A 53,438-nucleotide genomic window follows, 5' to 3' on the forward strand; every position below is an offset into this window, starting at 1 on the left:
CTTTAGCAACGGCCCGTAGGAGAATAATCCTCTCTCGCCGACCAAATTTAGAAAAGACCAATCTTCGGGTTGGTCTTTTTGCATCTGTAGTTTACTGCGGTTCAAAACCTTTCGTCTCTAAATCACGACATTACGGCTTTCATTGTCGCCGTTTGGTGACTATTAACCTGTTGATATTACTTGTTTTTATAAGTTGCTTATTTATCTGTCGCTAAAAAGAGACACCTGCATTCCCCTTCTAAAACCTTTGCACGCTCCGTACAGTGGCAGCCATAGTTTGTATAACCTGCTGATTACCAAGAAATCACCTCCTCAGATTACTTTTGAATACAAACCTGGCACGCATCGTGCAATAATATATTCGTAGATGCTCATTCCACTTCTTATGTTTGCTCCGGCTTCATAAACCCGGGAATGACGCAGAGCCGATTACGGTGCTTATCGTCCACCGACAGATGTCGTCTTTCAGACCTCATCCAACACCATGGACACAACGTTGAGTGAAGCACCACTTAGTTGTCATACAGACCTGTTTTAACACCAGCCAATCGGCTGGTGTTTTTTTTTGTCTCAGGGAAGGGAAAAGGGCGAAGAGGTTCGCCCTGAGGTACTACGAGTTTGGATTGTTTTGCAGGGTAAGCAGCAGACCATCACGGCGCATCAAAGCTGCCTCTTCCGGGTTATGCAGGCGGTCCAGGCAATCTGCCAGCCATGCATAATCAAAGGCGTCAGGACGCTGTTTGATTGCTGCACGCAATGCGTCACACGCCTGCTGCCATTCGCCGTGTTTCATCAGCAACTGACCGAGCGTGCTGTAGAGCAACGGACGATCGCCCTGGGTTTTAATCTGTTGGCGCAGCGCTTTTTCAAGCTGTTCCGGATTGCCTGATTTCAGTCGTGGCATCAGCAATATCAGGCGCTCGTCGTACTGGCGCTTGAGCCCGTCGAGAATGATTTCCTGTGCCGCATCATGATCGTCACATTCAATCAGATGCTCCGCCATGGCCACTTGCAGCACCGGTTCATGGCGCGTTTTACGGCTTTGGCTCTTCCACCAGCTTTTCAGCCCATCGTTACCCCGATCCGCCATCGCTTGATCCATCAAGCCAATCCAGGCCTGTTGTTGCAGTGCGGCACGGTGGGTTTCATCGCCGACCTGTACTTTGTCCATCGCGGGTAAAATATCAAGTAGCGACCCCCATGCTCCGGTACGGACATAGGCCATTTCCGCCAGGCGCAGCACCTCCGGGTGGCGCGGTGAGGTTTCCAGTAGCTTATCCACGCCGTGGCGTGCTGCGTGGTTCTCATTACGAGCCAACTGCAGGCGTACCCTGGTAATTTCTACCGGTAGCTGATCGTTATCGGCCAGCTCGGCCGCACGTTCCAGATGCTGATTGGCGCGTATTTCATCACCGCGCTGCTGTGCCGCTTCGGCTGCCAGCAGGTAGTTCACCACCGGCTGTTCAGCATGATCGGCATTTTTCAGCATCAGCTTCTCAACCTGCTGATAATCGCCTTCTGCCAGCTTCAGCAATGCAGCTTTGGTTTGCTTACGTGCGCGACTGCTTTTACGGCCAACAAACCAGCCGCGAGTACGTGCCCCCGTGCGGAAGATCCGGCGCAGCAGCCATTCGATAGCAAACAGCACGACCATACTCAGGATCAGAACGATCGCCAGCCCGGTGACGCTGGTTTCCACATTGTAATTATCAGTCTGGATCAGCACGTAACCCTGATGGCCGGCAAGCATTGGCCCAAGGACGATCCCGGCGATCAACAACAGAAAGAGTAATAAGACCTTAATCATGCTTATTCTCCCTGAGCGGATGCAGGGGCCTGTTCAGGCGCGGTTTCTGCCGGAGCAGTGGCACTGGCAGCGGGCTGAGCGAGTAAATTACGCACCCGAGTCTGCATCAGCTTTTCCAGCAGCGGCTGGCTTTCCAGCGTTTGGGGAATATCCATATTGATACTTTGCTGGCTCAGCGTATCCAGCTCATCAAGGAAGGATTTCGTCACGCTGTCGCTGGTGTCGTAATAAGCGCGAACCCAGGTGGAGACATTCTCCAGCGACTGTTTATAAGTCTCTTCCTGATGACGCGGCACCGCCTGTGCTGCTACCAGCAGGCGGGAACGAATATTCTCACGCAGATAAACATCCTGATTTGGCGCCAGCAGCGGGACGGCGGTTTCATCGCGACGGCGGATAGTAATAAAGCTATCCATAAAGCTGTGCCAGCTTTTAGCCAGATTTTCACGCCACTCAGCCATGGTGCCGGAAAGCTCGCCGCCGTCGGAATCCATTGGCGTATCGTCGCTATTGTTATCCGCCAGACGCAGGTTATCGATCTGGTTAGAGAGCTGATTGAGCTTAAGGATAATCCCGTCGTAGTCGACCTGGGTAATCGAAGAGAGGGCAGAAATATCGTCCGTGAGCGCACGGCGTGCAGCAAGCAGGCTCGGATCATTCATATCCGCAAGGCTTGCATCGGCGCTTTTCAGCAGCGCGGCAGCGGTGGTGACATCCCGATCGCTCCACAGCTTGCGTCCGGCCAGTTTTACCAGGAAATCGGATTGCGCTAACAGCCAGGTTTTCGCATCGCTGCCGGAAATGGTGGCGACTTTTTGCTGCACTTCTTCAAGCTCACGCGCCAGGTTTGCCTGCTGGCGATTTGACTCTTCAAGCGCGCTGGCCTGCTGCTTCAGAGTGGTTTCCAGCGCGGATTGCTGCTGCTGTTGTTGCTGTTGCAGGGCGGCTAGCTGTGTTGCCAGCGCATCGGTATTGGCATTTTGTGCCGCTGCCTGATGCTTACCATAGCTGTAAAGACCGCCACCTAACGCCAGGGCAATAGCAATGGCGATAGCACCGAGCGCAATTCCGGCAATGCCACTGCGATTTTTTTGTGGCGGCTGTTCTGGAAGCGGTGCGTTTTCCAGCCCTGGTGCGGTCTCTTCAACCATGGCGGAGGTGTTCTGTTGTTCCGTCATTGTGGCGTCCCATATTGTAGGTTTATTGTAACGCGCGCAGCAGCGCGTCATTGTCTGCGTTATCGGCGACCCGAATATCCTGCCAGCCCAGCTCCCGGGCAAGGTCTGCCAGACGCTCACTGACAACCAGCAGCCGGCAGTGGAGCAACCAGTTTTTGCGATACCACTGCGGGATCAGCGCATAAAGCTGTTGCAGCATTTCCCCGCTCGTCACCACCAGCGTAGTAATTCCACGTTCGTGCCAGCGAAAGGCTTCTTGCGTACCGTCGTAAATTCTGGCGCTTCTCTGGTAGCATTCACAGAAGGTCACTTCTGCACCGCGCGCCGCCAGCGTGTCGCCCAGCAGTTCACGGCCGCCGTTGCCGCGCAGAATAAGCGCTCGTTTCCCGGCAAGGTTCTGTAATTCAGGTAATTGTAGCAAGACTTCCGTGGTTTCCCGATCCTGCGGGTAGCGAACCGGCAAATGGCTAACCGTGTGAAACGCCAGCGCAGTCGTGCGCCCAATGGCAAACCAGCAAAGGCTGGCAGGCCAGGTGAAGCCATTCTGGTTTAACTGCGGGTGGGCAAAATGAATGGCGTGCTGCGATAACAAGAACACCAGATCGCCTGCTGTCAGGCTCGCCAGCATAGCAGGCAGTTTATCCAGCTGCCGACCCGGGGAAAATTCGATGAGAGGGAAGCTATACGCCACCTGCCCCAGCGCGCGTAGTCTGCTCACTAATTCGTCCCCGGCAGGGGAAGGGCGGGTGACAAGTATCGTCATGCCGGAGCGTCTCCGTCATAAACGGCGGCCAGAATTTCACGAGCGCCTTTATCGAGAAGCTCTTCTGCAAGGGAGACGCCCATGGCTTCTGCCTCTTCTGGTTTACCGCGGCGTTCACCGCGTACCAGAATTGAGCCGTCTGGCGCACCGACCAGCGCGCGTAGCCACAGCTCACCTTCTTTTAACTCGGCATAGCTGCCGATAGGCACCTGGCATCCGCCTTCTAAACGCATATTCATGGCGCGCTCGGCTGTGACGCGAATCGCAGTCTCTTGATGATTGAGTGGGGCAAGCAGCGCCTGAGTACGCTTATCATCAAGACGACATTCAATGCCTACTGCACCCTGGCCTACTGCCGGGAGAGAAACGTCTGTGGGCAGGGCGTAACGGATGCGTGATTGCAACTCAAGGCGATTGAGCCCGGCCACCGCCAGAATAATGGCGTCATAGTCGCCGCTGTCGAGCTTGCTCAGACGCGTGCCGACATTCCCGCGCAGCGAACGAATCACCAGATCCGGGCGACGCTCGGCGATCTGGCACTGGCGCCGCAGGCTGGAAGTGCCGACTACGCTGCCTGCTGGCAGTTCGTCGAGGCTGGCGAAGCTGTTGGAAACAAAGGCGTCACGCGGATCGTCGCGCTCGCAAATCGTGACCAGCCCCAGGCCTTCTGGAAACTCGACCGGCACATCTTTCATGGAGTGCACGGCGATATCCGCACGGCCTTCAAGAAGGGCAAGTTCTAACTCTTTGACAAACAATCCCTTGCCGCCAACTTTTGCCAGCGGTGTATCAAGAATGATATCGCCACGCGTCACCATCGGCACCAGCTCGACCGTAAGCTGGGGATGGCACGCTTCAAGGCGCTGTTTGACATATTGTGCTTGCCAGAGTGCTAACGGACTTTGGCGAGTGGCAATTCTTAATACATTGTCTAACATTGCTTGTTACCGTAATTATCGTCCCTGACCATCCTACCACTCTTCAAGGAAGGCTGTCAGTTTCAACGGGTTTGCGGAAAAGAGGGACATCTATCGTATTATGGAAGATAACGCGGCCAGGCGTTGCGGAAGTTAGCGAGTAGCGCATCTTTCTTTACGGTCAACCAGCAAGGTGTTAAATTGATCACGTTTCCAGCAATTCTTTGCCTTGTCGTTTATAATTGAGGCAACAATCGGGAAACGGGTTTTTTTCGTCATACTGAAACCATCAGGCGATATGTCTTGTACCTCTATATTGAGACTCTTAAGCAGAGACTGGATGCCATTAATCAGCTGCGTGTAGATCGCGCACTGGCTGCCATGGGGCCTGCTTTCCAACAGGTCTACAGTCTGCTGCCAACGTTGTTACATTATCATCACCCGTTGATGCCAGGTTATCTTGAAGGTAACGTTCCCCATGGTATCTGCATCTACACGCCTGATGAAACCCAACGCCACTACCTCAACGAACTCGAATTGATGCGCGGCATGCCGCCGCAGACAACAGAAGCGGGCGAATTGCCTATCACCGGCCTCTATTCCATGGGCAGCACCTCGTCCGTTGGTCAGAGCTGCTCTTCCGATCTCGATATTTGGGTATGCCACCAGTCATGGCTCGATAACGACGAGCGCCAGTTGCTGCAACGTAAATGCAGCGTGCTGGAAAGCTGGGCGGCCTCTTTAGGCGTGGAAGTCAGCTTCTTCCTGATTGACGAAAACCGCTTCCGCCATAACGAAAGTGGCAATCTGGGCGGCGAAGATTGTGGTTCGACGCAGCACATTTTGTTGCTGGATGAATTTTACCGCACCGCAGTGCGCCTGGCCGGGAAACGCATTCTGTGGAGTATGGTGCCGGGCGATGAAGAAGATCATTACGACGATTACGTGATGAGCCTCTACTCGCAGGGCGTACTCACGCCAAACGAGTGGCTCGACCTCGGCGGTTTAAGCTCCCTGTCGGCGGAAGAGTACTTTGGAGCAAGCCTGTGGCAGCTGTATAAAAGTATCGATTCGCCCTACAAGGCGGTGTTGAAAACACTGCTGCTGGAAGCGTATTCCTGGGAATATCCGAATACATGCCTGCTGGCAAAAGACATTAAGCAGCGCCTGCATGATGGTGAGATAGTCTCTTTCGGCCTTGATCCTTATTGCATGATGCTTGAGCGTGTCACTCACTACCTCACGCAAATTGAAGATACCGCGCGCCTGGACTTGGTTCGCCGTTGCTTCTATCTCAAAGTGTGCGAAAAACTGTCCCGTGAACGCGCCTGCGTCGGCTGGCGCCGTGAGGTTTTAAGCCAGCTGGTTAAAGACTGGGGCTGGGATGAACCACGCCTGGCGATGCTGGATAACCGCGCCAACTGGAAAATTGACCAGGTTCGCGATGCGCACAACGAACTGCTTGATGCGATGATGCAAAGCTATCGCAACCTGATTCGATTTGCGCGCCGTAATAACCTGAGCGTCAGCGCAAGCCCGCAGGATATCGGGGTATTAACCCGTAAGCTGTATGCGGCGTTTGAAGCGCTGCCGGGTAAAGTGACGCTGGTCAACCCGCAAATTTCTCCCGACCTCTCAGAGCCTAATCTGACCTTTATTCATGTGCCGCCGGGTCGTGCTAACCGTTCAGGTTGGTATCTTTATAACCGCGCGCCAAACATGGATTCCATCATCAGCCATCAACCGCTGGAATATAACCGTTATCTTAATAAGCTGGTGGCATGGGCCTACTTCAACGGCCTGCTGACCTCGCGCACCCGCCTGTTTATTAAGGGCAACGGTATTTGTGACCTGCCAAAACTACAGGAAATGGTGGCGGATGTTTCGCACCACTTCCCGCTGCGCTTGCCCGCGCCAACCGCCAAAGCGTTGTATAGCCCGTGCGAAATTCGTCATCTTTCTATCATCGTTAACCTCGAATACGACCCGACGGCGGCATTCCGCAATCAGGTGGTGCATTTCGATTTCCGTAAACTGGATGTGTTCAGTTTCGGCCAGCAGCAACAGTGCCTGGTAGGCAGCGTGGATCTGCTTTATCGCAACTCGTGGAATGAAGTGCGTACGCTGCACTTCAACGGCGAGCAATCGATGATTGAAGCGCTGAAAACCATTCTGGGAAAAATGCACCAGGATGCCGCCCCGCCGGATAGCGTGGAAGTATTCTGCTATAGCCAGCATCTGCGGGGGCTTATCCGCACTCGCGTTCAGCAGCTGGTTTCGGAATGTATCGACTTCCGCTTGTCGAGCACGCGGCAGGAGCCTGGCCGCTTTAAAGCGCTACGCATCTCTGGCCAGACGTGGGGGCTATTCTTTGAACGCCTGAACGTCTCGGTGCAAAAACTGGAAAATGCTATCGAGTTCTACGGGGCGATTTCCCATAACAAACTGCACGGTTTGTCGGTGCAGGTTGAAACCAACCAGGTGCAGCTGCCTTCGGTGGTCGACGGCTTTGCCAGCGAAGGGATTATTCAGTTCTTCTTTGAAGAAGCGAATGAGGATCAGGGGTTCAATATCTATATTCTCGATGAGACTAACCGCGCAGAGGTTTATCACCACTGTGAAGGGAGCAAAGAGGATTTAGTGCGTGACGTCAGCCGCTTCTACTCCTCTTCCCACGACCGCTTTACCTACGGTTCCAGTTTTATCAACTTCAACCTGCCGCAGTTTTATCAGATTGTGAAAGTCGATGGGCGCTCGCAGGTGATTCCGTTCCGCACCCAGGCTATTACGGCAGCGACGCCAGCGCATCTTGAGGATAGCTCTACGCCGCTGGTGCAGCAGTACAGCAACAGCTAGCTAAAGCTAACCGGCTCGCCCGCTTGCTGTGTGCAAGCATCTTCAAGTAGCGCCCAGAACTCAGCACCGCTACGGTCGCAAACCCACTTCTCGCCCTGCAGATTAAAATGGTAGCCGCCGCTTTTCGTGGCAAGCCACACCTGATGTAACGGCTCCTGGCGGTTGATAATAATCTTGCTGCGATTCTCAAAACTTAAAGTCAGCACGCCACCATTGATTTCACAGTCGATGTCACTGTCACCATCCCAGTCATCCAGGCGTTCTTCGATTGTTGACCATAGGCCATCAGCAAGGCGATGAAATTCACTGTCGTTCATATCTGTTTCTCAGCTGTTTTTGTTCACGGCAGTATAGCAACACCCGCGAAGAGAAAAGAATATTGCTTTTCAGGGATCACCTGCGATGATAGAAGGCAGAATATTGGATTACAGGCATCTCAATAATGAAGAAAATTTTCTGCCCATTTGCTCTTATGCTGGCGCTTGTCAGCCTTTCTGGCTGTGGTCTTAAAGGGCCTCTCTACTTTCCACCTGCAGACGGTAAAACCAAGCCGACCTCCCAGGTGACGCCCGTGCAGCCGTCGCAGTCGGCTACGCCCGATCGTAACAATCGGGGTACGAACAACGCACCGACTCAGGTTATCTACTAGCAAATTATCGATAAGTAGCCGCGTATATGGAGCAGAAGATGCAGTTCTCAAAGATGCATGGCCTTGGCAATGACTTTATGGTCGTCGACGCGGTGACTCAAAACGTCTATTTTTCCCCTGAATTGATTCGCCGCCTGGCCGACAGGCATTTGGGCGTGGGTTTCGATCAGCTGCTGGTAGTTGAGCCGCCTTACGATCCCGACCTCGATTTCCACTATCGTATTTTTAACGCCGACGGCAGCGAAGTCTCGCAGTGCGGCAACGGTGCGCGCTGTTTTGCCCGTTTTGTGCGCCTGAAAGGGCTGACCAATAAACGCGATATTCGTGTCAGTACCGCCAATGGCCGTATGGTGCTTAGCGTCACGGAAGATGAGCTGGTCTGCGTGAACATGGGGGAGCCGAATTTCGAACCGTCCGCCGTGCCGTTCCGGGCAAACAAAGCGGAAAAGACCTATATTATGCGTGCCGCCGAACAAACCATTATGTGTGGCGTGGTGTCGATGGGGAATCCACACTGCGTGATTCAGGTTGATGACGTCGCCACGGCTGCCGTGGAAACCTTGGGCCCCGTGATGGAAAACCATGAGCGTTTTCCTGAGCGTGCCAATATTGGTTTCATGCAGGTGGTGACCAAAGAGCATATCCGCCTGCGCGTTTTTGAGCGTGGAGCGGGGGAAACCCAGGCCTGCGGCAGTGGTGCTTGCGGTGCGGTTGCCGTGGGTATTCTGCAGGGAATACTCGCGGAGCAGGTTCGCGTCGAGCTGCCTGGTGGCCGTCTTGATATCGCCTGGAAAGGGCCGGGAACGCCGCTGTTGATGACCGGTCCGGCGGCCCACGTCTATGATGGATTTATACATCTATGAAGAATGCCGGGGAACAGCAAGAAGCCTTACTGGAGCTGGACGATCGAATGGTTGCCGAGTATCTGCAGCGCCATCCCGATTTCTTTATTCGTAACGCCCGGCATGTAGAACAGATGCAGGTTCCGCACCCGGTGCGCGGCAGCGTGTCGTTGGTAGAATGGCATATGGCGCGCAGCCGCAACCATATCAACTTTCTTGAAGAAAACATGAGCTTGCTGATGGAGCAGGCGAGTGCCAACGAAGGCCTGTTCTACCGCTTGCTGAAGCTGCAAGGCCGCCTGGCCTCTGCCACCAGTTTGCAGGAAATGTTGAACCGCTTGCACCGTTGGGCGCGTGAAATGGGGCTGGCGGGGGCGAATGTGCGTCTTTTTGCCGACCGTTGGCGGATTGGCGCGCCTTCTGATTTCACCCACCTGGCATTGAATCGCCAGGCTTTCGAGCCGTTACGCATTCAACGCCTCGGGGAGCAGCAGCATTATCTGGGGCCGCTGAATGGTCCTGAATTGCTGGTCGTGCTGCCGCAGGCAAAAGCCATTGGTTCCGTTGCTGTTTCTTTGATGGGAAGCGATGGGGATTCAGGCGTGCTGGTCTTCAGCAGCCGCGACCCTCAGCATTACCAGCAAGGGCAAGGCACACAATTACTGCATGAACTGGCGCTGATGCTGCCAGACCTGCTGGAGCGCTGGGTCGAACGAGTATGATCGCCTCTCCGCTGCAAACTTCCGTCGATAGCTTTCTGCGCTACTTAAAAGTTGAGCGTCAGTTAAGCCCGCTGACGCTGCTCAATTATGGCCGTCAGCTTGGGGCGATTATCGGTCTGGCGGGCGAGATGAAATTGAGTAGCTGGCAGCAGTGCGATGCCGCAGCGGTTCGCTCGCTCACCGTGCGCAGCCGTAAGGCGGGTCTCGGGCCATCAAGCCTGGCGTTGCGCCTCTCCGCGCTGCGTAGTTTCTTCGACTGGTGCGTCAGCCAGGGCGAGCTCAAAGCCAATCCCGCAAAAGGGATTTCTACCCCGAAAGCCGGCCGCCACCTGCCAAAAAACATCGACGTCGATGATGTGAATCGCCTGCTGGATATCGACATTAACGACCCGCTTGCGGTGCGCGATCGAGCGATGCTGGAGGTGATGTACGGAGCCGGTCTGCGTCTTTCCGAACTGGTGAATATGGATTGTCGCCATATCGACCTGAGCACGGGTGAGGTATGGGTGATGGGGAAAGGCAGCAAAGAACGCCGGGTGCCGGTGGGAAAATCTGCGGTTATCTGGGTTGAGCGCTGGCTGGATCTGCGCGAGCTTTTTGGCCCGGATAACGATGCGCTGTTTCTGTCAAAGCAGGGCAAGCGCATCTCGGCACGCAACGTCCAGAAACGCTTTAGCGAGTGGGGAATAAAGCAGGGGCTAAACAGCCACGTCCACCCTCACAAACTGCGCCATTCGTTTGCCACGCATATGCTGGAGTCGAGCGGGGATCTGCGCGGCGTGCAGGAATTATTAGGCCACGCCAACCTTTCCACCACGCAAATCTATACCCATCTCGACTTCCAGCACTTAGCCTCAGTGTATGATGCAGCGCATCCACGCGCTAAACGAGGGAAATCGTAATGCATTTTTACCGCCCGCCAGGGCCTGTTGCCGCGCTCACTTTCGATCTCGACGATACGCTGTACGACAACCGCGAAGTGATTGAACGCACCGAACGTGAATCAATGAGCTTTGTGCAAAATTACCACCCGCGGCTAAACCATCTGCAACGCCCTGATTTTTTGCGTATACGCCATGCGCTGCGTCTCGCAGAGCCGGAGATTTACCACGACGTCAGCGAATGGCGTCGCCGCGCGGTGGAGCAGGCGATGTTAGACGTCGGTTTGCCGGCAGAAGAAGCCGCCGCAGGCGCACAGGCAGCAATGGCGAACTTCGCCCACTGGCGTAGCCAAATTGACGTGCCGCAAGAAACGCACGACACGCTGGCGAAACTGGCGGAAAAGTGGCCGCTGGTGGCGATTACTAACGGTAATGCCGAACCGCATCTTTTCGGCCTCGATCAATATTTTAAGTTCGTGCTGCGCGCCGGGCCGCACGGGCGTTCTAAGCCATTCAGCGACATGTATCACCTGGCGGCTGAAAAGCTTGACGTGCCGCGCGCTCATATTCTTCACGTTGGCGATGATTTAACGACAGACGTGGCCGGAGCGGTACGCTGTGGGATGCAGGCGTGCTGGATAAACCTGCGCGATGGCGACCTGATGCAGATTAATGACAGCCGTTTATTGCCACATCTGGAAATTTCGCGGTTGGCATCCCTCACCGCGCTGATATAATCAGATCTGTATAAAATCACAGTGCATTTTGTTTCCCTTTCACGGCGGTGCCAATGGACGTTTCTTACCTGCTCGACAGCCTCAATGATAAACAGCGCGAAGCCGTCGCGGCCACGCGCAGCAATATGCTGGTACTGGCTGGGGCGGGCAGCGGTAAGACGCGCGTATTGGTGCACCGTATCGCGTGGTTGATTAGCGTGGAAAACTGCTCGCCGTATTCCATTATGGCGGTGACGTTTACCAACAAAGCGGCGGCGGAAATGCGCCACCGTATCGGCCAGCTGATGGGAACCAGCCAGGGCGGCATGTGGGTCGGTACCTTCCACGGCCTCGCGCACCGCCTGCTGCGCGCGCACCACATGGATGCTAACCTGCCGCAGGATTTTCAAATCCTCGACAGCGAAGATCAGCTGCGCTTGTTAAAGCGCCTGATTAAAGCCATGAACCTCGATGATAAACAGTGGCCAGCGCGCCAGGCGATGTGGTTTATCAACGGTAAAAAAGACGAAGGTTTACGCCCGCATCACATCGAAAGCTATGGCAATCCGGTTGAGCAAACCTGGCAGAAAGTGTACCAGGCTTACCAGGAAGCGTGCGATCGCGCAGGGCTGCTGGATTTTGCCGAGCTGCTGCTGCGCGCGCATGAGCTGTGGCTCAACAAACCGCATATTCTCAATCACTACCGCGAGCGCTTCACCAATATTCTGGTGGACGAATTCCAGGATACCAACAGCATTCAGTACGCGTGGATTAGGATGCTGGCGGGCGAGACCGGCAAAGTGATGATTGTCGGTGATGACGATCAGTCCATCTACGGCTGGCGCGGCGCGCAGGTTGAGAATATTCAACGCTTCCTGAGCGATTTCCCTGGCGCGCAAACTATTCGCCTTGAGCAAAACTACCGTTCGACCAACAACATTCTTAATGCCGCCAATGCCCTGATTGCCAATAACTCCGGCCGTCTGGGGAAAGAGCTGTGGACCGATGGCAGCGACGGCGAGCCCATCTCTCTTTATTGCGCTTTTAACGAACTCGACGAAGCCCGCTTTGTGGTTAACCGCATTAAAACCTGGCAGGAAACCGGCGGCGCGCTTGAGAAATGCGCGATTCTCTATCGCAGTAACGCCCAGTCGCGCGTGCTGGAAGAAGCGCTATTGCAGGTCGGTATGCCGTACCGTATTTATGGCGGCATGCGCTTCTTCGAACGCCAGGAAATCAAAGATGCGCTCTCGTATCTGCGCCTGATTGCCAACCGCAATGACGATGCGGCGTTTGAACGCGTGGTTAACACGCCAACGCGTGGCATCGGCGATCGCACATTAGATGTGGTGCGCCAGACCTCCCGCGACAGGCAGCTGACTCTGTGGCAGGCCTGCCGCCTGCTGCTGCAGGAAAAAGCGCTGGCAGGGCGTGCGGCCTCTGCGCTGCAACGCTTTATGGAGCTTATCGACGCGCTGGCACATGAAACTATCGATATGCCGCTGCATGTACAGACCGACCGGGTGATCAAAGACTCCGGCCTGATGATGATGTACGAGCAGGAAAAGGGCGAAAAAGGCCAGACGCGCATCGAAAACTTAGAGGAGCTGGTGACGGCAACGCGCCAGTTCAGCTACCAGGATGAAGACGAAGACCTGATGCCGCTACAGGCATTCTTGTCTCACGCGGCTCTTGAAGCCGGTGAAGGGCAAGCGGATACCTGGCAGGATGCCGTACAGCTGATGACGCTGCACTCGGCAAAAGGGCTGGAGTTTCCGCAGGTGTTTATCGTCGGTATGGAAGAGGGGATGTTCCCAAGCCAGATGTCGCTTGATGAAGGCGGGCGTCTGGAAGAAGAGCGCCGCCTGGCCTATGTGGGCGTAACGCGCGCGATGCAAAAACTCACTCTGACCTATGCCGAAACCCGCCGCCTGTATGGTAAAGAGGTGTATCACCGCCCCTCTCGCTTCATTGGCGAACTGCCTGAAAACTGTGTGGAAGAAGTTCGCCTGCGCGCCAGCATCAGCCGTCCGGTAAGCCACCAGCGCATGGGTACGCCGCTTTCCGAAAACGACACGGGCTACAAGCTGGGCCAGCGTGTCCGCCATGCAAAATTTGGCGAGGGCACTATCGTTAATCTGGAAGGCAGCGGTGAACACAGCCGCATTCAGGTGGCGTTTCCCGGGCAGGGAATTAAGTGGCTGGTCGCCGCTTATGCCCGGCTGGAAGCGGTGTAGTTTCCCAAAATAAGTCATGATTATTTACCCTGTAAACCTCATGGCTATTTATTGCTCCAGGGTGTCCCGTTGCGTGTTGACGCCATATTTTTGCTGGCGTAACATGCGCGCACGATTACGCTAAGAGGACACTCGCCTTGGACACACCCAGTAAATACTGGCTCAATAACCTGTCATCCAGGTACAACTTCTAAGGCTATCCTCGAATGCTGATAGCCTTAGTGGTTGTCGGCGACCTCATATCTCGTATATCCCGTCGCAATGAGTCAGACTTTTTAATGGTCTGAAACCGATGTTGTTTCTGTCTGTGTGCCAACCGAACTGTCCCTGATATTTTTTGCATTGGGAGTACCGGTCATGCTGAGCGCATTTCAACTGGAAAACAATCGTTTGTCCCGCCTCGAACTGGACGATGCCGATAACCTGAGCAACTCCGTATGGGTTGATTTGGTCGAGCCTGAAGAGAGCGAACGGCAGCGGGTGCAAACGGAACTTGGCCAAAGCCTGGCAACCCGCCCGGAGCTGGAAGACATCGAAGCCTCCGCGCGTTTCTTTGAAGACGAAGACGGTTTGCACATCCACTCATTTTTCTTTTACGAAGATGCCGACGATCACGCGGGCAACAGCACCGTGGCATTCACCATTCGTGAGGGCCGCCTGTTTACGCTGCGTGAGCGTGAATTACCTGCGTTTCGTCTCTATCGTATGCGCGCCCGCAGCCAGAATATGGTCGATGGCAACGCCTATGAATTACTGCTCGACCTGTTCGAAACCAAAATCGAACAGCTGGCGGACGAAATTGAAAACATCTATAGCGATCTGGAAAAACTCAGCCGCGTGATTATGGAAGGGCAACAGGGCGATGAATATGACGCCGCGCTCTCCACTCTGGCAGAGCTGGAAGATATCGGTTGGAAAGTTCGTCTGTGTCTGATGGATACCCAGCGCGCCCTGAACTTCCTGGTGCGTAAAGCGCGTTTGCCGAGTGGGCAACTGGAGCAGGCGCGTGAGATCCTGCGCGATATCGAATCCCTGCTGCCGCACAATGAATCGCTGTTCCAGAAGGTTAACTTCCTGATGCAGGCGGCGATGGGCTTTATTAACATCGAGCAGAACCGCATTATCAAGATCTTCTCGGTGGTTTCGGTAGTGTTCCTGCCGCCAACGCTTGTGGCGTCGAGCTACGGCATGAACTTTGAGTTTATGCCTGAACTGAAGCTGAGCTACGGTTATCCGGCGGCGATTATCTTGATGATCCTTGCCGGGCTTGCGCCATATCTCTACTTCAAGCGTAAAAACTGGCTGTGAAATAAAACGAAAGGGAGCCAACAGGCTCCCTTGCTTACTTCTGAACGGCGGCGCGTGCCGCCATCCGCGAATTTCGCTGCGTATAAAGCGCATCCAGAATAAATAACGCCAGCGCAGCCCAGATAAAACCGAAGGTCAGCATCTTATCTTTTCCCACCACTTCGCCGTAAAACGTCACTGCCAGCAGGAACATGAGCGTCGGGCCGATATACTGGAAGAAGCCCAGCGTCGAGAGGCGTAAGCGCGTCGCCGCTGCGGTAAAGCACAGCAGTGGGATCGTGGTTACCACACCTGCCGCAATAAGCATTAAGTTCAGCGACATCGAGTTTTGCCCCATATGGCTGGTTGGGCTGTCTGCGATACCAAACAAATAAATCGCCGCCATCGGCAGCAGCCACAGCGTTTCCACCAGCATCCCGGTTTGTGCATCTATGGCAATTTTCTTACGCACCAGCCCATAAAACGCGAAGCTGAAGGCAAGGGCAAGCGCGATGACGGGCAGCGAGCCAAACGTCCACAGCTGTATCAGTACCCCGCAGGCTGCCAGAGCCACCGCCACCCATTGCATTCGACGGAAGCGTTCGCCAAGAAAAATCATCCCCAGCAAGACGTTCACCAGCGGGTTAATGAAATAACCGAGGCTGGCTTCCAGCATATGATTGTTATTCACCGCCCAGATGAACAGCAGCCAGTTACCGCCGATCAGCAGCGCGGAGAGCGCCATGGCGACAACCTTGTTACGGTTCTGGCAGGATCTTTTCACCTGCGGCCACTGGCGGCTCAGGCTTATCAACACCACCATAAAGAAGAATGACCAGATCACGCGATGCGTCAGGATCTCATCGGCTGGAACATAGTGGATTAATTTGAAATAGGCAGGTGCGATGCCCCACATAAAATACGCCGCCAGCGCTAGTAACACGCCCTGGCGGGTTTGTTTCGCATCCATGATCGGAACTCGTTGATGAATAGTGTGCTAATTGTATCAGCAATAATTACTTCACCCTACCATGTAGGTCGCCGTCGCGCTGGCAATATGCAGTTGCTCTTCGTTGTGTAATTCCACGCGCGCCACCGCCACTTTATTCCCGGCCCGCAGCAGGGAGCTGCTGGCGGTAAAGCGCTGTCCACGCCCCGGGCGCAGGTAGTCCACGCGTAAATCAATGGTACCCATTTTTGACAGACGCTGGCGTAGCTCCTCTTCGCTAATACTCTCGTGGCGGGTGAGCGTACTGCCCACGCAAACCAGCCCTGCCGCGACATCCAGAGAAGAAGCAATCACACCGCCGTGCAAAATACTCTGCGCCCAGTTTCCCACCATCATCGGCTGATTATTAAAACTTAGCTCGGCGTAGTTTTTCTCATAGCGTATAAGCTCCAGGCCCAGCGCCCGGTTAAAAGGCATGTGATAGACAAAAATCTCACCAACCAGCTGGAGGGCGGCGTCAGGGGTCAGAAATGCGCCAGACATAAATCATCCTCGATCGAATAAACTTAACATGTTAATTAATTGTACATTTTATGCTTCGTAATCGTTGATTGCCACTTTAAGAAAGGTAGACCGAGCGTGCGGATTGAGAACTATGTAGAATGTGTCCCTGATAATAATTTGACCCCTTCTTTGTTCAGGAGAATATTGCCGATGCGCAAGTTTCTGGGATGGTTAGTGGCGGCAACGCTGTTGCCTTTGGCCGCGTACGCACAGGAAGCAACAATTAAAAAAGTGCATGATAAACCCGCGGTGCGCGGCAGTATCATCGCCAATATGCTGCTGGAACATGACAACCCCTTTACGCTGTACCCGTATGAAACCAACTATCTGGTTTATACGGTGACAGATGACCTCAATAAAGAAGCGATCGGCAGCTATAACTGGTCTGATAACGCCAGAAAAGACGAAGTAAAATTCCAGCTTAGCCTCGCGTTTCCCATCTGGCGTGGCATTCTTGGCTCAAACTCGGTATTAGGCGGTTCCTATACCCAGAAATCCTTGTGGCAGCTCTCGAATCGCGGCGAGTCTTCACCATTCCGTGAAACCAACTATGAACCGCAGCTTTTCCTCGGTTTCGCTACCGATGAGTCCTTTGCTGGCTGGACATTGCGCGATGTCGAATTCGGCTATAACCACAACTCCAACGGCCGTTCCGATCCGACCTCCCGCAGCTGGAACCGCCTCTACACACGCCTGATGGCGGAAAACGGTAACTGGCTGGTGGAAGTGAAGCCGTGGTATGTCATCGGTAGCACCGACGATAACCCGGATATCACCAAATACATGGGCTATTACCAGCTGCGCGTCGGCTATGCATTGGGCGATGCCATTCTGAGCATGAAAGGCCAGTACAACTGGAATACCGGCTACGGCGGCGCGGAATTGGGCTTCAGCTACCCGGTGACAAAACACGTGCGCCTGTATACCCAGCTTTATAGCGGTTACGGTGAGTCATTAATTGATTACAACTTTAACCAGACACGCTTTGGCGTCGGCGTTATGCTTAACGATCTGTTTTAAAAATTGGCGGTTTTAGTGGTGGAGAAAGCGTGACACAGGCGGAAGTCATTAATCAGGCGGCGCTGGCCCGGCAGGTTTTGCAAGAGACCTTTGGTTATCAACAGTTCCGTCCGGGCCAGGAAACCATCATCGAAACGGTGCTGGAAGGGCGCGACTGTCTGGTGGTTATGCCGACCGGCGGCGGCAAATCACTGTGCTATCAAATCCCGGCACTGGTGTCTGCTGGGCTAACCGTGGTGGTTTCCCCGCTGATTTCGCTGATGAAAGACCAGGTCGATCAGCTGCTGGCAAACGGCGTTGCGGCGGCCTGTCTTAACTCGACGCAGAGCCGCGAGCAGCAGCAAGAAGTGCTCGCCGGCTGCCGCACCGGAAAAATCCGCCTGCTGTATATCGCGCCTGAACGCTTGATGATGGATAACTTCATCGATCAAATCAGCCACTGGCCTCTGGCGATGGTGGCGGTGGACGAAGCGCACTGCATCTCACAATGGGGCCACGATTTCCGCCCGGAATACGCAGCGCTGGGGCAACTGCGTCAGCGCCTGCCTACGGTGCCGTTTATCGCCCTGACCGCTACGGCTGACGATACCACGCGTGATGATATCGTCCGTCTGTTGGGCCTGCACGACCCGCTGATTCAAATCAGCAGCTTTGACCGCCCGAATATTCGCTACATGCTGATGGAGAAGTTTAAACCTCTCGACCAGCTGATGCGTTATGTGCAGGAGCAGCGTGGAAAATCCGGCATTATCTACTGTAACAGCCGTGCCAAAGTCGAAGACACCGCTGCGCGTCTGCAAAGCAAAGGCATTAGCGCCGGAGCTTATCACGCCGGGCTTGAACATCAGGTGCGTGCGGAGGTGCAGGAAAAATTCCAGCGCGACGATCTGCAAATTGTGGTGGCAACCGTGGCTTTCGGTATGGGTATCAACAAACCCAACGTCCGTTTTGTCGTCCACTTCGACATCCCGCGCAATATCGAATCTTACTATCAGGAAACCGGACGCGCCGGGCGTGACGGTCTGCCTGCGGAAGCGATGCTATTTTACGATCCGGCCGATATGGCGTGGTTGCGTAAATGCCTCGAAGAAAAGCCCGTCGGGCAACTGCAGGATATCGAACGCCACAAGCTGAACGCGATGGGGGCGTTTGCCGAAGCGCAAACCTGCCGCCGCCTGGTGCTGCTGAATTACTTTGGTGAAGGGCGCCAGCAGCCCTGCGGCAACTGCGATATCTGCCTCGATCCGCCGCGGCGTTACGATGGGCTGGTGGACGCGCAAAAAGCGCTCTCCTGTATTTATCGCGTCAACCAGCGCTTTGGCATGGGCTATGTGGTGGAAGTGCTGCGCGGCGCGAATAACCAGCGTATCCGCGAGTTGCAGCATGACAAATTACCGGTTTACGGTATTGGCCGCGACCAGACGCACGAACACTGGGTCAGCGTTATCCGCCAGCTGATTCACCTGGGTGTGGTGACGCAAAACATTGCGCAGCACTCCGCGTTACAACTCACCGCAGCGGCGCGTCCGTTTTTACGTGGCGAAGAGCCGTTAATGCTGGCGGTACCGCGTATCGTGGCGGTCAAATCACGCAGCAGCAGCCAGAAATCATTCGGCGGCAACTACGACCGTAAGCTCTTTGCCAAACTGCGCAAGCTGCGTAAAGCGATTGCCGATGAAGAGAATATTCCGCCATACGTGGTCTTTAACGATGCCACACTGATTGAAATGGCCGAACAAATGCCGATTACGCCGGGTGAAATGCTGGGGGTTAACGGCGTGGGCACGCGCAAGCTGGAACGCTTTGGGCGCGAGTTTATGGCGCTGATTCGCAGCCATGTCGATGGTGAAGATGAAGAGTAGTCACGCCTGCCCGAACGTGGCAGGATAATCGTTCACTGAATACTTTTCGCGCGAGTTATTTCCTATGTTGATGCTGTTTCTCACGGTGGCGCTGGTGCACCTTGTTGCACTGTTAAGCCCCGGCCCGGATTTTTTCTTTGTCTCTCAGACCGCTGTCAGCCGCTCCCGCAAAGAGGCGATGATGGGCGTGTTGGGAATTACCATGGGCGTGATGATTTGGTCAGGCGTGGCGTTACTGGGCTTGCACCTGATCCTGGAAAAAATGGCGTGGCTGCACAACATCATCATGGTTGGCGGTGGGTTGTATCTGTGCTGGATGGGCTATCAGATGCTGCGCGGCGCATTGAGAAAAGAAAAGCCTTCAGAGCAGGCACCGAATGTTGAGCTGGCGCGTAGCGGCCGCAGCTTTATGAAAGGCCTGTTGACGAACCTTGCGAACCCGAAAGCGATTATCTATTTCGGCAGCGTGTTCTCGCTGTTTGTGGGCGATAACGTGGGGAGCGCTGAGCGTTGGGGGCTGTTTGTTTTAATCTCTCTGGAAACGCTGGCCTGGTTTACCGTGGTTGCCAGCCTGTTCGCCCTGCCGCAAATGCGCCGGGGCTACCAGCGCCTTGCGAAGTGGATTGATGGCATTGCCGGCGCATTGTTTGCCGGATTCGGCATCCACCTGATTATTTCCCGCTAACTTCCACAAGCATCACGCCTGGCGCGCTCCGGCAAGGAGTGCGCCAACCAGCATAAACAGTGAGCCAAATACGCGGTTCAACGCTTTCATCTGACGTGGCCCTTTAATCCAGCCAGCAATGCGGGTTGCAAGCGTCGCATAGCCAATCATCACGATAATATCAACGACCACGGTAGTGACGCCGAGCACCAGATACTGCGCCGCCTGTGGCTGATGCGGTGCGATAAACTGTGGAAAAAGCGCGGCCAGAAACACGATGCTTTTCGGGTTGGTGAGATTGACAAAAATCGCCCGCCTGAACAGGCGGCTGCGTGGCTGGCTGACTGCCAGCGTATTTAAATCAATCGCCCCTGCGGCACGCCATTGTTGAATGCCGAGCCAGATAAGATAAGCCGCACCGGCCCATTTCAGGATTTCAAATGCCAGCAGCGAACGCGAGAATAAGGCTCCGAGGCCGATGCCAACCAGGACAATATGAATCGCCAGCCCGGTTTGTAGCCCGGCAATGGAAGCGGCTGCTCCGCGATAGCCGTGGCTAATCGCGGTCGTCATGGTATTAATCGCCCCGGAGCCCGGCGAAAGACTCAGAATTATTGTGGTCAGAAGATAGGTTAACCACCACTCAACGCTCATGTGAAATTCCCTGATCGAACACTTTTATGCCACAATACGCTATTGTTGATGAGCGTGCTACGAATCACAAAAAGCGATATGACTGCGCATAAAAATGGATGGTCAAACAGGGAAAACTCTTTTGCTGCTTTCACGACGGGTCCATTGGTGGATTTCTGGCGTCAGCGCGAAGAGTGTCAATTTTCAGGCGTCGACGCAGTGCCGATACGCTATGTACGGTTTCGCGCGCAGGAGCATGACCGGGTGGTTGTGGTCTGCCCCGGGCGTGTCGAAAGCTACGTCAAATATGCTGAACTGGCTTATGACCTCTTTCACTGTGGCTTCGACGTGTTAATTATCGACCATCGCGGGCAGGGGCGCTCCGGCCGGTTGCTTTCAGACTCCCACCGTGGCCATGTTGCGAGGTTTAGCGACTATGTCGAGGATTTTGACCGCTTTTACCAACATGAAGTCGCAAATGGACCGTGGAAAAAACGCTATGCGTTAGCGCATTCTATGGGCGGCGCTATCATTACGCTGTGGCTGGAAAAAAATTCATCCTCCTTTGATGCGGTTGCGCTTTGTGCGCCGATGTTTGGTATTGCCCTGCGCTGGCCTGACTGGATGGTGCGCCATATTCTGGACTGGGCTGAAAGTCATCAACGTTTGCGTGAAGGATATGCAATCGGAACAGGCCGCTGGCGCGCATTGCCATTTGGCGTTAATGTCCTGACTCATAGCCGTGAACGTTACCGCCGTAACCTGCGTTTTTATGCTGATGAGCCAGCATTGCAGATGGGGGGGCCAACCAATCACTGGGTAAGAGAAGGGATACTCGCAGGAGAACAGGTTTTAGCAGGAGCCACTGCTATCACAACGCCGATTTTTATCCTGCAGGCAGAAGACGAACGGGTGGTTGATAACCGCGCGCATCATCAATTCTGCGATATTCGAGCCGCGGCGGGCCACCCTTGTGAGGGGGAAAAACCTCACGTCATCAAAGGTGCGTATCATGAGATCCTGTTTGAAAAGGACGATATGCGGGCCGAAGCGCTGGATGCCATTATTACGTTTTTTGCCAGGCATCAATAACCCGTTTTTACACCAGAGGTTTCCAATCCTATGTACCATGTTGTTGCGTCTGACTTAGATGGCACCTTGCTGTCCCCCGATCACCTTCTTTCTCCCTATGCTAAAGAAACGCTAAAACTGCTTACCGCCGAGGGGGTTAATTTCGTCTTTGCCACCGGCCGTCACCATATCGATGTGGGTCAAATCCGCGATAACCTCGAAATCAAAGCCTATATGATCACCTCTAACGGCGCGCGCGTGCATGATACCGACGGCAATCTGGTGTTCAGCCACGATCTTGACCACGACATTGCCCAGGATTTGTTTGGCATGATGCATGCCAATCAAGATATCGTGACCAACGTCTATCGCGGCGACCAGTGGTTTATGAACCGCCATCGTCCTGAAGAGATGAAGTATTTTAAAGAAGCGGTATTTAACTACAGCCTGTTTGAGCCAGGCCTGCTGGAAGCCGATGGCGTCAGCAAAGTGTTCTTTACCTGCGACTCCCACGAAAAATTGCTGCCGCTGGAGCAGGCGTTACTCGCCCGCTGGGGCGACCGCGTCAACGTGAGCTTCTCAACGCTGACCTGCCTGGAAGTGATGGCGGGCGGGGTGTCAAAGGGCCACGCCCTGGAAGCGGTATCCAAAGCGATGGGCTATGGTCTGAAAGACTGCATCTCCTTTGGTGACGGGATGAACGACGCTGAAATGCTGAGTATGGCGGGTAAAGGCTGCATTATGGGGAACGCCCACCAGCGCCTGAAAGATTTGCTGCCTGAGCTGGAGGTGATTGGCACTAACGCTGACGACGCCGTTCCGCACTATCTGCGGAAAATGTTCCTCGGGAAAGATTAGTTTGCGCCTATCGAGTGGTGGTTTAGCCACCACTCGTCAACCAAATAAACCCACTCCGGCAAACCATCTTCGCTACAATAAGGCATAAATTGCCTGCTGTAGAGACTTCATCGTGCCGTTACTGATCATCACCACTATTCTGTGGGCCTTTTCATTTAGCCTGATTGGCGAATACCTTGCCGGGCATGTCGACAGCTATTTTTCCGTGCTGATGCGCGTCGGGCTTGCGGCTCTGGTATTCTTGCCGTTCCTGCGTTTCAAGGGCTACAGCAGCAAAACCCTGCTGTTGTATATGCTGGTGGGCGCGTTACAACTCGGCGTGATGTACCTGTTTAGCTTCCAGGCTTATCTCTACCTCACCGTCTCCGAATTCCTGCTGTTCACCGTAATGACGCCGCTGTATGTCACTTTGATTTATGACTTGTTGAGTGGCAATAAGCTGCGTTGGGGCTATGCGCTGAGCGCCGGGCTGGCGGTGATTGGCGCGGCGATTATTCGCTACGACAAAGTCAGCGATCATTTCTGGATCGGTCTGCTACTGGTGCAGGCGGCAAATATCTGTTTTGCCATTGGTATGGTGGGGTACAAACGCCTGATGGAAACCCGCCCGATGCCGCAGAAATGTGCCTTTTCCTGGTTCTATCTCGGCGCGGCAGTGGTTGCGGTGAGCGCCTGGTTTATGCTGGGTAATCCGCAGAAACTGCCCACCACCCACCTGCAATGGGGCATTCTGGTATGGCTTGGCGTGGTGGCTTCCGGGCTGGGCTACTTTATGTGGAACTACGGCGCCACCCAGGTGGATGCGGGCACGCTCGGCATTATGAACAATGTGCATGTTCCGGCGGGGCTGCTGGTTAACCTTGCCATCTGGCAAGAGCAGCCCCACTGGCCGAGTTTCATCATTGGTGGGACGGTGATAATGGCCTCGTTATGGGTGCATCGCCATTGGGTCGCTCCGCGTTCCGCACAAACGGCAGATGCTCGCAGGCGTGTGAACGCGTCGAGCGAATAAACGCTTCGGTCACCGGCTGACGCTGCTCGCCATCGCGCACGGCGGCGTACAGCCGGCTCCACAATCCTTCACCCAGCGTTTTAGTCACCACCAGGCCCTGGCGCTCAACGTTTTCCACCACCCAGTGTGGGAGTGCGGCAATTCCCATGCGCGCCGACACCATCTGAATCAGCAACAGCGTGTTATCCACGCTTTTCAACAACGGGCTAACGCCCGCCGGCTGCAGGAAATGGCGCCAGATATCCAGGCGGCTTCGCTGCACCGGGTAAATCAATAGCGTCTCGTGGCTCAAATCTTCCGGTTCAATTCGCGTTTTATTGGCTAACGGGTGATCCGTTGCCAGCACCAGGCGCACTTCATAATCAAACATCGGGGAATAGTGCAGACCGCTGCGTGGCAGAATGTCCGATGTCAGAACGATATCCAGCTCGCTTTGCTGGAGCGCGGGCTGCGGGTCAAACGTTACCCCAGATTTGAAATCCAGATCCACCTGCGGCCAGGTTTTGTGGAAATTCTCCAGCGCCGGGGCCAGCCACTGAATACAGCTATGGCATTCAATCGCGATACGAAGCGTGGTCTGATGCGGTTCATTGCACGCCTGAAGCGCGCGGCTGATTTGCGGCAAAACTTGTTCCGCCAGCTGCAGCAGCACTTCGCCCTGAGGCGTGAAGCGCAGCGGCTGACTTTTACGGACAAACAGGCGGAACCCAAGCCGCTGCTCCAGATCGCTGAACTGATGGGAGAGAGCCGACTGGGTTTGATGCAATGCGGCGGCGGCGGCGGCTAAAGAGCCGCAATTTCGTAACGCCTGTAGCGTCCGCAGATGTTTGATCTCGATCATGAAAGTCCTTCACTTCAGCATGAACAAATTGCGCTTGAGGAATATACAGTACCTGCACATTATGGCGGTGTAAACATCCAGACGTCTAAAGTTTGTCGTCTTTCGAGCCGCAAGGGTGTTGGCTGCACTCACGAATCCGAATCACTTACTGACGTAAGCTCATCGGGATTCGCTCCCTGGCCGCCAACTTGCAACTCGAAATCCATAGAATTTGAATTATAAAGAGGCAGAAAAATGACTATTAAAAATCATACCCTCGGTTTCCCTCGTGTTGGCCTGCGTCGCGAACTGAAAAAAGCACAAGAAAGTTACTGGGCGGGCAATTCCACTCAGGAAGAATTACTGGCGGTGGGTCGCGAACTGCGTGCACGCCACTGGGAGCAACAAAAACAGGCTGGCGTTGAATTACTGCCAGTGGGCGATTTCGCCTGGTACGATCACGTTCTGACCACCAGCTTGCTGCTTGGCAATGTGCCGGCTCGTCATCAGAACGCGGACGGCAGCGTCGATATTGATACCCTGTTCCGCCTGGGCCGTGGGCGAGCGCCAGGTGGTTCGCCCGCTGCTGCCGCTGAAATGACCAAATGGTTTAACACCAACTACCACTATATGGTGCCGGAATTCACTCAAGGCCAGCAGTTCAAACTGACCTGGACCCAGCTGCTGGATGAAGTGGACGAGGCGCTGTCGCTCGGCCACAACGTGAAGCCCGTGCTGCTTGGCCCGGTGACTTATCTGTGGCTGGGTAAAGTGAAAGGTGAGCAGTTCGACCGTCTGAGCTTGCTAAAAGACATTCTGCCAGTTTACCAACAGGTTCTGGCAGAGCTGGCAAAACGCGGTATCGAATGGGTGCAAATCGACGAACCTGCACTGGTGCTGGAGCTACCGCAAGAATGGCTGGATGCGTTTAAACCGGCTTACGACGCGCTGGCAGGCAACGTTAAGCTGCTGCTGACCACCTATTTTGAAGGCGTGACGCCAAATCTGAATACCATCACGGCGCTACCGGTGCAGGGGCTGCACGTCGACTTAGTGCATGGCAAAGATGATATCAACGTGCTGCATCAGCAACTGCCAGAAAACTGGTTGCTGTCGGCGGGGGTGATTAATGGCCGTAACGTCTGGCGTGCCGATCTGACTGAAAAATATGCGCAGCTCAAAGAGCTGGTGGGCAAACGCGAGCTGTGGGTCGCCTCTTCCTGCTCCCTGCTGCACAGCCCAATCGACCTGAGTGTGGAAACGCGTCTCGATGCGGAAGTGAAGAGCTGGTTTGCCTTCGCCCTGCAAAAATGTGCTGAGCTGTCGCTGCTGACTGAAGCTTTGAATAGCGGTAATACAGAGAAACTGGTGGAATGGAGTGCGCCGATTCAGGCGCGCCGTCACTCACAGCGCGTGCATAACGCTGCCGTCGAACAGCGCCTGGCGACCATTAGCGCGCAGGACAGCCAGCGCCGGAGTGATTATGCCACTCGTGCCGTGGCACAGCGCCAGCGTTTTAGCCTGCCAGCGTGGCCGACGACCACCATCGGTTCGTTCCCACAAACCACAGAAATCCGTGGCCTGCGCCTGGACTTCAAAAAAGGTAACCTGGATGCTAACAGCTACCGCACCGGTATCGCAGAACACATCAAACAGGCGATTGCCGAGCAGGAGCGTTTAGGTCTGGATGTCCTGGTGCACGGTGAGGCCGAGCGTAACGACATGGTGGAGTATTTCGGCGAACACCTTGATGGTTTTGTGTTTACGCAGAACGGTTGGGTGCAGAGCTACGGCTCGCGCTGCGTGAAACCACCGGTGGTCATCGGCGACATCAGCCGTCCGAAAGCCATTACCGTAGAATGGGCGAAGTACGCGCAATCGCTGACCGTTAAACCAGTAAAAGGCATGCTGACTGGCCCGGTAACGATCCTTTGCTGGTCATTCCCACGTGAAGATGTGAGCCGTGAAACCATCGCTAAGCAGATTGCGCTGGCGCTGCGTGATGAAGTGGCCGATCTCGAGGCCGCAGGTATCGGCATCATTCAGATCGACGAGCCGGCACTGCGCGAAGGTTTACCGCTGCGCCAGTCCGACTGGCAGGCGTACCTGGAGTGGGGTGTGGAAGCCTTCCGCCTGAACGCTGCCGTGGTGCGCGACGAGACGCAAATTCACACTCATATGTGTTACTGCGAATTCAATGACATCATGGATTCCATTGCCGCACTGGATGCCGATGTGATCACTATCGAAACCTCGCGCTCTGATATGGATCTGCTGGAATCGTTTAAGGAGTTTGAGTATCCAAACGAAATCGGACCGGGCGTGTATGACATTCACTCGCCGAACGTACCGAGCGTGGAATGGATTGAAACGCTGTTGAAGAAAGCCGCAGAGTCTGTTCCGGTCGAGCGCCTGTGGGTGAACCCGGACTGCGGCCTGAAAACCCGCGGCTGGCCTGAAACCCGTCTGGCTCTGGCAAACATGGTAAAGGCCGCTCAGAACCTGCGTAACGCTTAATAAGTTGAAGGTGGGGGTATCTCCCCCACTGATTCACGGCATTATCTCTTTGCACCATAACGCTCAAACCAGCGCAGCATTCGCAGCCAGCCATCTTTCGCAGACTCTTCATGGTAACTCGGCCGATAGTCGGCATTAAAAGCATGACCCGCATCCGGGTAGACGATGATTTCCGCATTGGCATTGGCCGCGCGTAAAGCCTGGCGCATGGTTTCCACCGTATCTTGTGGAATGCCGCTATCTTGCCCGCCGTACAGCCCCAGCACTGGCGCGTTCAGGTTGATGGCGGTATCAACGGGATGATGGGGTGAATTAAGCGATTTCTCCCCCACCAGTTTTCCATACCAGGCCACAGCCGCTTTTAGCTGAGGATTATGTGCGGCGTACAGCCACGCAATCCGTCCTCCCCAGCAAAAACCTGTGACCATCAGGCGATGCGCATCGCCACCGTTTCTGGCTGCCCAGTTGGCGACATGGTCCAGATCTGCAAGCACCTGCGCGTCGGGAACCTTAGCGACCAGCCCGCTGAATAACGTCTGAATATCAGAAAAATCATTCGGGTCACCCTGCCGGAAATAGAGCTCTGGCGCGATTGCCAGATACCCTTCCAGGGCCAGCCGACGGCAAACATCGCGAATGTGCTCATGCACGCCAAAAATTTCCTGCACTACGATGACAACGGGCAAGGCTCCTTCAGCCTCTTGTGGCCTGGCGTGATAAGCGGGCATATTTTCGCCCTGCGTGGGGATCGACGTTTCCCCTGCCAGAATGCCGTCGTCCGGGGTATGCAATACGGTTGAAGCAAGAGGGGCGGCCGCAGGTGCAAAATGCCCGTCCGGTCCTTTATTTGTCGCTTGTGGTTCTTTCATTGGCATTCTCCTTCCAGAATTAGCGCAGTGCGATAACTATAGCTTTTCCCCGTCATTCTTCGAGCGGCAGGGCTTGCGCTCACGCTCGTTTCTCTACCTGAATCAGCAACGCCTGATTTTTAAGTGTGATGCTCATCACTATATAAATTGAAAATAATGTAACTTGTTTCATTCAAAGTGAAATTCATCACGAAATTCTGCGTGGGGGTTCTGTACAGTACCGCTATGCAATGCAAGCCAACCTATTAAACAGAGGAGTCTGTTATGTCCAAGTCTGATGTTTTTCACCTCGGCCTTACTAAAAGCGACCTGCAGGGGGCAACACTTGCCATCGTCCCGGGCGACCCTGAGCGAGTTGAAAAGATCGCTGTACTGATGGACAAGCCGGTTAAATTGGCTGCCCACCGTGAATTTACGACCTGGCGTGCTGAGTTAGACGGCAAGCCGGTTATCGTCTGCTCTACCGGTATCGGTGGCCCTTCTACCTCTATTACGGTGGAAGAGCTGGCGCAGCTGGGTATTCGTACCTTCCTGCGTATCGGGACTACCGGCGCCATTCAGCCGCATATCAACGTGGGTGATGTGCTGGTGACCACCGCTTCAGTGCGTCTTGATGGTGCCAGCCTGCATTTCGCACCAATGGAATTCCCTGCGGTCGCTGATTTTGCCTGTACTACCGCTCTGGTTGAAGCCGCGAAATCTATCGGCGCAACCACGCACATTGGCGTGACCGCATCTTCCGACACCTTCTATCCAGGCCAGGAGCGTTACGACACCTTCTCAGGCCGCGTGGTAAACCGCTATAAAGGATCTATGGAAGAGTGGCAGCAGATGGGCGTGATGAACTATGAGATGGAATCCGCCACTCTTCTGACCATGTGCGCAAGCCAGGGTCTGCGTGCCGGTATGGTTGCAGGCGTGATTGTGAACCGTACCCAGCAAGAAATTCCGAACGCGGAAACCATGAAAAAAACCGAAAGCCACGCGGTGAAAATCGTGGTGGAAGCCGCTCGTCGCCTGATCTAGTTTTAGTACAACGCCCTCAATGGAGGGCGTTATATTTAACGCTGGCGCCGGATTATTAAAAGTTTACGAATGACTGGCGTCAACAACGTGACGGTAGCCAGTGATAAGAGCGCCAGAGTAATTGGCCTGGTATACAGGAAGTCCAGCGAGCCACCGGATAGGGACATCGCGCGACGGAAATTACTCTCCGCCATTGGCCCCATTATCAGTGCCAGCACGACTGGCGATGCCGGGTAACCTCCTTTTTGCATAAAGTAGCCTACCACCCCTGCGATCAGCATAATCCCAACGTCAAACAGGCTGTTATTGAGCGCATAAGTGCCTACTACACATAGCGCAAGAATCAGTGGCGTCAGGATGTTATTAGGGATTTTCACCACGTTAGTGACAACTTTTAGCGATAGCAAGCCCAGTATTAGCAACATGATGTAGCAAAAAATCATGCCAACAAACAGGGTATAGACCATATCTCCGTGCTCAGAGAACATCAGTGGTCCCGGCTGCATCCCCTGTAACGTTAATGCCCCCAGCATAATTGCTGTTACTGCATCTCCTGGGATCCCGAGCGTCAGCATCGGTAGCAGGGCCCCGCCAGTACAACCATTGGCTCCTGCCTCACATGACGCTACCGCTTTGATCTCCCCTTTACCGAACGTTTCTGGGGTTTTACTAAAGCGTCGGGTTTCGTTATAGGCGACAAAGGCGGCGATATCCGCACCTGCTCCCGGTACCATACCGATAAATACCCCAAGGCCAGAGGATCGCAAAATAGTGCCAACCAGGTTACGCATGACTTTCCAGGGGATCAGCAGGCTACCAATGGCTACTTTCGTTCCCCGACGAATGGCCTGATTTTGCTCCATGGATCGAAAAGCTTCCGAGGCGGCAAATAGCCCAATCATCACCGGAATAAATGGCACGTTCATTAGCTCGACAAAGCCGCCGGTAAAGCGTGGAAAACCACCCATCGGATCCAGCCCGATGGTGGCGACTAGCAGCCCACCAACGCCAGCGATTAACCCTTTTATCAGTGACTCGCCGGAAATGCTGGCGATAATGCTCAGGCCAAAAATTGCCAGGGCAAAGGATTCCGAAGCGCTAAATTTCAGCGCCCAGCCGGCCAGTACCGGAGAAAGGAACATCAGTACAATAATACTGATAGTACCGCCGCTAAAGGAGGAGAAGGTCGCAGTGCTGAGCGCCAATCCTGCCTTACCCTGTTTTGTCATCTCATAGCCGTCAATGGCGGTCGCGGCGGCGGCTGGTGTTCCGGGAATTTTCAGCAAAATCGCGGTGATTGAGCCGCCGTACACGCCACCAAAAAAGACACCGCAAATCATCAGCAGGCCGGAAACCGGATCCATGCCATAAGTGAACGGCAGCAGAATTGCTACGCCCATCGTGGCGGTGAGGCCTGGAAGAGCGCCAATCAGAATCCCTAACATCACGCCGAGTGAGGCAAAAATTAATGCCTGCGGGTGAGAGAGCAGAGATGATATCCCCTGCATCAGGAGTTCGCTTTCAAACATGACGGCCTCCGGTTATTCGAAAAGTGAGCCAACGGGTAGCGGCACCTGCAAAACCTGAACGAACAGCAGCCACAGCACGATGGTTAGCAAAATAGCCATCAGCGGCGTCAATAGCCTGTGTATATATCCCATCAGCACCATGATGCTTGCCAGGAACAATGGGGTCGCGATCAGATAACCCAGATAACCCATTAATACGATGTAGACGGCTGTCAGTATGATTCCTGTGGCGGTACGTCCATAGCCCGGGTGAATGTTGTCAGCGCTCTCCTGTTCCTGTGATGAGTTACGTTGTTGACCGGGAGTGTATTCCCGCACAACCAGAAGTAATGCCAGTACGATCAGTAATCCTGCATAAAAGATGGGAAATGCACCTGCGCCGATGTCTGTTTCGATAGCGGTAGATGGAAAGCTGGCGGCGTTAATCATCACGCCGACAGCCACCGCACAAAGCAGCAACGCGACAACCTTTGCGGCTCTCAGTCGTTGTCGACGAGGCACGGCTAAGGATGCTGTATTCTCTTTTGTCGCCATAACCGTACCCCTCGTTTACTTCTTCAGGCCAAGGTGAGTTAGCAGCTCTTTAAAATAGATCTCCTGCTCGGTAATTTGAGTCTGGAAGCTGGCGCTATCCAACCAGGCATAGTTGAGATTGAGCTTGTTCAATGCATCCTGGAAGGCTGGCTCTTGCGCCGTTTCTTTAGCGGCTTTGCTTAATACATCGACAATATCCTGCGGTGTTTTTTGTGGCACGAACAGCCCGCGCCAGGTGCCGATGGAGAGCGTGACTCCCTGCTCTTTCAGCGTCGGTACTTCAGGCATGCTCTTCACTCGTTCATCTGCCATTACCGCCAGAGTTTTCAGTTTGCCACCCTTGACGTGGTTGATGACTTCACCTGGGCTGACGGAAACTGCCTCAATATGCCCTCCCAGCAGACCCGTTACGGCTGGCGCGGCTCCGTCGTAGGGTACGTGCGTAAATTTACTGCCAGTTTTATCTTCGAGTGCGGCGGCGGCGAGGTGCCAGATGGCGCCAGTGCCAGAATTACCGATACGAACTTTATTGGGGTTGGCTTTGGCATAGTCCAGAAACTCCTGCAGGGTGTTCCACGGAGCGTCTGCGCGTACTGTTATCGCCGAGGGGTCGGCATTAAGCCGGGCAATAGGCTTAAAATCACTGGTCTTAAAGCGCACCATCCCAAGGCTCGGGAGCGTTGTCAGTTCAACAGTGCCGAGACCAATTTTGTAGCCGTTTGGTCGGGCGGTAGCGATTTCGCTAAATCCAATGGCACCGCTACCTCCGGGTTTGTTAATTACGCCGATGCTGACGGGCAGATGAGTTTTTGCTGCATCTGCAAAGGAACGGGCAACCAGATCGGTCCCGCCACCTGCGGCATACGGCACGATGAGATCGATCTGCTTTGTGGGGTAAGTGGCAGCTTGTACCGCTGATGTGGTTGTAAAGAGCGTTCCCGTTAACAGAATCAGTGCAGCCATTTTTATCGTCGGTTTCAGAGGTATTAGCATTGGCTTTTATATCCTTAATGTTTGTTATAAGGGGTAGCGTTATGAGCGGCGATGTCGCCAGGAATGCATAAATTTTATCGCTTGTTCAGATACTTCCTCCCCAGACATTCCGGAACGATAAAGCGCAGAGCCCAGGCCAAAGCCGCTAGCGCCGTGATCCAGATAAACCTGCATATTATCCGGAGTGATACCGCCAACGGGCAGCATGGCAATCTCTGTAGGGATCACCGCACGCCAGGCTTTGGTAATTGATGGTGTAATCAGTTCCGCTGGAAACAGTTTGATGGCGTCAGCCCCTAAATGAATGGCGGCAAAAGCCTCGGTGGGTGTAGCGACGCCCGGAGTACAAACCATCCCCTGCGTTTTGGCATGATGAATAACTTTTGGGTCTGCATGGGGCATGACAATCAATTGCCCTCCCGCCTCTTTGACTGCATCAATCTGGGCTACGCTCAGCACGGTACCGGCGCCAATCAGGCAATCAGCAGGCAGCGCGCGGCGCATTAGGGTGATGCTTTCTAATGGATCGGGTGAATTTAGCGGTACTTCAATTAAACGAAAACCCACAGCGTAGAGCCGTTCACCAATGGCGATGGCCTCCTGCGGTTTTAGCCCGCGCAGAATGGCAATCATGCCTGTTTCTTTCAATAATCGATTAAATTGCATGAAAAATTTTCCCGGTGTCGGTAGTGAATAGTCCTGCCACTTTAGCTATCTGCCACAGGCCATTCTCGGTAGCATATTTAATCAGATGCAGTGGTCTGGCGGAAAAGTAGTGGTTAAAGGCTCGCTGATATCGATCGCACAATGCATCGTTGCCGATCAGCGCTATCGGCATATCGGGTCGCGCGGCGTCGAGAAGCAATTTCCCCAGCCCGCACATCTCATGACCGATAATAAGTCCGGATAAATAGTCTGCCTGTTGTGTTTGCGGCAACTGCCCGGTTAAAAAACGGGTACGCGTAGAGAAAATTGTCGACAGCAGCCCCGCGCTGTGTCGGCTACGGGCGACCTCCAGCCCCTCAAGGAAGGCTGGCCACTGCGGCTCTTCAGCAGGCACCATTGATGCGCCAAGAATGGTATGGTGGATCAGTGCATCAAATAGCTCGCCGGTCATAAAAGTGTGGAAATGACTCAGCATGTTCCGGTGGACGATTGCCCATTTCGAATGGGTGCCAGGTAAACCAATTAATATCGGTTCGCCCGCTTCGTTAGCCTGCTGTAGGACTTTATTCGCGGCCAGGGCACCGAAAATCTGCGTCTCTTCTCCACGCATCACTTCCGGCATGTTCCCGTTTTTGACGACGCCGGGAATGATGTTCAACATCCGCTGCTTGCCCAGGTCAATTTGCAGCAGCTGGCTTGCGAGTTGCGGTAGCGAAACCGGGCAAGGAGCGTAGGGAGCTTCGCGCCATCCCTGGGCGCTTCCGACCATGCCGCAGGCAATCACCGGGCATGGTGGTGATGCAGTCAGCCAGTCGGCGCAGACTTTATTCAGCGTTTCACGAAAGGCAGTATCACGATCGACTCCCGCGTTGGGCAATTTCATGATACCCCATGGGAACTCGCGTTTTTCACCGGGAGTTGACGACCCATCGAAGCGCCATGCCCGCAGTGATGAGGTACCCCAGTCCAGTGCAATCAATGATAAATCCCGTGGCATAAGCGTTTCCGTCCGACAGTGCGTTAAGGTCAGGCTGGGGCGTGTTCAGTCCAGCCGAGTTCAGTTGAAATTTCGCTGGCGCATGCTTTTACGTAAGGCACCAGCTCTTCCATGCGTTCATAAGACATATAAGTTGAAGTGCTTGCCACCGAGATAGCGGCGACAATGGCGTGACTTGCATCGTAAACCGGAGCAGCCACGCAGCGGATGGTGGGTTCGTTTTCTTCCAGATCGAATGCATAGCCTCCGGTAGCGTAGCGGCGCATTTTGCTCATAAAATCCTCCAACTTTATGGCATCGGTACATTTGCAAAACAGCTCTTCCCACTGCGCTTCACCACGATCGAGTAACAAAGCTTTACCGATACCGGTGAGAGGAAGCGGCATGCGATGCCCCGGGCGGGAACGCATTTCCAGTCCGCGCTGGCTGTTGATTTTGATCAGATACAAGACCTCTTCCCCTTCGCAAATTCCAAGGTGTACCGTGTCCTGGGTATAGTGGGCCAATCGTTGTAATACTGGCTGCGCTCTTGCATACAGCGAAGTGCTATCGAGCGCTTTTGCTCCCAGCTCGATCAGTTTTGATCCCAGCACGTAGCCCTGCTCGGGCAGATAACGCAAATAACGTTGTTCAACCAGCGCCGAAGCCAGTCGGTGCGTAGTACTGCGTGCGGTTCCCGTATAAGCACCAATGCTTTTCAAGTCGTGGCAACCATTCATCACCGCGTCGATAACGGTAAGCCCACGGATCAGTGTTTGTACGCCAGTGGTGTTTGGAGCGTTTTCGTTCATAAGTTAACCCTGTTCATGTAAATAAAGTGTTTCATAATTGTGTGGTAAAAACGGTGAGATAATGCACAAATCCCATAATATAAACATTATCCCTATATATGGGATTTGTGTTGATTAAACTACTTGCGAAGTAGCCCGATGAAAACCTTTCAAACTGGACATTTATACAGCAAGGTTCTATTTTGCTGAGGTTTGGCATGGCTTGTGGGAGTGACGGTGGATATTTCTATTTTATTCGGGACGGGTATTGCGCTGGTTGGGGTGCTGACTGGCTGGCTGCTGGCAAGTTTGCGGGCAGCGCAGCGGCAGTCCGCGCTGCATGAAGAACAGCGAGAAATCTACGGCGAACTGGCTGCCGCGCGGCAGGAGTTACAGCAACACCAGCACTGGAAAGAAGAGTGCGAGCAGCTCAATCGCGAATTGCGCACGCAGCTGGAAATCAACAGCGCGCAGGAAGCGGATATTCGTGAACTTTCCACCTTGCTGGAGCAGACTCGTCTGCACGCTGATGATAAGCATCGCCAGATGCTTAACAGCGAGCAGCGCCTGAGCGAGCAGTTTGAAAATCTTGCCAACCGAATCTTTGAACAAAGTGGTCGCAGGGTCGAGGAGCAAAATCGCCAGAGTTTGAATGGATTATTGTCGCCATTGCGCGAACAGCTGGATGGTTTTCGTCGTCAGGTTCAGGAGAGTTTTGGCCAGGAAGCGCGCGAGCGGCATACGCTGACACATGAAATTCGTAATCTTCAGCAGCTCAATGCGCAAATGGCGCAGGAGGCGCTAAACCTCACTAAGGCGCTGAAAGGCGATAATAAAACGCAGGGTAACTGGGGCGAGGTGGTGCTGACGCGCGTGCTGGAAGCCTCTGGTTTGCGTGAAGGCTATGAGTACCAAACCCAGGTTAATATCCAACTCGAAAATAACAGCCGTATGCAGCCCGACGTCATCGTGCGCTTACCACAGGGCAAAGACGTGGTTATCGACGCCAAAATGACGCTGGTGGCCTATGAGCGTTATTACAACGGCGAAGATGACTTAACTCGTGAAGCCGCCCTTAATGAACATATTGCCGCCGTGCGCAACCACATCCGGATGCTGGGTCGTAAAGATTATCAGCAGTTGCCGGGGCTACGATCGCTTGATTATGTGCTGATGTTTATCCCGGTTGAACCCGCGTTTTTACTGGCCATTGACCGCCAGCCTGAGCTGATTAGCGAAGCCCTGAAAAATAACATCATGCTGGTTAGCCCCACCACATTGCTGGTGGCGTTAAGAACGGTGGCCAATTTATGGCGTTACGAGCACCAGAGCCGGAACGCGCAACAAATTGCCGAACGCGCCAGCCGACTGTATGACAAAATGCGCCTCTTTGTTGATGATATGTCGGCTATCGGCCAAAGCCTGGATAAAGCGCAGGATAACTACCGTCAGGCGATGAAAAAACTCTCTACCGGGTGCGGGAATATTCTGCTCCAGGCCGATGCGTTTCGTGGCCTGGGCGTGGAGGTTAAACGTGAGATTAATCCAGATTTGGTTGAACAAGCCAGGTTTGACGACGGCGAGAATACCGTGCACCACCAGACTGAATTAGATAAAGAAAACCTCACTGACAGCAGTTTAGCTAACCGGCATAGCCTGGGTGAACGTTAAGCCCGGGCTAAGCGCGCGGCTTGAAGCATAGGGCTTTAGGCCCCATTCTGTTACACTTCATGAACATTTTTTGGATAAGCAGGCATTGAGATGGTTGAAGAATCCCAGGAAACAACACACTTTGGTTTTCGCACGGTAGCGAAAGAGCAAAAGGCCGATATGGTCGCGAATGTGTTCCACTCTGTGGCCGCAAAATACGACGTCATGAATGACCTGATGTCATTCGGCATCCATCGCATCTGGAAGCGCTTCACCATTGATTGCAGCGGTGTTCGTCGTGGTCAGCGCGTGCTTGATTTGGCTGGGGGCACCGGTGATTTAACCGCGAAATTCTCCCGTCTGGTCGGCGAAACAGGCGAAGTGGTTCTGGCCGATATCAACGACTCGATGCTGAAAATGGGGCGTGAAAAACTGCGCAACATCGGGGTGGTGGGCAATGTGAACTATGTTCAGGCTAACGCCGAAGCGCTGCCCTTCCCGGATAACTTCTTTGACTGCATCACTATCTCTTTCGGGCTGCGTAATGTGACAGATAAAGAGAAAGCGCTGCGTTCTATGTACCGCGTCTTAAAGCCGGGCGGCCGCCTGCTGGTGCTGGAGTTCTCCAAACCGATTATTGAACCACTGAGCAAAGCCTACGACGCATATTCATTCCATATTCTGCCGCGTATCGGTGAAATCGTGGCGCAAGACGCTGAAAGCTATCGCTACCTGGCGGAGTCGATTCGTATGCACCCGGATCAAGATACCCTGAAAGTGATGATGGAAGACGCAGGCTTTGAAAACACAACTTACTTCAATCTGACCGCAGGCGTCGTTGCCCTGCACCGTGGCTATAAATTCTGACGGGGGGCTGGTGATGCCTTTTACACCGCTGATGACTGCCGGCATTGAAAGCGTCCTCAATACTTTTCTCTGGCGCGACCGGGGATTAAAAGCGGCACGCCAGCGCTTAGTGGGCAAGGTGTTGCGCGTCGAGCTAAAAGAGTTCTCTTCCCCTATCGTGCTGGTGTTTAGCGAACAGCAAATTGATGTGCTGGGCCAGTGGGAAGGTGAAGCTGATTGTGTGGTGAAAACCGCGCTTAGCGCCTTACCAAAGCTGCGTGACCGGCAGCAACTTACGGCGCTGATCCGCAGCGGCGAGCTGGAAGTGGAGGGCGATCTTCAGGTGGTCCAGAATTGGGTTTCCCTGATGGATCTTGCTGAATTCGATCCAGCAGAGCTGTTGGCCCCCTATATCGGAGACATTGCCGCGGAAGGTATCGGCAAGGCTATCCGCGGCGGCAGTAAATTCTGGCAAAAAAGATTTACCCGCCACCAACAATATCTTTCAGAAGTGATGACTGAAGAGTGGAAGATAGCTCCGGGGTCGCTGGAAGTTGCATGGTTTGCCGAGGAAACGGCAGCAGTCGAACGTCAGGTCGAGGCACTGGTTGCACGGCTGGAAAAACTGGAGAACAAATGACGCCTGGAGAAATTCGCCGCCTCTATTTCATTATTCGCACCTTCCTGAGTTACGGTCTGGATGAGCTGATCCCACGAATCCGCATTACGCTGCCGTTACGTATCTGGCGGCGTATGCTTTTCTGGATGCCAAACCGCCATAAAGACAAGCTCCTCGGTGAACGTTTACGCCTGGCGTTACAGGAGCTGGGGCCGGTGTGGATTAAATTTGGGCAGATGCTTTCTACGCGTCGTGATTTGTTCCCGCCACAGATCGCCGATCAGCTTGCGATGCTACAAGACCGCGTGGCGCCGTTTGATGGGGCGCTGGCAAAAAAACAGATCGAACAAGCCATGGGTAGCCTTCCTGTTGAAGCGTGGTTTGATGATTTTGATATTATCCCGCTCGCATCAGCTTCTATTGCCCAGGTGCATACCGCTCGTCTGAAAGAGAACGGCCGCGAAGTGGTTATCAAAGTCATTCGCCCGGATATTCTGCCGATAATCAAAGCGGATATGAAACTCATCTATCGTCTTGCGCGATGGGTGCCGCGACTGCTGCCTGATGGCCGCCGTTTGCGTCCGCTGGAGGTGGTGCGTGAATACGAAAAGACCCTGATTGATGAGCTGAACCTGCTGCGTGAGTCTGCAAACGCTATTCAGCTGCGCCGTAATTTTGAAGACAGCCCAATGCTTTATGTCCCGGAAGTTTTCTCTGACTACTGCAGCCAGGAGATGATGGTGATGGAGCGCATCTACGGTATTCCGGTTTCTGATATTGCGAGGCTTAAAGAGCAGGGCACTAATATGAAACTGTTGGCAGAGCGCGGCGTGCAGGTCTTTTTCACCCAGGTCTTCCGCGACAGTTTCTTCCATGCTGATATGCATCCCGGTAACATTTTTGTCAGTTTCGATCACCCCGAAGACCCGCAGTATATCGGGATCGACTGCGGTATCGTCGGCTCGCTTAATAAAGAAGATAAGCGCTATCTCGCAGAAAACTTTATCGCCTTCTTTAACCGTGATTATCGCAAGGTGGCGGAGCTGCATGTGGACTCGGGCTGGGTGCCGCCGGACACCAATGTTGAAGATTTTGAGTTCGCCATTCGCACCGTTTGCGAACCTATTTTTGAGAAGCCGCTGGCAGAAATCTCCTTTGGCCATGTGCTGCTCAACCTGTTTAACACCGCGCGACGCTTTAATATGGAAGTGCAGCCACAGTTAGTGCTGCTGCAAAAGACGCTGCTCTACGTTGAAGGCCTGGGAAGACAGCTTTATCCCCAGCTGGATTTATGGAAAACTGCCAAACCTTTCCTGGAAGACTGGATCAAAGATCAGATCGGCATCCCCGCGCTGATCCGCTCTTTTAAAGAAAAAGCGCCGTTCTGGATAGAAAAAATGCCCGAGCTGCCGGAACTGATGTACGACAGTTTGCGCCAGGGTAAGCAATTGCAACATAGTGTTGATAATATAATGCGCGATTTGCAACGTAATCAGGTGCGCCAGGGGCAATCACGCTACCTGTTCGGCATTGGCGCAACGTTGATGTTAAGTGGCACTCTGCTCTTGATTAATAAGCCTGAATGGGAATTTATGCCCGCATGGCTGATGGCCGGAGGCATCGTCAGCTGGCTGATTGGCTGGCGGCGCTCAGCCTGAGCTGTTTTTCATCGTTTTTAACCGACAACGTGCGGTACAATACGGACCGTTATCTATTCATCACTGTGATTTGAGGCAACATTATGGGTGGTATCAGTATTTGGCAATTGTTGATCATTGCTGTGATCGTCGTTCTGCTTTTCGGCACCAAAAAGCTGGGTTCTATCGGTTCTGATTTAGGCGCATCCATCAAAGGCTTTAAAAAAGCCATGAGCGACGATGAAGACAAAGAGAAAGATAAATCCATTCAGGATGCTGATTTTACAGCGAAAACGCTGGCAGATAAGCAACCTTCTGAGGTAAAGAAAGACGAAGCAAAGAGCAACGATAAAGAGCAGGTGTAAACCGTGTTCGATATTGGTTTCAGTGAGCTGCTGCTGGTATTCGTGATTGGCCTGATTGTGCTTGGGCCACAGCGTTTACCCGTGGCCGTTAAAACGGTTGTCGGCTGGGTGCGCGCGCTGCGTTCGCTGGCGGCAACCGTACAAAATGAACTGGTTCAGGAGCTGAAAATCCAGGAGCTGCAGGACAGCCTGAAAAAGGTTGAAAAAGCGAGCATGGATAGCCTCACTCCGGAGCTGAAGGCATCAATGGATGAGCTGCGCCAGGCCGCTGAATCTATGAAGCGCTCGTATACTGCTGAGCCTGAAAAGGCGAGTGACGAGGCTCATACTATCCATAACCCGCTTCTCAAAGAGGACGAGGACAGCCACGACGGCGTGACGCCAGCAGCGGCCGCCCATCAGGCCAGTGCGCCTGAGAAAGCGCCTGAAACTGCCACAGCGGAGAGTGCTGATGCACTCATTGCGCCACAGGCTAAACCCGTAGCACCGCCAGCCGCCGCTCCCGCCTCTTCTCAACCTTCGAGTGATAAACCATAAACATGGCCGTTGAAGATACCCAACCGCTTATCAGCCATCTGATAGAGCTGCGCAAGCGACTGTTAAATAGCATTATCGCTGTGCTGGTGATTTTTCTGGCACTGGTTTACTTCGCCAATGACATCTATCAAATCGTCTCAGCGCCGCTGATTAAGCAAATGCCGATTGGGTCAACGATGATTGCGACCGATGTCGCATCGCCGTTTTTTGCCCCTATTAAGCTGACAATTTATGTCGCCGTGTTCTTATCCGCCCCGGTGATCCTTTACCAAATCTGGGCGTTTATCGCGCCTGCGCTGTATAAGCACGAGCGCAAACTGGTCATGCCGCTGCTGTTCTCCAGCACCCTGCTGTTTTATATCGGTATCGCTTTTGCTTATTTCGTTGTCTTCCCGCTGGCGTTCGGTTTCTTAACCAAAACCGCGCCGGCTGGCGTCATCGTGTCGACCGATATCACGAAATATCTCGATTTTGTGATGGCCTTATTTATGGCGTTCGGAGTGGCTTTTGAAGTGCCCGTTGCCATTATTTTGCTGTGCTGGATGGGGGTGACTTCGCCTGATGCGCTGAAGAAAAAGCGCCCGTATATTCTGGTCGGCGCGTTCGTGGTGGGGATGTTGCTTACGCCACCGGATGTGTTCTCGCAAACACTGCTGGCGATTCCGATGTACTGCCTGTTTGAAGTAGGGATTTTCTTCTCTCGTTTCTATGTCGGTAAAGGGCGTAGAAGAGGTGAGGAAGAAGACCCGGAAGAAGCACCAGAAGCAGAAGACAATCGCTCTAAGTAAGAGTCATAATTTCAGGCCGCCCATCAGGGCGGTCGTCGTTTGGAAGGCGCCATGTTTGATATCGGTGTAAATCTAACCAGCTCGCAGTTTGCCAAAGATCGTGCAGATGTCGTGGCTCGTGCGCAGCACGCTGGAGTCAGCGGCATGTTGCTGACGGGCACAAACCTTCACGAAAGCCAGCAGGCGCTTGAACTTGCGCAACAGTATCAGGGGTGCTGGTCTACCGCAGGCGTTCATCCACATGATGCTAGCCAGTGGCAGGACGAAACGGCAGCAGCCATTCGTGAACTTGCCGGTGCATCTGAAGTGGTGGCTATCGGCGAGTGTGGCCTGGATTTCAACCGCAATTTTTCAACGCCTGCTGAACAAGAACGTGCTTTTACCGCACAACTGGCCCTGGCGGCCGATCTGATGATGCCGGTATTCTTGCACTGCCGGGAAGCTCACGAACGCTTTATTACGCTGCTCGATCCATGGCTCGATAAATTGCCCGGTGTGGTGCTGCACTGTTTTACCGGTACTGAAAACGAGGCCCGTGAATGTCTGGCTCGTGGGCTTTTCATCGGTGTAACCGGCTGGGTATGCGATGAGCGCCGCGGCCTTGAATTACGTGAATTATTACCGGCGATCCCCGCACATCAGCTGCTGCTGGAAACCGATGCCCCTTATTTGTTACCGCGGGATCTTAAACCCAAACCTGCTTCCCGCCGCAACGAACCCTGCTACTTGCCTCATATCCTGAATAAGGTGGCCGAATGGCGTGGAGAAGACCCCGCCTGGCTGGCGCAAGTAACAGATGACAATGCCCGCCGTCTTTTCCGGCTGGCTTAAATCAGGAGAAAATCAATGAGCTATGCATTTCCCGGTACGTTTCCCGGTCGCCGTATGCGCCGCGTACGTCGTCACGATTTTAGCCGCCGTCTGGTTGCTGAACATCAGCTAACGGTTAGCGACCTCATCTATCCGGTGTTTGTGATGGAAGGGCACAATCGCCAGGAAGAAGTGCCGTCGATGCCAGGCGTTTACCGCATGACTCTCGACCTGTTGCTCAAAGAAGCGGAAATCGTTGCAAAGCTGGGCGTGCCGGTACTGTCGCTGTTCCCGGTTATTGAAAGCGCGGGGAAATCGTTGCATGCCGAAGAAGCTTATAACCCGAATGGCCTGGTGCAGCGTGCGGTGCGCGCTCTGAAAGATGGCGTACCGGAATTAGGCTTGCTGACAGACGTGGCGCTCGACCCGTACACCACTCACGGTCAGGATGGCATCATTGATGCAGATGGATACGTTATCAATGATATTACCCGTGAGATTCTGGTACGCCAGGCGTTATCCCATGCGGAAGCGGGCGCTGAAATTATTGCGCCAAGCGACATGATGGATGGCCGCATCGGGGCGATTCGCGACCAGCTTGAGCTCGATGGCCTGGTGAATACCCAGATTATGTCTTATGCGGCGAAATACGCGTCCTGCTATTACGGCCCGTTCCGTGATGCGATCGGCTCATCGGGCAACCTGAAAGGCGGCAATAAAAAAACCTATCAGATGGACCCGGCCAATAGCGATGAAGCGCTGCAGGAAGTCGCTCAGGATCTGCAAGAAGGCGCGGATATGGTGATGGTGAAGCCGGGTATGCCGTATCTGGATGTGGTGCGCCGGGTGAAAGATACCTTCGGCGTGCCGACTTTTGCCTACCAGGTTTCCGGCGAGTATGCGATGCATATGGCTGCGATTCAGAACGGATGGCTGGCAGAAAAACCGGCGATTATGGAATCGTTACTGTGCTTTAAACGCGCGGGAGCCGATGGCGTGCTGACTTATTTCTCGAAGCGTGTCGCACAGTGGCTGCACGATGAGCAAATGCAGCGCTAGAGGCTAAAAATCAGGCCAGCATTCACTGGCCTGATTTATTTCTTTTTAAAGTCGGTGTTCTTCACACTCTGCATAACTTGTTTATTTAACAGATTCAGCAGCAGCATCGAGCGGGCTTCGCCGTCCGGCTCGCTAAAAATCGCTTCCAGCCCTATAAATGCTCCTTCCGTGATCACCACCCGATCGCCTGCATAAGGTGTCTCCGGGTCGATAATATTCTCTGGCTGGTGATTCATTAGCTGTTCAATCACATCGCCGGGAACGATGGCGGGAAGGCTGCCAAACCGGACGAAATGGCTGACGCCACGCGTCGAGTTTATCGTGGTGGTATGAATGGTTTCAGGATCAAAGCGGACAAACATATAGTTCGGGAACAATGGTTCATTGACCGCAGTACGTTTGCCACGCACGATCTTTTCAATCTTGATCATCGGGGTGAGGCAATTCACTTCCTGACGCTCAAGATGCTCTTGCGCCCGCAGTAATTGACCCCGTTTGCAGTACAGCAGATACCAGGATTCCATAATGTCTCTTTTTCCTAATTAACCGGGGAAGAATAACAAAAGGGCGTTATTAGAGATAGACAGCACAAGTATAACTTATGGCCGATTGGTCATCGGATGAGCATTTACGCGTTATTAACAAAAATACAGCATGCCGTGCATGAAGCCCGTATAATGGCCGCAAAATCCTGATGACGATTAATGGCATGAAATACCACGACCTACGTGACTTTCTGGAACTACTCGAGCAACGCGGCGAGCTAAAGCGTATCGCCATGCCCGTCGATCCGTACCTGGAAATGACTGAAATTGCCGATCGGACTTTGCGCGCCAATGGCCCTGCGCTGCTATTTGAGAACCCTAAAGGGTATGACATGCCGGTGCTGTGCAACCTGTTTGGCACGCCAAAACGTGTCGCGATGGGGATGGGGCAGGAAGATGTGTCGGCGCTGCGCGAAGTGGGTAAGTTGCTGGCCTTCCTGAAAGAGCCGGAGCCACCGAAAGGTTTCCGTGACTTGTTCGATAAGCTGCCACAGTTTAAACAAGTCCTGAACATGCCTACTAAGCGGCTGCGTAACGCCCCTTGTCAGGAGCAAATCTTTGAAGGGAATGAAGTCGATTTGACGCGCATTCCTGTTATGCAATGCTGGCCTGAAGATGCCGCACCATTGATTACCTGGGGTTTGACGGTAACGCGTGGGCCACATAAAGAGCGGCAAAATCTTGGTATTTATCGCCAGCAGCTGATTGGTAAAAACAAACTGATTATGCGTTGGCTGTCGCATCGCGGCGGCGCGCTGGATTTCCAGGAGTGGTGTGCGGAGCATCCGGGCGAACGTTTCCCTGTTTCAGTTGCGTTAGGTGCTGACCCTGCCACCATTCTTGGCGCGGTAACGCCGGTGCCTGATACGCTTTCCGAATATGCGTTTGCCGGTTTGCTGCGCGGCACCAAAACCGAAGTGGTAAAGTGTATTTCCAACGATCTCGAAGTACCTGCCAGCGCGGAAATTGTGCTGGAAGGGTATATCGAGCCGGGCGAAATGGCGCCTGAAGGCCCATATGGCGACCACACGGGCTACTACAATGAAGTCGATGACTTCCCGGTATTTACCGTGACGCATATTACCCAGCGCCAGAATCCGATTTACCATTCAACCTACACCGGGCGGCCACCGGATGAACCTGCGGTACTCGGGGTGGCGCTTAATGAAGTGTTTGTGCCGATTTTGCAGAAGCAATTCCCGGAAATTGTCGATTTCTATCTGCCGCCGGAAGGTTGTTCGTATCGCCTTGCGGTTGTGACGATTAAGAAACAATACGCGGGTCACGCCAAGCGCGTGATGATGGGCGTCTGGTCTTTCCTGCGGCAGTTTATGTACACCAAGTTTGTCATCGTATGCGATGACGACGTCAACGCGCGTGACTGGAACGATGTGATTTGGGCCATCACCACGCGTATGGACCCGGCGCGTGACACCGTTTTGGTAGAGAACACGCCGATCGATTACCTGGATTTTGCCTCGCCGGTTTCAGGCCTTGGCTCAAAAATGGGCCTGGATGCCACCAATAAATGGCCAGGGGAAACCCAACGTGAGTGGGGGCGTCCAATTAAGAAAGATGCAGAAGTATGCGCACGTATTGATGCAATCTGGAACGAACTGGCTATTTTCGACGACAATAAAAACGTCTGAGTGGCGCTTTTTACTGTTTTGCCTTATTGACCCGACAGAGGGGAAGCATGACAACCTTAAGCTGTAAAGTGACCTCGGTAGAGGCGATAACTGACACGGTATATCGCGTTCGATTACTGCCGGAAGCGAAGTTCTCCTTTCAGGCAGGGCAGTATTTAATGGTGGTGATGGATGAGCGCGACAAGCGCCCATTCTCCATGGCATCCACGCCGGGGGACCATGAGTTTATCGAGCTACATATTGGCGCATCAGAGATTAATCTGTACGCCATGGCCGTGATGGATCGCATTCTGAAAGAAAAAGAGATCGTGGTTGATATGCCGCACGGTGATGCCTGGCTGCGCGAGGATGAAGATCGTCCGCTGGTTCTGATTGCTGGCGGCACCGGTTTCTCTTATGCGCGCTCGATTTTACTGACCGCGCTGGCACGCAATCCACAACGTGAAGTCGCGATTTACTGGGGCGGCCGTGAAGATAAACATCTTTACGATCTCAGCGAGCTGGAAGCGCTCTGCGTGCTTCATCCTAATCTGCGTGTTGAAGCGGTGGTTGAACAGCCAGAACCTGGCTGGCGTGGCCGCACCGGTACGGTGTTAGCGGCGGTGATGCAGGATTACGGAACGCTTGCCGGGCATGACATCTATATTGCCGGACGTTTTGAAATGGCGAAGATTGCCCGCGACCTGTTCTGTAATGAACGTGGTGCAAAGGTTGACCGCATGTTTGGCGATGCGTTTTCGTTTATTTGATACGATGAAAAAACCCGCCCCTGACAGGCGGGAAGAACGGCAACTAAACTTTTTCTACGTCCCTGATACCGGCATCAGGGACGTTAAAAATGTTCTTAAACGCGTTCAATAACCGTGGCAATCCCCTGACCTAGCCCAATGCACATCGTGGCGAGGCCAAACTGCGCGTCGCGACGCTCCATCAGGTTTAACAGCGTGGTGCTAATGCGCGTACCGGAACAACCCAGCGGGTGACCCAAAGCAATTGCCCCGCCGTTCAGGTTAATCTTCTCGTCGATCTTATCCATCAGGCCCAGATCTTTAATACACGGCAGGATCTGCGCGGCGAAGGCTTCGTTCATCTCAAACAGGTCGATATCGGCGGCGCTCAGCCCCGCTTTTTTCAACGCCATTTTTGATGCCGGAACCGGGCCGTAACCCATAATTGACGGATCGCAGCCAACAACGGCCATCGAGCGCACGTAAGCGCGGATTTTCAGACCCAGCTCTCTGGCGCGAGTTTCGCTCATCAGCAGCATGGCTGAAGCCCCATCGGAAAGGGCAGAAGAGCTACCCGCCGTCACCGTGCCGTTCACCGGGTCAAATGCCGGTTTCAGCGCCGCCAGCCCTTCAACGGTGGTTTCCGGGCGAATCACTTCATCGTAATCAAAACGCCTGAGCACGCCGTCGGCATCGTGGCCGCTGGTTGCCAGAATTTCATTTTTGAAATGGCCCGCTTCGGTCGCCGCCCACGCGCGCTGGTGGGATCGTGCTGCAAACCGATCCTGCATTTCACGGCTGATACCGTGCATACGCGATAGCATCTCGGCGGTTAATCCCATCATACCCGCCGCTTTTGCCACGTTGCGGCTCAGGCCCGGATGGAAATCAACGCCGTGGTTCATCGGCACATGTCCCATATGTTCCACGCCACCCACCAGGCAAGCATGAGCATCACCGGTCTGGATCATACGCGCTGCATCATGCAGCGCCTGCATGGAAGAGCCACACAGGCGGTTGACCGTCACTGCCGGAACGGAATGGGGAATTTCTGCCAGCAGCGAGGCGTTACGCGCGATATTGAAACCTTGCTCCAGCGTCTGCTGCACGCAGCCCCAGTAAATATCATCAAGCGCTGCGGCTTCTAAAGCCGGGTTGCGCGACAGAATGCCACGCATCAAATGGGCAGATAAATCTTCCGCACGCAGATTGCGAAACGCGCCGCCTTTTGAACGGCCCATCGGGGTGCGGATGGCATCAACAATTACAACCTTTTCCATAATCACTCCTCAGGCGCTTTTCAGATCAATGGCCGGGCGCGCGGGCTCAACCGGTGGATAGTACAGCTCGTTACGGGACGCTTTAGTACGCAGGCCGTCCGGCACCTGGTAGAGCGGGCCAAGATGTTCGTACTGTTGCGCCATATCGAGATATTTTGCGCAGCCGATGGTGTCTAACCAGCGGAATGCGCCACCGTGGAATGGAGGGAATCCCAGACCGTAAACCAGTGCCATATCTGCTTCCGCCGGGCTTGCGATGATGCCCTCTTCCAGGCAACGCACCACCTCATTGACCATTGGGATCATCATCCGGGCGATGATTTCTTCGTCGCTGAAGTTATGGCGTGGCTTGCTGACTTCTGCCAACAGGCCGTCAGTCGCTTCATCCTGCTCTTTGCGTGGCTTGCCTTTGCTGTCTTGTGTGTAGCGATAGAAACCCTGTTGGGTTTTCTGACCGTAGCGGCCCGCGTCAAACATCGCATCAACCGCATCGCGATACTCTTTCTGCATACGCTGCGGGAACCCTGCCGCCATCACCGCCTGGGCGTGATGAGCGGTATCGATACCCACGACATCCAGTAGATACGCCGGGCCCATCGGCCAGCCGAACTGTTTTTCCATCACTTTGTCGATTTGACGGAAATCAGCGCCGTCGCGCATCAGCTGGCTAAAGCCTGCGAAGTAGGGGAACAGCACGCGGTTAACGAAGAAACCCGGGCAGTCATTCACCACGATGGGGGTTTTGCCCATTTTGCTGGCCCACGCCACCACTTTCGCGATGGTTTGCTCAGAGGTTTTTTCACCGCGGATCACTTCCACTAACGGCATGCGATGCACCGGGTTAAAGAAGTGCATCCCGCAGAAGTTTTCCGGGCGTTTCAGGCTGTTTGCCAGCTCGCTAATCGGAATGGTCGAGGTATTCGACGCCAGGACGGTATCCGGGCGTACTTTATCTTCTACTTCCGCCAGAACCGCTTTCTTTACTTTCGGGTTTTCAACCACCGCTTCAACCACCACATCGACACGCTCAAAACCAGCGTAATCCAGTGTCGGATGAATGGTGGCAATCACACCCGCCAGTTTCATGCCGTCAATTTTGCCGCGTTCCAGCTGTTTGTTCAGCAGCTTGCTGGCTTCGTTAATGCCCAGCTCCAGCGACTTCTGGTTAATATCCTTCATTAATACCGGTACACCTTTCCAGGCAGACTGGTAAGCAATGCCGCCGCCCATGATACCGGCACCAAGAACGGCTGCCTGTTTCGGGGTTTCGGTATTTAAGGTCTGCTTCTTCACCTGACCTTTTATGTATTGGTCGTTGAGGAAAATCCCGACCAGCGCGCGGGCCTCATTGGAACGCGCCAACGGCACAAAACTTTGGGTCTCCAGCTGTAATGCTTCATCACGGCCCATTTTTGCCGCGGCTTCGATGGTTTTGACTGCCGTCATTGGCGCCGGGTAGTGCTTACCCGCAATCTGCATCACCATGCTTTTGGCAATAGTGAAGCTCATGGTGGCTTCGATTTTGCTTAAGCGTAGCGGCTGCAGTTTTGGCGCACGTTTGGCTTTCCAGTCCAGATCGCCATTAATCGCCTGGCGCAGTATAGCCAGTGCGCCAGCGCGCAGTTTTTCAGTTTTAACGACACCATCAACTAAACCGAGTTTTTGTGCTTCAACGGCACCAACATCTTTCCCGGCAGTAATGATTTCCAGTGCGCTATCAGCGCCCAGCAAACGAGGTAAACGCACTGATCCACCGAAACCAGGCATGATACCCAGTTTGGTTTCCGGCAGGCCGATACGGGTATCCGGCGTTGCCAGACGGTAATCTGTTGCCAGCACGCATTCACAGCCGCCGCCGAGTGCATAACCATTTACCGCCGCAATTGTCGGGACCGGCAGATCTTCCAGGCGGTTGAAGATGCTATTGGCAAACTGCAGCCAGCGAGTCAGCTGTTCCGCAGGCACCAGGAACAATGACAGGAATTCGGTAATATCAGCGCCAACGATAAAGGCGGCCTTATTGGAACTGAGCAGCAGACCTTTCAGGTTGGGCTGCTTTTCCAGCACATCCAGCGCGTGGCCGAGGCTGGCTACGGTTGCGGTATCGAGTTTGTTCACTGAGCCGGGCGCATCAAATACCAGTTCTGCGATGCCATCTTCCAGCCAGTCGAGATGTAAGGTTTCACCTTGGTAGAGCATGTCAGTCTCCTGAATCCAGCAATGGGATCTGGTCGTACCAGATGGAGGGAGTGTGGAATTGATGTTAATGAAATGCAAATTAGTCTTTAAATATTTGCAAAGATGATCACAGCCGCTGGAAATAAGTTCGTGAACTTTACGGTGTGCTAAGATGCGGGGCGTTCAGGTTTATAAAAAAACAGAAGGGTAAATCATGGATTCACTGGCCTCACTTTATCAAGATCATGTGGCAACTTTGCAGGAACGTACCCGCAATGTTCTGGCGCGTTTCAATCTTGACGCGCTGCTGATTCACTCGGGCGAGCTGTTCAACGTCTTCCTTGACGATCATCCGTATCCGTTCAAGGTTAATCCACAATTCAAAGCCTGGGTTCCGGTGACTCAAGTGCCAAACTGCTGGCTGCTGGTGGATGGCGTGAACAAACCTAAGCTGTGGTTCTACCTGCCGGTTGATTACTGGCACAACGTGGAGCCGCTGCCAGAATCCTTCTGGACTGACGAAGTTGAAGTGATTGCTTTGCCAAAAGCAGACGGCATTGGCAGCCAGCTGCCTGCTGCACGTGGCAATATCGGTTATATCGGGCCGGTGCCAGAACGCGCCATTCAGCTTGACATTCAGGGTGCTAACATCAACCCGAAAGGCGTGATTGATTACCTGCATTATCATCGCTCTTATAAAACTGACTACGAGCTGGCGTGTATGCGTGAAGCGCAGAAAACCGCAGTGGTTGGCCATCAGGCTGCACATGAAGCCTTCCTTTCCGGGATGAGCGAATTTGATATCAATCAGGCTTATCTGACCGCAACCGGGCATCGCGATACCGATGTGCCTTACGGCAATATTGTGGCGCTCAACGAGCACGCGGCAGTTTTGCATTACACCAAATTAGATAATCGTGCTCCTGAGGAAATGCGTAGCTTCCTTTTAGATGCTGGCGCGGAATATAACGGCTATGCGGCTGATTTAACGCGTACCTGGTCGGCTAATAGCGACAATGATTATGCTCAATTGGTGAAAGACGTTAACACCGAGCAACTTGCGTTAATAGACACTCTGAAAGCGGGTGTGCGCTACACCGATTACCATATTCAGTTCCATCAACGTATCGCGAAGCTGCTGAACCGCCATAAGCTAGTAACGGGCATTAGCGAAGAAGCGATGGTCGAAACCGGGATTACCGGGCCATTTATGCCGCACGGCCTGGGCCACCCATTGGGTCTGCAGGTTCATGATGTCGCTGGCTTTATGCAGGATGACACCGGTACCCACCTTGCTGCCCCTTCTCAATATCCGTATCTGCGCTGCACGCGTATTCTGGAGCCGCGTATGGTTCTGACTATCGAGCCGGGTATTTACTTCATTGAGTCGCTGCTCGCACCGTGGCGCGAAGGGCAATACAGCAAACATTTTGACTGGCAGCGCATTGAAACGATGAAGCCTTTCGGCGGGATTCGTATTGAGGACAATGTGATTGTTCACGAAAACAGCATTGAAAACATGACGCGTGATTTGAAACTGGCGTAATGGAGAGCTGGCTGATTCCTGCTCAGTCCGTCCAGGTCTGCGAAGAGATCAAGAAAAGCCGCTTTATTACGCTGGTCGCGCATACGGCTGGCGTAGCGGCGGCGAAAGCGTTTCTTGAACATGTGCGATCTGAACACCCGGCGGCCCGGCACCATTGCTGGGCCTGGGTTGCCGGTGCGCCAGATGATTCTCAGCAGCTGGGGTTTTCAGACGATGGCGAGCCCGCAGGCACCGCGGGAAAACCTATGCTTGCCCAGCTAATGGGAAGCGGGATAGGTGAAATCACTGCGGTAGTGGTTCGCTACTCGGGCGGCATTAAACTCGGAACGGGCGGTCTGGTGAAAGCCTACGGTGGCGGTGTGCAGGCAGCATTAAATCAATTGCCAACCATGCTCAAAGTTCCATTAACTGAATATACTTTGCAGTGTGACTATGCGCAGCTTGCCGGAGTTGAAGCGTTATTAAAACAGTGCAGCGGCGAACGGGTGCACAGTGACTTTCAGGCTTCAGTACTATTACGTATCGCGCTACCTCATGCGAAACTCGCTGACTTTTCCGTCAGACTTGCTGATTTTAGCCGCGGTGCATTGCATTTATCGCCGCTTGAACAGTAATCACCTGTCGTTATTTATTAATCGTTAAGGAAACGGCTGAAATGCACTTTCGCGCCATCACCCGAATCGTTGGTCTGTTAGTTATTCTCTTTTCCGTGACTATGATCATTCCCGGGTTAGTTGCTTTAATTTATCGCGATGGCGCGGGCCGGGCTTTCACCCAGACTTTCTTTGCAGCACTACTCATTGGTTCCCTGCTGTGGTGGCCGAACCGGCGGCAAAAAAGTGAGCTGAAACCGCGCGAAGGGTTTCTGATCGTCGTGTTGTTCTGGACGGTGCTGGGGAGCGTGGGGGCATTACCCTTTATTTTTGCGGAACAGCCGAATCTGACAATAACCGATGCCTTCTTTGAATCGTTCTCGGGTTTAACCACCACGGGTGCCACGACGCTTGTTGGGCTGGATACGCTTCCACACGCCATTCTGTTTTATCGGCAGATGCTGCAGTGGTTTGGCGGGATGGGGATCATCGTGCTCGCGGTAGCCATTCTGCCTATTCTGGGCGTCGGTGGGATGCAGCTATATCGCGCTGAAATGCCGGGGCCGCTAAAAGATAATAAAATGCGGCCGCGTATTGCCGATACGGCAAAAACGCTGTGGATAATCTACGTGCTGTTAACCGTTGCCTGTGCGCTGGCGCTTTGGTTTGCGGGGATGCCTGCGTTTGATGCGATAGGCCACAGCTTTGCCACGATAGCCATCGGCGGATTCTCCACGCATGATGCCAGTATCGGCTACTTTGATAGCCCAACCATTAATACGATTATCGCCATCTTTTTGCTGATCTCCGGTTGTAACTATGGCCTGCACTTCTCTTTATTAAGCGGGCGCAATATAAAGGTCTACTGGCGCGACCCGGAATTCCGCATGTTTATTGGCGTGCAGCTGACGTTGGTCGCTATCTGCACACTGGTATTGTGGGCTCATAATACGTATCAAACGGCCTTGCTGACGGTGAACCAGGCATTCTTCCAGGTTGTCTCCATGGCGACGACCGCGGGTTTCACCACCGACAGCATTGCGCGTTGGCCACTTTTCTTACCTGTGTTGTTGCTGTGCTCTGCTTTTATAGGGGGGTGTGCGGGGTCTACGGGGGGTGGTCTCAAGGTTATTCGTATTCTGTTATTGTTCAAACAAGGTAATCGCGAACTCAAACGCCTTGTGCACCCGAATGCGGTGTATAGCATCAAGCTTGGCAACCGTGCGCTGCCGGAAAGAATTCTTGAAGCGGTATGGGGATTTTTCTCCGCTTATGCGCTGGTATTTATCGTCAGCATGCTGGCGATTATTGCAACGGGCGTGGATGACTTCTCCGCTTTTGCTTCCGTTGCGGCAACGTTGAATAACCTCGGCCCGGGATTGGGCGTGGTGGCGGAAAACTTTTCCAGCATGAACCCTGTGGCAAAATGGATTTTGATAGCCAACATGCTGTTTGGCCGCCTTGAAGTGTTTACTTTACTCGTACTGTTTACGCCAACCTTCTGGCGTGAGTAACCGGAGCCCGCTGTGAGAACTTTGATTCTATTTTCGACCCGCGATGGTCAAACTCGCGAGATTGCTTCTTATATAGCCTCTGAGCTCAAAGAGCTGGGTGTGGAAAGTGATGTGGTCAACCTGCATCGCAGCGCTGATATTGCCTGGGATAATTATCAGCGTGTCGTGATTGGCGCTTCTATTCGTTATGGGCATTTCCATTCTTCAGTGGCGGCGTTTGTGAAAAAGCATCAGCAAGCGTTGAATAACATCCCCAGCGCATTCTTTTCAGTAAACCTGGTTGCACGTAAGCCAGAGAAGCGTTCCCCGCAAACCAACTCTTATACGCGCAAGTTCTTGCTGACGTCTCCATGGCAACCGAATCATTGTGCTGTGTTTGCTGGTGCGCTGCGTTATCCACGCTATCATTGGTACGATCGTATAATGATTCGCTTAATTATGAAGATGACCGGTGGTGAAACGGATATCAGTAAAGAAGTTGTCTATACTGATTGGCCTCAGGTAGCGCGTTTCGCACAAGAAATAGCCCATTTAAACAGCAAATAATGCCCAAAATGGACATTTTGCCGAAAAATTGCGCGCTCAGTCATTTTTTTGTAATAAACGCTTGTCAGCTTCCGTAAAATCCCTATACTGCGCCTCCACTGACACGGCACAACGGCTTACCAACCGGCCCGTCAGCCAGACGAAAAGCGAAAATAAACGCTTGACTCTGCAAGAGGAAAGCGTAATATACGCCACCTCGAGTTAGCAAGCGAAAGCGCGTAACTCACTGCTCTTTAACAATTTATCAGACAATCTGTGTGGGCACTCGCAGGATTGATATCTCAGATACCTTCGGGTATCACAAAAAATATCAAGTCTTGAAGAGTGACCAAGCAGTTA

General features: G+C 53.6%; 51 protein-coding genes. 32 read left to right on the forward strand and 19 right to left on the reverse strand.

What is annotated here, in order from left to right:
* Window positions 1-610 precede the first annotated feature (610 nt).
* The 4 genes from hemY to hemC are packed head-to-tail and all read right to left on the reverse strand — an operon-like array spanning window position 611 to window position 4,686.
* Window positions 611-1,807, reverse strand: a complete 1,197-nt coding sequence (hemY, locus tag EHN07_RS11955; RefSeq protein WP_124024361.1) for a protoheme IX biogenesis protein HemY — start codon at window positions 1,805-1,807, stop codon at window positions 611-613.
* Between the two features lie 2 nt (window positions 1,808-1,809).
* Window positions 1,810-2,985, reverse strand: a complete 1,176-nt coding sequence (gene hemX / locus EHN07_RS11960; RefSeq protein WP_124024362.1) for a uroporphyrinogen-III C-methyltransferase — start codon at window positions 2,983-2,985, stop codon at window positions 1,810-1,812.
* A 22-nt stretch (window positions 2,986-3,007) separates the two neighbouring features.
* Window positions 3,008-3,748: a uroporphyrinogen-III synthase gene (gene hemD, locus EHN07_RS11965; protein ID WP_124024363.1), complete on the reverse strand. Its 741-nt coding sequence runs from the start codon at window positions 3,746-3,748 to the stop codon at window positions 3,008-3,010.
* Window positions 3,745-4,686 carry a hydroxymethylbilane synthase gene (hemC, locus tag EHN07_RS11970; protein ID WP_124024364.1) on the reverse strand — a complete coding sequence of 314 codons (942 nt, stop codon included), beginning with the start codon at window positions 4,684-4,686 and terminating at the stop codon, window positions 3,745-3,747. The genes hemD and hemC overlap by 4 nt, the downstream gene beginning before the upstream one ends.
* A 282-nt stretch (window positions 4,687-4,968) precedes the next feature.
* On the opposite strand from hemC, the gene cyaA reads away from it, so the two are divergent.
* Window positions 4,969-7,521 carry a class I adenylate cyclase gene (gene cyaA, locus EHN07_RS11975; protein ID WP_124024365.1) on the forward strand — a complete coding sequence of 851 codons (2,553 nt, stop codon included), beginning with the start codon at window positions 4,969-4,971 and terminating at the stop codon, window positions 7,519-7,521.
* Here cyaA and cyaY read toward each other — a convergent pair.
* The gene (gene cyaY, locus EHN07_RS11980; RefSeq protein ID WP_124024366.1) at window positions 7,518-7,838 is read right to left on the reverse strand and encodes an iron donor protein CyaY; all 321 of its coding nucleotides are present in this window, start codon (window positions 7,836-7,838) and stop codon (window positions 7,518-7,520) included. The genes cyaA and cyaY overlap by 4 nt on opposite strands.
* A 125-nt stretch (window positions 7,839-7,963) precedes the next feature.
* Here cyaY and lptM point away from each other — a divergent pair, with 125 nt between their 5' ends.
* The 8 genes from lptM (at window position 7,964) to corA (ending at window position 14,876) form a co-directional block, all read left to right on the forward strand.
* Window positions 7,964-8,170: an LPS translocon maturation chaperone LptM gene (gene lptM, locus EHN07_RS11985; protein ID WP_124024367.1), complete on the forward strand. Its 207-nt coding sequence runs from the start codon at window positions 7,964-7,966 to the stop codon at window positions 8,168-8,170.
* 38 nt (window positions 8,171-8,208) lie between these two features.
* Window positions 8,209-9,033 carry a diaminopimelate epimerase gene (gene dapF / locus EHN07_RS11990; RefSeq protein WP_124024368.1) on the forward strand — a complete coding sequence of 275 codons (825 nt, stop codon included), beginning with the start codon at window positions 8,209-8,211 and terminating at the stop codon, window positions 9,031-9,033.
* A complete protein-coding gene (locus EHN07_RS11995; protein ID WP_124024369.1) occupies window positions 9,030-9,734 on the forward strand; it encodes a DUF484 domain-containing protein in 705 nt (234 codons plus the stop codon). Before dapF ends, EHN07_RS11995 begins: the two co-directional genes overlap by 4 nt.
* On the forward strand, window positions 9,731-10,636 hold the full coding sequence (xerC, locus tag EHN07_RS12000) for a tyrosine recombinase XerC (RefSeq protein ID WP_124024370.1): 906 nt from the start codon (window positions 9,731-9,733) through the stop codon (window positions 10,634-10,636). The genes EHN07_RS11995 and xerC overlap by 4 nt, the downstream gene beginning before the upstream one ends.
* Window positions 10,636-11,352 carry a 5-amino-6-(5-phospho-D-ribitylamino)uracil phosphatase YigB gene (yigB, locus tag EHN07_RS12005; protein WP_124024371.1) on the forward strand — a complete coding sequence of 239 codons (717 nt, stop codon included), beginning with the start codon at window positions 10,636-10,638 and terminating at the stop codon, window positions 11,350-11,352. The genes xerC and yigB overlap by 1 nt, the downstream gene beginning before the upstream one ends.
* 53 nt (window positions 11,353-11,405) lie before the next feature.
* A complete protein-coding gene (gene uvrD / locus EHN07_RS12010) occupies window positions 11,406-13,568 on the forward strand; it encodes a DNA helicase II (RefSeq protein WP_124024372.1) in 2,163 nt (720 codons plus the stop codon).
* A 137-nt stretch (window positions 13,569-13,705) separates the two neighbouring features.
* Window positions 13,706-13,762 carry a YsgD/CorL family protein gene (ysgD, locus tag EHN07_RS20880; RefSeq protein ID WP_367597360.1) on the forward strand — a complete coding sequence of 19 codons (57 nt, stop codon included), beginning with the start codon at window positions 13,706-13,708 and terminating at the stop codon, window positions 13,760-13,762.
* A 163-nt stretch (window positions 13,763-13,925) separates the two neighbouring features.
* Entirely contained in the window at window positions 13,926-14,876 is a 951-nt protein-coding gene (corA, locus tag EHN07_RS12015; RefSeq protein ID WP_124024373.1) for a magnesium/cobalt transporter CorA, read from the forward strand.
* 34 nt (window positions 14,877-14,910) lie between these two features.
* On the opposite strand, the gene rarD is transcribed toward corA, so the two are convergent.
* A complete protein-coding gene (gene rarD / locus EHN07_RS12020) occupies window positions 14,911-15,825 on the reverse strand; it encodes an EamA family transporter RarD (RefSeq protein WP_124024374.1) in 915 nt (304 codons plus the stop codon).
* 51 nt (window positions 15,826-15,876) lie between these two features.
* The gene (gene yigI, locus EHN07_RS12025; protein WP_124024375.1) at window positions 15,877-16,347 is read right to left on the reverse strand and encodes an acyl-CoA thioesterase YigI; all 471 of its coding nucleotides are present in this window, start codon (window positions 16,345-16,347) and stop codon (window positions 15,877-15,879) included.
* 171 nt (window positions 16,348-16,518) lie between these two features.
* Here yigI and pldA point away from each other — a divergent pair, with 171 nt between their 5' ends.
* From pldA to rhtC, 3 genes are all read left to right on the forward strand, one after another.
* Window positions 16,519-17,388: a phospholipase A gene (gene pldA / locus EHN07_RS12030; RefSeq protein ID WP_124024376.1), complete on the forward strand. Its 870-nt coding sequence runs from the start codon at window positions 16,519-16,521 to the stop codon at window positions 17,386-17,388.
* A gap of 29 nt (window positions 17,389-17,417) precedes the next feature.
* Window positions 17,418-19,250: an ATP-dependent DNA helicase RecQ gene (recQ, locus tag EHN07_RS12035; protein ID WP_124024377.1), complete on the forward strand. Its 1,833-nt coding sequence runs from the start codon at window positions 17,418-17,420 to the stop codon at window positions 19,248-19,250.
* A 64-nt stretch (window positions 19,251-19,314) separates the two neighbouring features.
* On the forward strand, window positions 19,315-19,935 hold the full coding sequence (rhtC, locus tag EHN07_RS12040; RefSeq protein ID WP_124024378.1) for a threonine export protein RhtC: 621 nt from the start codon (window positions 19,315-19,317) through the stop codon (window positions 19,933-19,935).
* 12 nt (window positions 19,936-19,947) lie between these two features.
* On the opposite strand, the gene rhtB is transcribed toward rhtC, so the two are convergent.
* On the reverse strand, window positions 19,948-20,568 hold the full coding sequence (gene rhtB, locus EHN07_RS12045; protein ID WP_124024379.1) for a homoserine/homoserine lactone efflux protein: 621 nt from the start codon (window positions 20,566-20,568) through the stop codon (window positions 19,948-19,950).
* 78 nt (window positions 20,569-20,646) lie between these two features.
* Between rhtB and pldB the strand changes: the two genes are divergently transcribed.
* The 3 genes from pldB (at window position 20,647) to EHN07_RS12060 (ending at window position 23,488) form a co-directional block, all read left to right on the forward strand.
* Window positions 20,647-21,639: a lysophospholipase L2 gene (gene pldB, locus EHN07_RS12050; protein ID WP_124024380.1), complete on the forward strand. Its 993-nt coding sequence runs from the start codon at window positions 20,647-20,649 to the stop codon at window positions 21,637-21,639.
* A gap of 30 nt (window positions 21,640-21,669) precedes the next feature.
* Window positions 21,670-22,476 carry a sugar/pyridoxal phosphate phosphatase YigL gene (yigL, locus tag EHN07_RS12055; RefSeq protein WP_124024381.1) on the forward strand — a complete coding sequence of 269 codons (807 nt, stop codon included), beginning with the start codon at window positions 21,670-21,672 and terminating at the stop codon, window positions 22,474-22,476.
* A 112-nt stretch (window positions 22,477-22,588) separates the two neighbouring features.
* Window positions 22,589-23,488, forward strand: a complete 900-nt coding sequence (locus EHN07_RS12060) for a carboxylate/amino acid/amine transporter (RefSeq protein WP_124024382.1) — start codon at window positions 22,589-22,591, stop codon at window positions 23,486-23,488.
* Here EHN07_RS12060 and metR read toward each other — a convergent pair.
* Window positions 23,376-24,329, reverse strand: coding sequence for an HTH-type transcriptional regulator MetR (gene metR, locus EHN07_RS12065; protein ID WP_124024383.1), 954 nt, complete (start codon window positions 24,327-24,329; stop codon window positions 23,376-23,378). The two genes, EHN07_RS12060 and metR, sit on opposite strands and share 113 nt — an antisense overlap.
* 234 nt (window positions 24,330-24,563) lie before the next feature.
* Between metR and metE the strand changes: the two genes are divergently transcribed.
* Window positions 24,564-26,825: a 5-methyltetrahydropteroyltriglutamate--homocysteine S-methyltransferase gene (gene metE, locus EHN07_RS12075; RefSeq protein WP_124024385.1), complete on the forward strand. Its 2,262-nt coding sequence runs from the start codon at window positions 24,564-24,566 to the stop codon at window positions 26,823-26,825.
* 41 nt (window positions 26,826-26,866) lie between these two features.
* Here the strand turns inward: metE and EHN07_RS12080 are convergent, their stop codons facing one another.
* The gene (locus tag EHN07_RS12080) at window positions 26,867-27,694 is read right to left on the reverse strand and encodes a dienelactone hydrolase family protein (RefSeq protein WP_124024386.1); all 828 of its coding nucleotides are present in this window, start codon (window positions 27,692-27,694) and stop codon (window positions 26,867-26,869) included.
* Window positions 27,695-27,958: 264 nt separating this feature from the next.
* On the opposite strand from EHN07_RS12080, the gene udp reads away from it, so the two are divergent.
* The gene (gene udp / locus EHN07_RS12085) at window positions 27,959-28,720 is read left to right on the forward strand and encodes a uridine phosphorylase (RefSeq protein WP_124024387.1); all 762 of its coding nucleotides are present in this window, start codon (window positions 27,959-27,961) and stop codon (window positions 28,718-28,720) included.
* 35 nt (window positions 28,721-28,755) lie between these two features.
* Here udp and EHN07_RS12090 read toward each other — a convergent pair whose 3' ends face one another.
* Genes EHN07_RS12090 through EHN07_RS12115 form a run of 6 tightly spaced genes read right to left on the reverse strand, consistent with a single transcriptional unit; the run spans window position 28,756 to window position 34,230 of the window.
* Entirely contained in the window at window positions 28,756-30,249 is a 1,494-nt protein-coding gene (locus EHN07_RS12090; RefSeq protein ID WP_124024388.1) for a tripartite tricarboxylate transporter permease, read from the reverse strand.
* Window positions 30,250-30,261: 12 nt separating this feature from the next.
* Window positions 30,262-30,783: a tripartite tricarboxylate transporter TctB family protein gene (locus tag EHN07_RS12095; protein WP_124024389.1), complete on the reverse strand. Its 522-nt coding sequence runs from the start codon at window positions 30,781-30,783 to the stop codon at window positions 30,262-30,264.
* A 15-nt stretch (window positions 30,784-30,798) separates the two neighbouring features.
* Entirely contained in the window at window positions 30,799-31,776 is a 978-nt protein-coding gene (locus tag EHN07_RS12100) for a tripartite tricarboxylate transporter substrate binding protein (RefSeq protein ID WP_124024390.1), read from the reverse strand.
* 39 nt (window positions 31,777-31,815) lie between these two features.
* The gene (locus EHN07_RS12105; protein WP_124024391.1) at window positions 31,816-32,442 is read right to left on the reverse strand and encodes a 2-dehydro-3-deoxy-6-phosphogalactonate aldolase; all 627 of its coding nucleotides are present in this window, start codon (window positions 32,440-32,442) and stop codon (window positions 31,816-31,818) included.
* Window positions 32,432-33,439 carry a 2-dehydro-3-deoxygalactonokinase gene (locus EHN07_RS12110; protein WP_124024392.1) on the reverse strand — a complete coding sequence of 336 codons (1,008 nt, stop codon included), beginning with the start codon at window positions 33,437-33,439 and terminating at the stop codon, window positions 32,432-32,434. The genes EHN07_RS12105 and EHN07_RS12110 overlap by 11 nt, the downstream gene beginning before the upstream one ends.
* Before the next feature lie 29 nt (window positions 33,440-33,468).
* Window positions 33,469-34,230 carry an IclR family transcriptional regulator gene (locus EHN07_RS12115; RefSeq protein ID WP_124024393.1) on the reverse strand — a complete coding sequence of 254 codons (762 nt, stop codon included), beginning with the start codon at window positions 34,228-34,230 and terminating at the stop codon, window positions 33,469-33,471.
* A gap of 216 nt (window positions 34,231-34,446) precedes the next feature.
* On the opposite strand from EHN07_RS12115, the gene rmuC reads away from it, so the two are divergent.
* The 9 genes from rmuC (at window position 34,447) to hemB (ending at window position 42,520) form a co-directional block, all read left to right on the forward strand.
* The gene (gene rmuC, locus EHN07_RS12120) at window positions 34,447-35,880 is read left to right on the forward strand and encodes a DNA recombination protein RmuC (RefSeq protein ID WP_244202395.1); all 1,434 of its coding nucleotides are present in this window, start codon (window positions 34,447-34,449) and stop codon (window positions 35,878-35,880) included.
* Window positions 35,881-35,970: 90 nt separating this feature from the next.
* Window positions 35,971-36,726, forward strand: a complete 756-nt coding sequence (ubiE, locus tag EHN07_RS12125; RefSeq protein WP_124024394.1) for a bifunctional demethylmenaquinone methyltransferase/2-methoxy-6-polyprenyl-1,4-benzoquinol methylase UbiE — start codon at window positions 35,971-35,973, stop codon at window positions 36,724-36,726.
* A gap of 13 nt (window positions 36,727-36,739) precedes the next feature.
* Window positions 36,740-37,345: a ubiquinone biosynthesis protein UbiJ gene (gene ubiJ / locus EHN07_RS12130; RefSeq protein ID WP_124024410.1), complete on the forward strand. Its 606-nt coding sequence runs from the start codon at window positions 36,740-36,742 to the stop codon at window positions 37,343-37,345.
* Window positions 37,342-38,982 carry a ubiquinone biosynthesis regulatory protein kinase UbiB gene (gene ubiB, locus EHN07_RS12135; protein ID WP_124024395.1) on the forward strand — a complete coding sequence of 547 codons (1,641 nt, stop codon included), beginning with the start codon at window positions 37,342-37,344 and terminating at the stop codon, window positions 38,980-38,982. The genes ubiJ and ubiB overlap by 4 nt, the downstream gene beginning before the upstream one ends.
* Before the next feature lie 83 nt (window positions 38,983-39,065).
* Window positions 39,066-39,326 (forward strand): Sec-independent protein translocase subunit TatA, encoded by a 261-nt coding sequence (tatA, locus tag EHN07_RS12140; RefSeq protein WP_124024396.1) that lies wholly within the window; start codon window positions 39,066-39,068, stop codon window positions 39,324-39,326.
* Between the two features lie 3 nt (window positions 39,327-39,329).
* Window positions 39,330-39,863 (forward strand): Sec-independent protein translocase protein TatB, encoded by a 534-nt coding sequence (gene tatB, locus EHN07_RS12145; protein WP_124024397.1) that lies wholly within the window; start codon window positions 39,330-39,332, stop codon window positions 39,861-39,863.
* A gap of 2 nt (window positions 39,864-39,865) precedes the next feature.
* On the forward strand, window positions 39,866-40,651 hold the full coding sequence (tatC, locus tag EHN07_RS12150) for a Sec-independent protein translocase subunit TatC (RefSeq protein WP_124024398.1): 786 nt from the start codon (window positions 39,866-39,868) through the stop codon (window positions 40,649-40,651).
* Between the two features lie 39 nt (window positions 40,652-40,690).
* Window positions 40,691-41,482, forward strand: coding sequence for a 3'-5' ssDNA/RNA exonuclease TatD (gene tatD, locus EHN07_RS12155; protein ID WP_208646994.1), 792 nt, complete (start codon window positions 40,691-40,693; stop codon window positions 41,480-41,482).
* Window positions 41,483-41,497: 15 nt separating this feature from the next.
* Window positions 41,498-42,520, forward strand: coding sequence for a porphobilinogen synthase (hemB, locus tag EHN07_RS12160; RefSeq protein WP_124024400.1), 1,023 nt, complete (start codon window positions 41,498-41,500; stop codon window positions 42,518-42,520).
* A gap of 35 nt (window positions 42,521-42,555) precedes the next feature.
* Here the strand turns inward: hemB and rfaH are convergent, their stop codons facing one another.
* Entirely contained in the window at window positions 42,556-43,044 is a 489-nt protein-coding gene (rfaH, locus tag EHN07_RS12165) for a transcription/translation regulatory transformer protein RfaH (protein WP_124024401.1), read from the reverse strand.
* A 176-nt stretch (window positions 43,045-43,220) separates the two neighbouring features.
* Here rfaH and ubiD point away from each other — a divergent pair, with 176 nt between their 5' ends.
* Together ubiD and fre are read left to right on the forward strand one after the other, a co-directional pair.
* The gene (gene ubiD, locus EHN07_RS12170; RefSeq protein WP_167467308.1) at window positions 43,221-44,714 is read left to right on the forward strand and encodes a 4-hydroxy-3-polyprenylbenzoate decarboxylase; all 1,494 of its coding nucleotides are present in this window, start codon (window positions 43,221-43,223) and stop codon (window positions 44,712-44,714) included.
* Between the two features lie 47 nt (window positions 44,715-44,761).
* Window positions 44,762-45,463, forward strand: coding sequence for an NAD(P)H-flavin reductase (fre, locus tag EHN07_RS12175; RefSeq protein ID WP_124024403.1), 702 nt, complete (start codon window positions 44,762-44,764; stop codon window positions 45,461-45,463).
* Window positions 45,464-45,558: 95 nt separating this feature from the next.
* Here the strand turns inward: fre and fadA are convergent, their stop codons facing one another.
* Window positions 45,559-46,722, reverse strand: a complete 1,164-nt coding sequence (fadA, locus tag EHN07_RS12180) for an acetyl-CoA C-acyltransferase FadA (RefSeq protein ID WP_124024404.1) — start codon at window positions 46,720-46,722, stop codon at window positions 45,559-45,561.
* Window positions 46,723-46,731: 9 nt separating this feature from the next.
* A complete protein-coding gene (gene fadB, locus EHN07_RS12185; RefSeq protein WP_124024405.1) occupies window positions 46,732-48,921 on the reverse strand; it encodes a fatty acid oxidation complex subunit alpha FadB in 2,190 nt (729 codons plus the stop codon).
* A gap of 193 nt (window positions 48,922-49,114) precedes the next feature.
* On the opposite strand from fadB, the gene pepQ reads away from it, so the two are divergent.
* Genes pepQ through hemG form a run of 4 tightly spaced genes read left to right on the forward strand, consistent with a single transcriptional unit; the run spans window position 49,115 to window position 53,099 of the window.
* Window positions 49,115-50,446, forward strand: coding sequence for a Xaa-Pro dipeptidase (gene pepQ, locus EHN07_RS12190; RefSeq protein ID WP_124024406.1), 1,332 nt, complete (start codon window positions 49,115-49,117; stop codon window positions 50,444-50,446).
* On the forward strand, window positions 50,446-51,060 hold the full coding sequence (locus EHN07_RS12195) for an IMPACT family protein (protein ID WP_124024407.1): 615 nt from the start codon (window positions 50,446-50,448) through the stop codon (window positions 51,058-51,060). Before pepQ ends, EHN07_RS12195 begins: the two co-directional genes overlap by 1 nt.
* Before the next feature lie 41 nt (window positions 51,061-51,101).
* On the forward strand, window positions 51,102-52,553 hold the full coding sequence (gene trkH, locus EHN07_RS12200) for a Trk system potassium transporter TrkH (RefSeq protein WP_124024408.1): 1,452 nt from the start codon (window positions 51,102-51,104) through the stop codon (window positions 52,551-52,553).
* 12 nt (window positions 52,554-52,565) lie between these two features.
* Entirely contained in the window at window positions 52,566-53,099 is a 534-nt protein-coding gene (gene hemG, locus EHN07_RS12205) for a menaquinone-dependent protoporphyrinogen IX dehydrogenase (RefSeq protein WP_124024409.1), read from the forward strand.
* The last annotated feature ends 339 nt before the right edge of the window (window positions 53,100-53,438 follow it).

Origin of the sequence: Buttiauxella warmboldiae (assembly GCF_003818135.1) — a bacterium.
Lineage (GTDB): Bacteria > Pseudomonadota > Gammaproteobacteria > Enterobacterales > Enterobacteriaceae > Buttiauxella > Buttiauxella warmboldiae.

Coding starts and splice junctions, on each gene's coding strand:
- EHN07_RS11995 (WP_124024369.1), top strand. CDS start 9,030: ATGAAGAATGCCGGGGAACAGCAAGAAGCCTTACTGGAGCTGGACGAT.
- EHN07_RS12195 (WP_124024407.1), top strand. CDS start 50,446: ATGGAGAGCTGGCTGATTCCTGCTCAGTCCGTCCAGGTCTGCGAAGAG.
- fadB (WP_124024405.1), bottom strand. CDS start 48,921: ATGCTCTACCAAGGTGAAACCTTACATCTCGACTGGCTGGAAGATGGC.
- udp (WP_124024387.1), top strand. CDS start 27,959: ATGTCCAAGTCTGATGTTTTTCACCTCGGCCTTACTAAAAGCGACCTG.
- rarD (WP_124024374.1), bottom strand. CDS start 15,825: ATGGATGCGAAACAAACCCGCCAGGGCGTGTTACTAGCGCTGGCGGCG.
- trkH (WP_124024408.1), top strand. CDS start 51,102: ATGCACTTTCGCGCCATCACCCGAATCGTTGGTCTGTTAGTTATTCTC.
- pldA (WP_124024376.1), top strand. CDS start 16,519: ATGCGCAAGTTTCTGGGATGGTTAGTGGCGGCAACGCTGTTGCCTTTG.
- EHN07_RS12110 (WP_124024392.1), bottom strand. CDS start 33,439: ATGCCACGGGATTTATCATTGATTGCACTGGACTGGGGTACCTCATCA.
- ubiB (WP_124024395.1), top strand. CDS start 37,342: ATGACGCCTGGAGAAATTCGCCGCCTCTATTTCATTATTCGCACCTTC.
- ubiE (WP_124024394.1), top strand. CDS start 35,971: ATGGTTGAAGAATCCCAGGAAACAACACACTTTGGTTTTCGCACGGTA.
- ubiJ (WP_124024410.1), top strand. CDS start 36,740: ATGCCTTTTACACCGCTGATGACTGCCGGCATTGAAAGCGTCCTCAAT.
- hemX (WP_124024362.1), bottom strand. CDS start 2,985: ATGACGGAACAACAGAACACCTCCGCCATGGTTGAAGAGACCGCACCA.
- yigB (WP_124024371.1), top strand. CDS start 10,636: ATGCATTTTTACCGCCCGCCAGGGCCTGTTGCCGCGCTCACTTTCGAT.
- xerC (WP_124024370.1), top strand. CDS start 9,731: ATGATCGCCTCTCCGCTGCAAACTTCCGTCGATAGCTTTCTGCGCTAC.
- metR (WP_124024383.1), bottom strand. CDS start 24,329: ATGATCGAGATCAAACATCTGCGGACGCTACAGGCGTTACGAAATTGC.
- hemB (WP_124024400.1), top strand. CDS start 41,498: ATGAGCTATGCATTTCCCGGTACGTTTCCCGGTCGCCGTATGCGCCGC.
- lptM (WP_124024367.1), top strand. CDS start 7,964: ATGAAGAAAATTTTCTGCCCATTTGCTCTTATGCTGGCGCTTGTCAGC.
- rhtB (WP_124024379.1), bottom strand. CDS start 20,568: ATGAGCGTTGAGTGGTGGTTAACCTATCTTCTGACCACAATAATTCTG.
- hemC (WP_124024364.1), bottom strand. CDS start 4,686: ATGTTAGACAATGTATTAAGAATTGCCACTCGCCAAAGTCCGTTAGCA.
- EHN07_RS12095 (WP_124024389.1), bottom strand. CDS start 30,783: ATGGCGACAAAAGAGAATACAGCATCCTTAGCCGTGCCTCGTCGACAA.
- yigI (WP_124024375.1), bottom strand. CDS start 16,347: ATGTCTGGCGCATTTCTGACCCCTGACGCCGCCCTCCAGCTGGTTGGT.
- tatA (WP_124024396.1), top strand. CDS start 39,066: ATGGGTGGTATCAGTATTTGGCAATTGTTGATCATTGCTGTGATCGTC.
- yigL (WP_124024381.1), top strand. CDS start 21,670: ATGTACCATGTTGTTGCGTCTGACTTAGATGGCACCTTGCTGTCCCCC.
- EHN07_RS12115 (WP_124024393.1), bottom strand. CDS start 34,230: ATGAACGAAAACGCTCCAAACACCACTGGCGTACAAACACTGATCCGT.
- rfaH (WP_124024401.1), bottom strand. CDS start 43,044: ATGGAATCCTGGTATCTGCTGTACTGCAAACGGGGTCAATTACTGCGG.
- hemY (WP_124024361.1), bottom strand. CDS start 1,807: ATGATTAAGGTCTTATTACTCTTTCTGTTGTTGATCGCCGGGATCGTC.
- EHN07_RS12080 (WP_124024386.1), bottom strand. CDS start 27,694: ATGAAAGAACCACAAGCGACAAATAAAGGACCGGACGGGCATTTTGCA.
- EHN07_RS12090 (WP_124024388.1), bottom strand. CDS start 30,249: ATGTTTGAAAGCGAACTCCTGATGCAGGGGATATCATCTCTGCTCTCT.
- EHN07_RS12100 (WP_124024390.1), bottom strand. CDS start 31,776: ATGCTAATACCTCTGAAACCGACGATAAAAATGGCTGCACTGATTCTG.
- fadA (WP_124024404.1), bottom strand. CDS start 46,722: ATGGAAAAGGTTGTAATTGTTGATGCCATCCGCACCCCGATGGGCCGT.
- dapF (WP_124024368.1), top strand. CDS start 8,209: ATGCAGTTCTCAAAGATGCATGGCCTTGGCAATGACTTTATGGTCGTC.
- rhtC (WP_124024378.1), top strand. CDS start 19,315: ATGTTGATGCTGTTTCTCACGGTGGCGCTGGTGCACCTTGTTGCACTG.
- cyaY (WP_124024366.1), bottom strand. CDS start 7,838: ATGAACGACAGTGAATTTCATCGCCTTGCTGATGGCCTATGGTCAACA.
- EHN07_RS12105 (WP_124024391.1), bottom strand. CDS start 32,442: ATGCAATTTAATCGATTATTGAAAGAAACAGGCATGATTGCCATTCTG.
- fre (WP_124024403.1), top strand. CDS start 44,762: ATGACAACCTTAAGCTGTAAAGTGACCTCGGTAGAGGCGATAACTGAC.
- pldB (WP_124024380.1), top strand. CDS start 20,647: ATGACTGCGCATAAAAATGGATGGTCAAACAGGGAAAACTCTTTTGCT.
- pepQ (WP_124024406.1), top strand. CDS start 49,115: ATGGATTCACTGGCCTCACTTTATCAAGATCATGTGGCAACTTTGCAG.
- hemD (WP_124024363.1), bottom strand. CDS start 3,748: ATGACGATACTTGTCACCCGCCCTTCCCCTGCCGGGGACGAATTAGTG.
- tatC (WP_124024398.1), top strand. CDS start 39,866: ATGGCCGTTGAAGATACCCAACCGCTTATCAGCCATCTGATAGAGCTG.
- uvrD (WP_124024372.1), top strand. CDS start 11,406: ATGGACGTTTCTTACCTGCTCGACAGCCTCAATGATAAACAGCGCGAA.
- corA (WP_124024373.1), top strand. CDS start 13,926: ATGCTGAGCGCATTTCAACTGGAAAACAATCGTTTGTCCCGCCTCGAA.
- metE (WP_124024385.1), top strand. CDS start 24,564: ATGACTATTAAAAATCATACCCTCGGTTTCCCTCGTGTTGGCCTGCGT.